This window comes from Streptomyces sp. GL_140 (assembly GCF_057834465.1).
Genome location: NZ_CM174404.1, coordinates 6,465,203 through 6,522,244, shown reverse-complemented (window position 1 = coordinate 6,522,244; position 57,042 = coordinate 6,465,203). Strand labels below are relative to the sequence as shown.

Annotated in this window: 52 protein-coding genes (2 of these 52 only partly in view); 16 read left to right on the top strand and 36 right to left on the bottom strand. The window is 71.4% G+C overall.

Annotated features, from left to right (window positions below):
* The 6 genes from AC3IYJ_RS30605 to AC3IYJ_RS30580 all read right to left on the bottom strand — a co-directional run.
* A protein-coding gene (locus AC3IYJ_RS30605; RefSeq protein ID WP_112451269.1) for an OB-fold nucleic acid binding domain-containing protein crosses the window boundary here: on the bottom strand, nt 1-26 show its 5' end (the start). 403 nt of this gene lie to the left of the window's left edge; the window shows 26 of its 429 coding nt (coding positions 1-26); it begins with the start codon at nt 24-26; its stop codon lies beyond the left edge, outside the window.
* Between the two features lie 24 nt (nt 27-50).
* Nucleotides 51-737, bottom strand: coding sequence for a response regulator (locus AC3IYJ_RS30600; protein WP_489397749.1), 687 nt, complete (start codon nt 735-737; stop codon nt 51-53).
* Nucleotides 734-3,376 carry an ATP-binding protein gene (locus tag AC3IYJ_RS30595; protein WP_489397748.1) on the bottom strand — a complete coding sequence of 881 codons (2,643 nt, stop codon included), beginning with the start codon at nt 3,374-3,376 and terminating at the stop codon, nt 734-736. The genes AC3IYJ_RS30600 and AC3IYJ_RS30595 overlap by 4 nt, the downstream gene beginning before the upstream one ends.
* Nucleotides 3,377-3,559: 183 nt before the next feature.
* On the bottom strand, nt 3,560-4,345 hold the full coding sequence (locus tag AC3IYJ_RS30590; protein ID WP_489397747.1) for a DUF3710 domain-containing protein: 786 nt from the start codon (nt 4,343-4,345) through the stop codon (nt 3,560-3,562).
* A gap of 1 nt (nt 4,346) precedes the next feature.
* Nucleotides 4,347-4,889 carry a dUTP diphosphatase gene (gene dut / locus AC3IYJ_RS30585; RefSeq protein ID WP_489397746.1) on the bottom strand — a complete coding sequence of 181 codons (543 nt, stop codon included), beginning with the start codon at nt 4,887-4,889 and terminating at the stop codon, nt 4,347-4,349.
* Complete coding sequence (locus tag AC3IYJ_RS30580; protein WP_489397745.1) at nt 4,889-5,473, bottom strand: PaaI family thioesterase; 585 nt, start codon at nt 5,471-5,473, stop codon at nt 4,889-4,891. Before AC3IYJ_RS30580 ends, dut begins: the two co-directional genes overlap by 1 nt.
* A gap of 58 nt (nt 5,474-5,531) precedes the next feature.
* On the opposite strand from AC3IYJ_RS30580, the gene AC3IYJ_RS30575 reads away from it, so the two are divergent.
* Nucleotides 5,532-6,014 carry a DUF3093 domain-containing protein gene (locus AC3IYJ_RS30575; protein ID WP_489397744.1) on the top strand — a complete coding sequence of 161 codons (483 nt, stop codon included), beginning with the start codon at nt 5,532-5,534 and terminating at the stop codon, nt 6,012-6,014.
* A gap of 45 nt (nt 6,015-6,059) precedes the next feature.
* Here the strand turns inward: AC3IYJ_RS30575 and AC3IYJ_RS30570 are convergent, their stop codons facing one another.
* From AC3IYJ_RS30570 to AC3IYJ_RS30555, 4 genes are all read right to left on the bottom strand, one after another.
* Nucleotides 6,060-6,977: a hypothetical protein gene (locus AC3IYJ_RS30570; protein WP_489397743.1), complete on the bottom strand. Its 918-nt coding sequence runs from the start codon at nt 6,975-6,977 to the stop codon at nt 6,060-6,062.
* Between the two features lie 12 nt (nt 6,978-6,989).
* Entirely contained in the window at nt 6,990-7,286 is a 297-nt protein-coding gene (locus AC3IYJ_RS30565; RefSeq protein ID WP_214953127.1) for a DUF4193 domain-containing protein, read from the bottom strand.
* Nucleotides 7,287-7,670: 384 nt separating this feature from the next.
* Entirely contained in the window at nt 7,671-8,915 is a 1,245-nt protein-coding gene (locus tag AC3IYJ_RS30560; protein WP_489397742.1) for a sensor histidine kinase, read from the bottom strand.
* Between the two features lie 5 nt (nt 8,916-8,920).
* Nucleotides 8,921-9,574 carry a response regulator transcription factor gene (locus AC3IYJ_RS30555; protein WP_030008767.1) on the bottom strand — a complete coding sequence of 218 codons (654 nt, stop codon included), beginning with the start codon at nt 9,572-9,574 and terminating at the stop codon, nt 8,921-8,923.
* Between the two features lie 291 nt (nt 9,575-9,865).
* Between AC3IYJ_RS30555 and AC3IYJ_RS30550 the strand changes: the two genes are divergently transcribed.
* Nucleotides 9,866-10,039, top strand: coding sequence for a hypothetical protein (locus AC3IYJ_RS30550; protein ID WP_489397741.1), 174 nt, complete (start codon nt 9,866-9,868; stop codon nt 10,037-10,039).
* A 106-nt stretch (nt 10,040-10,145) separates the two neighbouring features.
* On the opposite strand, the gene AC3IYJ_RS30545 is transcribed toward AC3IYJ_RS30550, so the two are convergent.
* Both AC3IYJ_RS30545 and AC3IYJ_RS30540 read right to left on the bottom strand, forming a co-directional pair.
* Nucleotides 10,146-10,949 carry an inositol monophosphatase family protein gene (locus AC3IYJ_RS30545; protein ID WP_489397740.1) on the bottom strand — a complete coding sequence of 268 codons (804 nt, stop codon included), beginning with the start codon at nt 10,947-10,949 and terminating at the stop codon, nt 10,146-10,148.
* Nucleotides 10,950-11,043: 94 nt separating this feature from the next.
* On the bottom strand, nt 11,044-12,249 hold the full coding sequence (locus tag AC3IYJ_RS30540; protein WP_489397739.1) for a ferrochelatase: 1,206 nt from the start codon (nt 12,247-12,249) through the stop codon (nt 11,044-11,046).
* Nucleotides 12,250-12,418: 169 nt separating this feature from the next.
* Here AC3IYJ_RS30540 and AC3IYJ_RS30535 point away from each other — a divergent pair, with 169 nt between their 5' ends.
* Both AC3IYJ_RS30535 and AC3IYJ_RS30530 read left to right on the top strand, forming a co-directional pair.
* Complete coding sequence (locus tag AC3IYJ_RS30535; protein WP_489397738.1) at nt 12,419-13,681, top strand: MFS transporter; 1,263 nt, start codon at nt 12,419-12,421, stop codon at nt 13,679-13,681.
* Complete coding sequence (locus AC3IYJ_RS30530; protein WP_489397737.1) at nt 13,626-14,960, top strand: D-arabinono-1,4-lactone oxidase; 1,335 nt, start codon at nt 13,626-13,628, stop codon at nt 14,958-14,960. Before AC3IYJ_RS30535 ends, AC3IYJ_RS30530 begins: the two co-directional genes overlap by 56 nt.
* 7 nt (nt 14,961-14,967) lie before the next feature.
* On the opposite strand, the gene AC3IYJ_RS30525 is transcribed toward AC3IYJ_RS30530, so the two are convergent.
* On the bottom strand, nt 14,968-15,804 hold the full coding sequence (locus AC3IYJ_RS30525) for a hypothetical protein (RefSeq protein WP_489397736.1): 837 nt from the start codon (nt 15,802-15,804) through the stop codon (nt 14,968-14,970).
* Between the two features lie 539 nt (nt 15,805-16,343).
* Between AC3IYJ_RS30525 and sepH the strand changes: the two genes are divergently transcribed.
* Nucleotides 16,344-17,360, top strand: coding sequence for a septation protein SepH (gene sepH, locus AC3IYJ_RS30520; RefSeq protein WP_489397735.1), 1,017 nt, complete (start codon nt 16,344-16,346; stop codon nt 17,358-17,360).
* A gap of 56 nt (nt 17,361-17,416) precedes the next feature.
* Here the strand turns inward: sepH and AC3IYJ_RS30515 are convergent, their stop codons facing one another.
* Nucleotides 17,417-18,286 (bottom strand): sulfurtransferase, encoded by an 870-nt coding sequence (locus AC3IYJ_RS30515; RefSeq protein WP_489397734.1) that lies wholly within the window; start codon nt 18,284-18,286, stop codon nt 17,417-17,419.
* Between the two features lie 185 nt (nt 18,287-18,471).
* Between AC3IYJ_RS30515 and AC3IYJ_RS30510 the strand changes: the two genes are divergently transcribed.
* The 7 genes from AC3IYJ_RS30510 (at nt 18,472) to AC3IYJ_RS30480 (ending at nt 30,088) form a co-directional block, all read left to right on the top strand.
* A complete protein-coding gene (locus AC3IYJ_RS30510; RefSeq protein ID WP_489402973.1) occupies nt 18,472-19,257 on the top strand; it encodes a VOC family protein in 786 nt (261 codons plus the stop codon).
* 791 nt (nt 19,258-20,048) lie between these two features.
* Nucleotides 20,049-21,683 (top strand): M4 family metallopeptidase, encoded by a 1,635-nt coding sequence (locus AC3IYJ_RS30505; protein ID WP_489397733.1) that lies wholly within the window; start codon nt 20,049-20,051, stop codon nt 21,681-21,683.
* A gap of 150 nt (nt 21,684-21,833) precedes the next feature.
* Entirely contained in the window at nt 21,834-23,102 is a 1,269-nt protein-coding gene (locus AC3IYJ_RS30500) for a DUF11 domain-containing protein (RefSeq protein ID WP_489397732.1), read from the top strand.
* Nucleotides 23,099-25,255 (top strand): hypothetical protein, encoded by a 2,157-nt coding sequence (locus tag AC3IYJ_RS30495; RefSeq protein ID WP_489397731.1) that lies wholly within the window; start codon nt 23,099-23,101, stop codon nt 25,253-25,255. The genes AC3IYJ_RS30500 and AC3IYJ_RS30495 overlap by 4 nt, the downstream gene beginning before the upstream one ends.
* Nucleotides 25,256-25,344: 89 nt before the next feature.
* Nucleotides 25,345-27,435 carry a DUF11 domain-containing protein gene (locus tag AC3IYJ_RS30490; RefSeq protein WP_489397730.1) on the top strand — a complete coding sequence of 697 codons (2,091 nt, stop codon included), beginning with the start codon at nt 25,345-25,347 and terminating at the stop codon, nt 27,433-27,435.
* Nucleotides 27,436-27,595: 160 nt separating this feature from the next.
* Complete coding sequence (locus tag AC3IYJ_RS30485) at nt 27,596-28,042, top strand: DUF7144 family membrane protein (protein ID WP_489397729.1); 447 nt, start codon at nt 27,596-27,598, stop codon at nt 28,040-28,042.
* 132 nt (nt 28,043-28,174) lie between these two features.
* On the top strand, nt 28,175-30,088 hold the full coding sequence (locus AC3IYJ_RS30480) for a CASTOR/POLLUX-related putative ion channel (RefSeq protein WP_489397728.1): 1,914 nt from the start codon (nt 28,175-28,177) through the stop codon (nt 30,086-30,088).
* A gap of 41 nt (nt 30,089-30,129) precedes the next feature.
* On the opposite strand, the gene AC3IYJ_RS30475 is transcribed toward AC3IYJ_RS30480, so the two are convergent.
* The 5 genes from AC3IYJ_RS30475 to AC3IYJ_RS30455 all read right to left on the bottom strand — a co-directional run bounded on the left by AC3IYJ_RS30475 (nt 30,130) and on the right by AC3IYJ_RS30455 (nt 35,293).
* On the bottom strand, nt 30,130-32,097 hold the full coding sequence (locus AC3IYJ_RS30475) for a flavin monoamine oxidase family protein (protein ID WP_489397727.1): 1,968 nt from the start codon (nt 32,095-32,097) through the stop codon (nt 30,130-30,132).
* A 143-nt stretch (nt 32,098-32,240) separates the two neighbouring features.
* On the bottom strand, nt 32,241-32,474 hold the full coding sequence (locus tag AC3IYJ_RS30470) for a hypothetical protein (RefSeq protein ID WP_489397726.1): 234 nt from the start codon (nt 32,472-32,474) through the stop codon (nt 32,241-32,243).
* A gap of 103 nt (nt 32,475-32,577) precedes the next feature.
* Entirely contained in the window at nt 32,578-32,826 is a 249-nt protein-coding gene (locus AC3IYJ_RS30465) for a hypothetical protein (RefSeq protein WP_489397725.1), read from the bottom strand.
* Entirely contained in the window at nt 32,823-34,112 is a 1,290-nt protein-coding gene (locus AC3IYJ_RS30460; protein ID WP_489397724.1) for a hypothetical protein, read from the bottom strand. Before AC3IYJ_RS30460 ends, AC3IYJ_RS30465 begins: the two co-directional genes overlap by 4 nt.
* A complete protein-coding gene (locus AC3IYJ_RS30455) occupies nt 34,109-35,293 on the bottom strand; it encodes an OmpA family protein (RefSeq protein ID WP_489397723.1) in 1,185 nt (394 codons plus the stop codon). The genes AC3IYJ_RS30460 and AC3IYJ_RS30455 overlap by 4 nt, the downstream gene beginning before the upstream one ends.
* 319 nt (nt 35,294-35,612) lie before the next feature.
* Here AC3IYJ_RS30455 and AC3IYJ_RS30450 point away from each other — a divergent pair, with 319 nt between their 5' ends.
* Genes AC3IYJ_RS30450 through AC3IYJ_RS30435 form a run of 4 tightly spaced genes read left to right on the top strand, consistent with a single transcriptional unit; the run spans nt 35,613 to nt 39,494 of the window.
* Nucleotides 35,613-37,013, top strand: coding sequence for a sensor histidine kinase (locus AC3IYJ_RS30450; RefSeq protein WP_489397722.1), 1,401 nt, complete (start codon nt 35,613-35,615; stop codon nt 37,011-37,013).
* Nucleotides 37,010-37,912 carry a hypothetical protein gene (locus AC3IYJ_RS30445; protein ID WP_489397721.1) on the top strand — a complete coding sequence of 301 codons (903 nt, stop codon included), beginning with the start codon at nt 37,010-37,012 and terminating at the stop codon, nt 37,910-37,912. The genes AC3IYJ_RS30450 and AC3IYJ_RS30445 overlap by 4 nt, the downstream gene beginning before the upstream one ends.
* A gap of 17 nt (nt 37,913-37,929) precedes the next feature.
* Nucleotides 37,930-38,853, top strand: coding sequence for a hypothetical protein (locus AC3IYJ_RS30440; RefSeq protein ID WP_489397720.1), 924 nt, complete (start codon nt 37,930-37,932; stop codon nt 38,851-38,853).
* Between the two features lie 11 nt (nt 38,854-38,864).
* Nucleotides 38,865-39,494 carry a Pr6Pr family membrane protein gene (locus AC3IYJ_RS30435; RefSeq protein ID WP_489397719.1) on the top strand — a complete coding sequence of 210 codons (630 nt, stop codon included), beginning with the start codon at nt 38,865-38,867 and terminating at the stop codon, nt 39,492-39,494.
* Between the two features lie 45 nt (nt 39,495-39,539).
* Here AC3IYJ_RS30435 and AC3IYJ_RS30430 read toward each other — a convergent pair whose 3' ends face one another.
* From AC3IYJ_RS30430 to AC3IYJ_RS30350, 17 genes are all read right to left on the bottom strand, one after another.
* Nucleotides 39,540-39,941 carry a DUF4357 domain-containing protein gene (locus AC3IYJ_RS30430; protein WP_489397718.1) on the bottom strand — a complete coding sequence of 134 codons (402 nt, stop codon included), beginning with the start codon at nt 39,939-39,941 and terminating at the stop codon, nt 39,540-39,542.
* A 102-nt stretch (nt 39,942-40,043) separates the two neighbouring features.
* Complete coding sequence (locus AC3IYJ_RS30425; RefSeq protein WP_489397717.1) at nt 40,044-41,522, bottom strand: aldehyde dehydrogenase family protein; 1,479 nt, start codon at nt 41,520-41,522, stop codon at nt 40,044-40,046.
* Between the two features lie 40 nt (nt 41,523-41,562).
* Entirely contained in the window at nt 41,563-42,456 is an 894-nt protein-coding gene (locus AC3IYJ_RS30420) for an isocitrate lyase/phosphoenolpyruvate mutase family protein (RefSeq protein ID WP_489397716.1), read from the bottom strand.
* A gap of 115 nt (nt 42,457-42,571) precedes the next feature.
* Nucleotides 42,572-43,162 (bottom strand): thiamine pyrophosphate-dependent enzyme, encoded by a 591-nt coding sequence (locus tag AC3IYJ_RS30415; protein ID WP_489397715.1) that lies wholly within the window; start codon nt 43,160-43,162, stop codon nt 42,572-42,574.
* On the bottom strand, nt 43,162-43,686 hold the full coding sequence (locus AC3IYJ_RS30410) for a thiamine pyrophosphate-binding protein (protein ID WP_489397714.1): 525 nt from the start codon (nt 43,684-43,686) through the stop codon (nt 43,162-43,164). The genes AC3IYJ_RS30415 and AC3IYJ_RS30410 overlap by 1 nt, the downstream gene beginning before the upstream one ends.
* A 21-nt stretch (nt 43,687-43,707) precedes the next feature.
* Nucleotides 43,708-45,030 carry an ATP-grasp domain-containing protein gene (locus tag AC3IYJ_RS30405; RefSeq protein WP_489397713.1) on the bottom strand — a complete coding sequence of 441 codons (1,323 nt, stop codon included), beginning with the start codon at nt 45,028-45,030 and terminating at the stop codon, nt 43,708-43,710.
* Entirely contained in the window at nt 45,027-46,076 is a 1,050-nt protein-coding gene (locus tag AC3IYJ_RS30400; RefSeq protein ID WP_489397712.1) for a hypothetical protein, read from the bottom strand. Before AC3IYJ_RS30400 ends, AC3IYJ_RS30405 begins: the two co-directional genes overlap by 4 nt.
* A 55-nt stretch (nt 46,077-46,131) precedes the next feature.
* Entirely contained in the window at nt 46,132-46,989 is an 858-nt protein-coding gene (locus AC3IYJ_RS30395; protein ID WP_489397711.1) for a TauD/TfdA family dioxygenase, read from the bottom strand.
* Between the two features lie 46 nt (nt 46,990-47,035).
* A complete protein-coding gene (locus AC3IYJ_RS30390) occupies nt 47,036-47,437 on the bottom strand; it encodes a P-loop NTPase family protein (RefSeq protein ID WP_489397710.1) in 402 nt (133 codons plus the stop codon).
* A complete protein-coding gene (locus AC3IYJ_RS30385; RefSeq protein WP_489397709.1) occupies nt 47,434-48,819 on the bottom strand; it encodes a cation:proton antiporter in 1,386 nt (461 codons plus the stop codon). The genes AC3IYJ_RS30390 and AC3IYJ_RS30385 overlap by 4 nt, the downstream gene beginning before the upstream one ends.
* Nucleotides 48,812-50,122 (bottom strand): sulfate adenylyltransferase subunit 1, encoded by a 1,311-nt coding sequence (locus AC3IYJ_RS30380; protein WP_489397708.1) that lies wholly within the window; start codon nt 50,120-50,122, stop codon nt 48,812-48,814. Before AC3IYJ_RS30380 ends, AC3IYJ_RS30385 begins: the two co-directional genes overlap by 8 nt.
* A 2-nt stretch (nt 50,123-50,124) precedes the next feature.
* Nucleotides 50,125-51,045, bottom strand: coding sequence for a sulfate adenylyltransferase subunit CysD (cysD, locus tag AC3IYJ_RS30375; RefSeq protein WP_489397707.1), 921 nt, complete (start codon nt 51,043-51,045; stop codon nt 50,125-50,127).
* Nucleotides 51,042-51,587, bottom strand: a complete 546-nt coding sequence (cysC, locus tag AC3IYJ_RS30370) for an adenylyl-sulfate kinase (RefSeq protein ID WP_489397706.1) — start codon at nt 51,585-51,587, stop codon at nt 51,042-51,044. The genes cysD and cysC overlap by 4 nt, the downstream gene beginning before the upstream one ends.
* The gene (locus AC3IYJ_RS30365) at nt 51,584-53,587 is read right to left on the bottom strand and encodes an inositol monophosphatase family protein (RefSeq protein ID WP_489397705.1); all 2,004 of its coding nucleotides are present in this window, start codon (nt 53,585-53,587) and stop codon (nt 51,584-51,586) included. Before AC3IYJ_RS30365 ends, cysC begins: the two co-directional genes overlap by 4 nt.
* A complete protein-coding gene (locus AC3IYJ_RS30360) occupies nt 53,553-54,818 on the bottom strand; it encodes an MFS transporter (protein ID WP_489397704.1) in 1,266 nt (421 codons plus the stop codon). The genes AC3IYJ_RS30365 and AC3IYJ_RS30360 overlap by 35 nt, the downstream gene beginning before the upstream one ends.
* A 139-nt stretch (nt 54,819-54,957) precedes the next feature.
* Nucleotides 54,958-56,004, bottom strand: a complete 1,047-nt coding sequence (pyrB, locus tag AC3IYJ_RS30355) for an aspartate carbamoyltransferase (RefSeq protein WP_489397703.1) — start codon at nt 56,002-56,004, stop codon at nt 54,958-54,960.
* Nucleotides 56,005-56,156: 152 nt separating this feature from the next.
* On the bottom strand, nt 56,157-57,042 hold the 3' portion of the coding sequence (locus AC3IYJ_RS30350; RefSeq protein ID WP_489397702.1) for a TauD/TfdA family dioxygenase. 224 nt of this gene lie beyond the right edge of the window; only the last 886 of its 1,110 coding nucleotides appear in the window; its start codon lies beyond the right edge, outside the window; the stop codon is at nt 56,157-56,159.

The following is a 57,042-nucleotide window of genomic DNA, read 5'->3' as shown; positions in this document are numbered from 1 at the left end:
TTCTCGGGACGCGGTTCAGCACTCATACAGGAAGCGTACCGGCGCGGCCACTACCTCTCGAAGCGGTATCCCATGCCCGGTTCGGTGATGAAGTGCCTCGGGTGCGAGGGGTCCGCCTCCAGCTTGCGCCGCAGCTGCGCCATGTAGACCCGCAGGTAGTTGGTCTCGGTCCCGTACGAGGGCCCCCAGACCTCCTGGAGCAGCTGCTTCTGGCTGACCAGCTTGCCGCCGTTGCGGACCAGGACCTCCAGCAGGTGCCACTCGGTGGGCGTCAGGCGCACGTCGCGCCCCTCGCGCACCGCCTTCTTCGCCGCGAGGTCCACCGTGAAGTCCTCGGTCTCGACGATCACCTCGTCCTCGCCGGACCCGGCGGAGGGCTCGGCCCTGCGGACGGCGGCGCGCAGCCTGGCGAGCAGCTCGTCCATGCCGAAGGGCTTGGTGACGTAGTCGTCGGCGCCCGCGTCCAGGGCTTCGACCTTCTCGTCGGAGGTGTGCCGGGCGGAGAGGACCAGGATCGGGACGCGGGTCCAGCCGCGCAGCCCCTTGATCACCTCGACCCCGTCCATGTCGGGCAGGCCCAGGTCGAGGACGACCACGTCGGGGTGGCGGGCGGCCGCCAGTTCCAGGGCGGTGGCCCCGTCGGCGGCCGCGTCGACCTCGTACTTGCGGGCCTTCAAGTTGATCACGAGGGCTCGGACGATCTGGGGTTCGTCGTCCACCACGAGCACCCGGGTCATTGGGGTCCTGCCTTCTGTCGTATCGAATCAAGATCAAAATCTACGGGGCCGGGCGCGTGGTCCGCCTCCGGTCCCCCGGGCTCCTGCGGCGCGCTGCGCCCCTCGCCGTCCACGCTCACGTGGATCTGCGGCCGCCTGCCGGCCGCCGCCTTCAAGGTGAGCACCATGGTCAGTCCGCCGCCCGGGGTGTCCTCGGCGGTCAGGGTGCCGCCCATGGCCTCGGCGAAGCCGCGTGCGACCGCCAGCCCGAGCCCGACCCCGGCTCCGCGCGGGGCGTCCCCGTACCGCTGGAAAGGGGCGAAGATCCGGTCCTTGGCCTCCTCGGGCACGCCCGGCCCGCGGTCGACGACCCGTACCTCGACCCGGTCGCCCAGGAAACTGGCCGCCACCAGCACCTGCTCCCCCGCCGGGCTGTACTTGACCGCGTTCTCGACCACGTTGGCCACGGTCCGCTCCAGCAGCCCGGGGTCGACCGCCACCATCGGCAGGGTCTCGGGGATGTCCAGCAGGACGCTGTCCTCGGGTACGCCGCCCAGCGCCATCGGGACCACCTCGTCGAGGTCGATCTCGCGGATCAGCGGGGTGACGGTGCCGGTCTGGAGCCTCGACATGTCCAGCAGGTTCCCGACCAGGTGGTCGAGGCGGTCGGCGCCCTCCTCGATGCCCTGGAGGAGCTCGGCCCGGTCCTCCTCGGACCATTCCACGTCGTCGGAGCGCAGGGAGCTGACGGAGGCCTTGATGGAGGCCAGCGGGGTACGCAGGTCATGGCTGACGGCGGCGAGCAGGGCCGTCCGGATCCGGTTGCCCTCCGCCATCCGGCGGGCCTCCTCGGCCTCCCCGACCAGGCGCTGGCGGTCGAGTACGACGGCGGCCTGGGCCGCGAAGGCGCCGAGCACCCGGCGGTCCTCGGCGGGCAGCACCCGGCCGGACAGGGCCAGCGCCATGTGGTCGCCGATCGGCATGTCCACGTCGGCGTCCTCGGGCCGGCTGACCGGGCTCGGGCCGACGCTGCCGGCCGGCTGCCAGGGTTCGACGTCGCTCTCCCGCTCCAGCAGGGCCACCGACTCCATGGCGAAGGTCTCGCGCACCCGCTCCAGCAGGGCGTCCAGCGTGGTCTCGCCGCGCAGCACGCTGCCCGCCAGGAAGGAGAGGATCTCGGACTCGGCGCGCAGCCGGGCGGCCTGGTGGGTGCGGCGGGCCGCCGCGTCCACGACGGAGGCCACCGAGCCGGCGACGCCGAAGAAGACCGCGATGGCCACGATGTTCTTGGGGTCGGAGATGGTGAAGCGGTGGATGGGCGGGGCGAAGTAGTAGTTCAGCAGGAGGGAGCCCAGGGCGGCGGAGGCCAGGGCCGGGTAGAGCCCGCCGAGCAGCGCCGCGGCCACGGTCAGGGCCAGGAACAGCAGCATCTCGTTGGCGAGACCGGGGTCGGAGTCGATGTGCGTGAGCAGCGCCGCGAGCATCAGCGGCAGGACCACCCCGGCCACCCAGCCGGCCACGATCCGGGGCCGTCCGAGCCGGGCTGCCGAGCGGACCACGGGCAGGCCCCGGCCCTTGGCGACCTCTTCGTGGGTGACGATGTGCACGTCGAGGTCGGGCCCGCAGTCGCGGGCCACGGTGGCGCCGACACCGGCGCCGAAGACGTACTGCCAGGGGCGGCGGCGGCTGGAGCCGAGCACGATCTGGGTGGCGTTGACCCCGCGGGCGAATTCGAGGAGCGCCTCGGGGACGTTGTCGCCGATCACATGGTGAAACGTTCCGCCGAGGTCCTCGACCAGCGTCCGCTGGACCGCGAGCTCCTTGGGCGAGGCCGCGGTCAGCCCGTCGCTGCGGGCGATGTAGACGGCCAGGATCTCGCTGCCGGAGCCCTTGGCCGCCACCCGGGACGCACGCCGGATCAGGGTCCGCCCCTCGGGGCCGCCGGTCAGACCGACCACGATCCGCTCGCGCGCCTGCCAGGTCGAGCGGATGTTGTGCTCGCCCCGGTACTGCTGGAGGTACTCGTCGGCCCGGTCGGCGACCCAGAGCAGCGCGAGCTCGCGCAGGGCGGTCAGGTTGCCGGGCCGGAAGTAGTTGGACAGGGCCGCGTCGACCTTGTCCGACTTGTAGATGTTGCCGTGGGCCATCCGGCGGCGCAGGGCCTGCGGGGACATGTCGACCAGCTCGATCTGGTCGGCCCGGCGCACCACCTCGTCCGGGACCGTCTCGCGCTGCCGCACCCCCGTGATCGACTCGACCACGTCGCCGAGTGACTCCAGGTGCTGGATGTTCACGGTCGTGACCACGTCGATCCCGGCCCGCAGCAGCTCCTCCACGTCCTGCCAGCGCTTGGCATTGCGCGAACCGGGCACATTGGTGTGCGCCAGCTCGTCCACCAGGGCCAGGGCGGGCCTGCGCGCGAGGATCGCGTCCACGTCCATCTCGGTGAAGGCGGCGCCCCGGTACGAGAGCTCCTTGCGCTCCACCTGTTCCAGGCCGTGCAGCATCACCTCCGTGCGCGGCCGCCCGTGGTGCTCGACGAAGCCGACGACGCAGTCGGAGCCGCGCTCCACCCGGCGGTGGCCCTCGGAGAGCATGGCGTACGTCTTGCCCACACCGGGTGCCGAGCCGAGATAGATCCTTAGCTTGCCGCGTCCCATGCGCTCATTCTCCGGGACGTTCGCCCCGATCACGCGCCGATGACGGCCCGGCGCCCGATCCCTGACGGATCCCTGACACCGTTGTCGCCGGACCGCGGCGGCCGGACGCGGCTGTGGGCCGTACCCCCCGGAGGAGTACGGCCCACGGCCGGAAACAGTCGCCCCGTGCCCGGGGCGGGGGGATCAGCGAACCTCGGTGATCTCCGGGCCGCGCTCCAGCTGGCCCATGCCACCGCCGAAGCGGGAGCCTTCCTGCTCCTCGGTGGTCTGCACACCGTCCGGCACCATCTGCGCGTCGTTCGGCAGCTTCAGGACGATCGGGTCGCGCGGGGCCATCGGGCCCTCGCCACGGACCACGACGGTGTCCAGGAAGATCCGCTCCAGCACGCCCGCCGACTCGGGACGCACCGCGCCCTGGCCGGAGATGACGCCGCGCAGGAACCAGCGCGGGCCGTCCACACCGACGAAGCGGACCAGCTGGGCGCCGGTCTGCCCGTCCGGCAGCGGTACGGGCACCTGCGCGCGCAGCTCCCAGCCCAGCGGCCCCTCGACCTCGTCGATGATGCCGCCCTGCTTGGTGATGCCCTCGGCGATCTCCTCGCGGACCTCGCCCCAGATGCCTTCCTTGCGCGGCGCGGCGAAGGCCTGCAGTTGTACGGCACTGTCGCCGAGCACCACGGTCGCGGCGACGATCGCGTCACCGGCGACCTCGACGCGCAGCTCCATGCCCTCGACACCCGGTACGAGGATGCCGCCGAGGTCGACCCGGCCCTCCTCGGGGTTGCCGGGCACTTCCGATACGTCCCACGGTCCGTCGGGGCGCGGAGCCGGAGGCAGGTTCAGCCGGCGCGGCGCTGCCACGTCGGTCTCCTCCGCACCGTCCTGCTCATCGGCGCCGACGCCGTCGACGACCTGCTCGGCCGCGCCGCCGTCCTTGACGGAGTCGTTCTTCTTGCGACGTCCGAACACGTCACTGTCCTTCCCGGTCGGATACGACCGAAGCGTAGCCATTCCCACCCTGCTGACCAGCGCCGGATCCGGCCACGGCCGCATGACCTCCGGTGGAGCCGAAACCCCCCTCGGCCCGCGCCGAGTCGGGAAGATCCGCCACCTCGTGGAAGCGCACCTTCTCGACCCGCTGGACAACCAGCTGGGCAATGCGGTCGAAACGCTCGAACCTGACGCTCTCGCGCGGGTCGAGATTGACCACGATCACCTTGATCTCCCCACGGTACCCGGCATCCACCGTCCCCGGGGCATTCACGAGCGCGAGCCCGCAGCGGGCGGCCAGGCCCGAGCGCGGGTGCACGAACGCCGCGTAGCCGTCGGGCAGCGCGATGGAGACCCCGGTGGGCAGTACGGCCCGCTCGCCCGGCTCCAGTTCGGCGGCCCGGGTGGTCACCAGATCGCAGCCGGCGTCGCCGGGGTGCCCGTAGGCGGGGATCGGTACCTCCGGGTCCACGCGCCGGATCAGCACGTCGACGCTTCCACGGGGAGTGTTGTTCTCAGACATCAGGGGTTCACCTCGAAGGCGCGTGCGCGCCTGACCTGGTCCGGGTCGGCCATCGCCGCCCGGATCTCCTCGGGCCGTCCGTTGTCGGTGAAGTGGTCGACCTTCACCTCGATGAAGAGGGCTTCGGCGCGCAGCGCGACGGGTCCCTGCGGACCGCCTATTCGACCGACGGCCCGGGAGTAGATCTTCCGGCCGGCGACGGCGGTGACCTCGGCCTCCAGGTACAGCACGGTGCCCACCGGCACGGGCCGGACGAAGTCCGTCTCCAGCCGGCCGGTGACGGCGATGACGCGCAGCAGCCAGTTCAGGGAGCCCAGGGTCTCGTCGAGCGCGGTGGCGAGGACCCCGCCGTGCGCGAGACCGGGCGCGCCCTGGTGGGCGGGCTTGACGGTGAACTCGGCGCTGACGCGCACGCCCTCACCCGCGCGGGCCTCCAGGTGGAGTCCGTGGGGCTGTCCGTCGCCGCAGCCGAAGCAGTGCGCGTAGTGGGCACCGAGGAGCTCGCCGGGTGCCGGGGCATCGGGGTGCCGCACCGGCGGGGTGGCCTCGGCCGGGGGCGTCAACGCTGTGTTTCGTCCACTCACAGCCGCAGACCTTACCCGCGCGGCTACCCGCCGGTCGCCTCGTGGGAGGCTTGGCCCCATGCAGCCTTCCCCCGCGCACCACGACGAACGCCTGACCGCCCCCCGCGCCTGGTGGGCCATCGCCGTACTGACCGGTATCGCGTGCGGGCTGATCCTGATGCCGCTGGGCACCATGCCGCTGCTGGCCGGACTGGTCGGGGGCACCGCGCTGACGGGGCTGCTGGTGAGCTCGTACGGATCCCAGCGGGTGCGCGTGGTGGGCGGAGCGCTGGCGGCCGGGGAGGCCCGGATCCCGGTGACGGCCCTGGGCGACCCGGAGGCCCTGGAGCCGGAGGAGGCCCGCGCCTGGCGGACGTACAAGGCCGACATGCGGGCCTTCATGCTGATGCGCAGCTACGTGCCCACGGCGGTCCGCGTCGAGGTGACCGACCCCGCGGACCCGACCCCGTACGTCTACGTCTCCACGCGCGAGCCCCAGGCCCTGGTGGCGGCCATCCGCGCGGCGCAGGACAAGGCCGCCCAGGATGCGACGAAGGCCTGAGTCCGATCGCTTCGCGGGGCCCCGGCGGGTCCCCGGCGGCGGAGCTCAGCCGCGCGGGTCGAAGGGGCGGCCCTCGATGGCGGCCCTGGCTGCCTCGGGAAGGGCCTCGGTGGGCCGCTCAAGGCGCGGGAGCTGCGACAAGGCGTTCCACGGCACGGCGCGGGCCCGCAGGTCCGTACGGACCTTCTCGGCGAGTTTGCGGGTGTCCCGGCGGTTCATGACCGCTCCGACGGCCGCACCGACCATGAAGGGCATCAGGTTCGGCAGGTTGCGGAACATCCGCTTGGTGATCTGCTGGCGCAGTTCGCGCTTCATCTGACCGCCCAGCGCCGCGTTCAGCGTCGTCGGCTTGGTCAGGTCGATGCCGCGCTCCTCGGTCCACGACACGAGGTAGGCGAAGCTGCGCTCCTTGAGGCTGCCGGGCGGCCGCAGGCCGTAGACCTCGTGGAGTTCGGCGATGAGCTTGAGCTCGATCGCGGCGACCCCGGTGATCTCGGCGGCCAGCTCGGCCGGCATGGCGGGCGGCACCGGCAGCATGGCTGCCGCGCCGATTCCGGCGCCGACGGTGGACGTCGCGTTGGCGGCGCCCGTGATCAGTTTGTCGGCGAGCTGATCGGGCCCGAGGCCCGGGAACTGCGCGCGCAGGGTCGCGAGGTCCCGAACCGGAACGCGCGGTGCGTTCTCGATGACTCGGTCGGTGAGGTAAAGGGCGGCGGCCCTGGCACTTTCGCCGCCCTTGCGCACACCGTTCTTGACGGCTTGCAGCCGACGGACCCCGGTGCGGGACCGGGACCCCTCGTCGGCCTCGGAGGCCGACGGCACCGCCTCGGCGGTGTCGGGGAGCACGGCGGGTACGCCGGGGGCTCCAGGGCCCGTTTCCAGGCCCTTGGTTCCCTCCTGCGTCTCCGCCGGATCACCAGGTTTCCGGAAGCGTCGCTTCCGAAATGGTGTCGAGCCAGTCACGGCCGACGCCTCTCAGTCGCAGTCGCGACAGATCGGCTGACCGTTCTTCTCGCGTGCCAGCTGGCTGCGGTGGTGCACCAGGAAGCAGCTCATGCAGGTGAACTCGTCGGCCTGCTTGGGCAGGACCCGGACGGCGAGTTCCTCGTTGGAGAGGTCCGCACCGGGAAGCTCAAGGCCTTCCGCCGAGTCGAATTCGTCCAGGTCGACGTTCGAGGACGACTTCTCGTTCCGACGAGCCTTGAGCTCTTCGATGCTGTCGTTGTCGACGTCGTCGTCGGTCTTGCGCGGGGTGTCGTAGTCCGTTGCCATAGTTCGCTCTCCCCCTCTGGGATTTAGCGGGTGTCTCAGCGCACGTAACGCGCGAGAGGCCGGACTTGTGCCCGACCTGAGGCGGAGATTTTGCCTCACATCAAGGTCTGTTACTCAATCGACACCCAGCCGCACATCAGACGGAGCGATTGGCTGGGATGACGACCGGGACCGTACACGGTCCGGGGGCCGTCTTGCACAAACGCCACCCCATGTATTTCCCGCCGTTAGGGGGGCCGGAAACCCGGACTTCCCGGGCTTTTAGGCCCCCCCAAGGTCACTGAACGCTTATGGTCCGACACTCGAAACTGTGATCGATCGCACAGAAGTCATTGCCTTCACATTCCAAGCATTCAGCCAACAGCGAACACGGGGTGACCGAGGTCACAAGGGTAGAGTGACACGCATCACGAGTCCACCGCCTTCGCGCGGGATCGCCTGGATCCTCCCGCCGTGTGCGCGCGCCACGGAGCGCGCGATGGAGAGGCCGAGCCCGACACCCTTGTCGCTGCCCGTGCGCTCCGTACGCAGCCGTCTGAAGGGCTCGAAGAGGTTGTCCACCTCGTACGCGGGAACCACGGGACCCGTGTTCGATACCAACAGGACCGCCTGCCCGTGCACGGCCTCGGTGGTGACCTCCACCCAGCCGCCCTCCGGGATGTTGTACCGGACGGCGTTCTGCACCAGGTTGAGCGCGATCCGCTCCAGCAGCACGCCATTGCCCTGCACGACGGCCAGCGCCCGCTCGCCGCGGATCTCCACGCCCTTGGCGTGGGCCTCCCCGCGCGCCTGGTCGATGGCGCGCGAGGCCACCTCGGCCAGGTCCACGGGCTTGCGCTCGATGATCTGGTTGTCGCTGCGGGCCAGCAGCAGCAGGCCCTCGACCAGCTGCTCGCTGCGCTCGTTGGTGGCGAGCAGGGTCTTGCCGAGCTGCTGGAGTTCCACCGGGGCCCCGGGGTCGGAGAGGTGCACCTCCAGCAGCGTCCGGTTGATGGCCAGCGGGGTCCGCAGCTCGTGCGAGGCGTTGGCCACGAATCTCTGCTGGGCCGTGAAGGCCCGCTCCAGCCGGTCGAGCATCTCGTCGAAGGTGTCGGCGAGCTCCTTGAGCTCGTCGTCCGGCCCGTCCAGCTCGATCCGCCGGGTCAGGTCGGAGCCGACCACGCGGCGGGCGGTCCGGGTGATCTTGCCCAGCGGCGAGAGCACCCGTCCGGCCATCGCGTAGCCGAAGGCGAAGGCGATGATGCTCAGGCCCATGAGGGCCATCAGCGACCGGCTCAGCAGATCGTCCAGGGCGTGCTTGCGCTGGTCCAGGACGCACTGGGCGATCGCGGCGTTGAACTGGTCGTGCGTCTGGCCCGAAGCGCCCACACCCGGGCAGTTGCTGGTGACCTGGATGTCGGAGCCGCCCACGATCTTGAACGGGAGCGCGTTGCCCTCGCGCAGCGCCTGCGCCGCCAGGAGGTAGATGATCGACAGCAGCAGGATGCCGGCGATCAGGAACATCCCGCCGTACAGCAGCGTCAGACGTATCCGGATCGTCGGCCGCAGCCAAGGGAAAGGACCCTCGGGCTGGCCGGGGTCCCAGTTCGGTTTCGGTGGCGCCGCCGGTGGCGCCGGGGTCGCTGCCACCCGCGTCAGATCCGGTAGCCGGAACCGGGGACGGTCACGATGACCGGGGGCTCCCCGAGCTTGCGCCGCAGGGTCATCACCGTCACGCGCACCACGTTGGTGAACGGGTCGGTGTTCTCGTCCCACGCCTTCTCCAGGAGCTGCTCGGCGGACACGACGGTGCCCTCGCTGCGCATGAGGACCTCCAGCACCGCGAACTCCTTCGGCGCCAGCTGCACCTCCTTGCCCTCGCGGAAGACCTCGCGCCGGTTCGGGTCCAGCTTGATCCCGGCGCGCTCCAGTACGGGAGGCAGGGCCACCGTGGTGCGGCGCCCGAGGGCCCGTACCCGCGCGGTCAGCTCCGTGAACGCGAAGGGCTTGGGCAGATAGTCGTCCGCCCCGAGCTCCAGGCCCTCGACCCGGTCGCTCACGTCGCCGGACGCCGTCAGCATCAGCACGCGGGTGGGCATGCCGAGCTCGACGATCTTCCGGCAGACGTCGTCACCGTGCACGAGCGGGAGGTCCCGGTCGAGCACGACCACGTCGTAGTCGTTCACTCCGACGCGCTCCAGGGCCGCGGCGCCGTCGTACACGACGTCCACGGCCATGGCCTCCCGGCGAAGTCCGGTGGCAACCGCATCGGCGAGCAGCTGCTCGTCCTCGACGACGAGTACGCGCACGTCGTTTCCTTCCTCAATGCCCTTCAGGGCAGGCGTGTGGTGCGTCGTCCATCCTGCCCGTTTCGGCGGTAAACCGGCTGTAAGACGCCGGTGGGGCTCACCCGGAGCGCGCCGGGAGCGCGGCCGGGAATCGGCCCGGGACCCCGCACAAGGGACGGAAGTGAGGATTCCCTCGCCTTACGAGGTTTCTGGGGCCAGGGCGGTGGGGAGGACGACTTCACACCCCGAAAACTCCCTGATGGCGGACTGCCACGTGCCGCCGCCGACCCATGAAGAGGGGGCGCACCCACCATGGACGCATTCACCGCAGGTCTCCTGCAGCGCATCAGGAGCACGCAGACGGACCTCAGGCAGGCCCGCGAGGCGGGCGACGACTTCCTCGCGGATGTGGAACAGGCGGAGCTGGAAGATCTCCAGCGCCTCGCCGCCGAGCACGGCGTTCCGGTCTCCGTCCCCGCCTGCTGACAGCTCCGGCCGGGGCACCGGACCGGTCGTCACAGGCACATCCCGAACCCCGGCAGCCGCCACCCGGCCGCCGGGGTTCCCTCTTGTCGGGCGTCCCGCCGCCCGCTCAGTCGTGCCAGGCCCCGGCCTCGTCCAGCAGCGGCTGCAGCGAGGCGAACACCGCCGGCGTGGCCGCCAGCGCGAGCTCGCCCGAGGCCGGCTCCCCGGGCCGTCCCCCGGTCAGCGCGCCTGCCTCCCGCGCGATCAGCTCGCCCGCCGCCAGGTCCCAGGGGTTGAGCCCGCGCTCCCAGTACCCGTCCAGCCGCCCGGCGGCCACGTCGCACAGGTCCACCGCCGCCGACCCGCCGCGCCGGATGTCGCGGACCGCCGGAATGATCCGCTGCGCGACGTCGGCCTGGTGCGCCTTGCGGGTCTGGACGTACGCGAACCCGGTGCTGATCAGCGCCTGGTCCAGCGGAGCGGCCGCGCGGCAGGTCAGCCGGGTCTCGCCCAGCCACGCCCCGCGCCCCAGCACCGCGTGGTACGTCTCCCCGCGCATCGGCGCCGCCACGACCCCGGCCACGGTCTGCCCGAGGTACTCGGCCGCGATGGACACGCCCCAGGTCGGCAGCCCGTAGAGGTAGTTCACGGTGCCGTCCAGCGGGTCGATGACCCACCGCACCCCGCTGGTGCCCGCCGTGTCGGAGCCCTCCTCGCCCAGCAGCCCGTCCTCGGGCCGCCGCTCCGCGAGGATCCCGGTGATCAGCTTCTCCGCCGCGATGTCCATCTCGGTCACCACGTCGATGGGGCTGGACTTGGTTGCAGCGACCCCCAGGTCGGCGGGTCGGCCGTCCCGCAGCAGCGCGCCCGCCTGCCGGGCGGCCTCCAGTCCCACGGCCAGCAGCTCGGTCTTCAGCTCTTCGGAAATCACAGCCGGATCCACTCCCTGTGCGTACCTGTGCTTGCCAACGCGTGTCTGTGCATGCCTGTGCGGCGATGTGCGCCCTGTGGTGCCGCCCGTGCGCCTACGCGTACGGGCTGTCCACCCCCGCGGCGGCCGGCCGCGGTCCCCGGGCCGGGCAGCAGCCCACGGCGCACAGGTCCTGGCCGGCTCCGAGCAGCCCGAGCGCGCAACGCTCCACCGTCTCGCCGCGTTCCGTGGCGGCCCGCTCCAGTACGAGGTCCCGTACCGCCGCCGCGAACCGGGGGTCGGAGCCGACCGTCGCCGAGCGGGCGATCGGCAGCCCGAGCTCGGCGGCCTTGGCCGTGGCCTCCGTGTCGAGGTCGTACAGGACCTCCATGTGGTCCGAGACGAAGCCGATCGGCACCATGACGACCGCCGGGGCGCCCGCCTCGTGCAGGGCCTCCAGGTGGTCGCAGATGTCCGGCTCCAGCCACGGGATGTGCGGGGCGCCGCTGCGCGACTGGTAGACGAGCTCCCAGGGCAGTTCGGTGCCGGTCTCGGCCCGGACCGCGTCGGCGATCACCTTCGCGACGTCCAGGTGCTGCTTGACGTAGGCCCCGCCCTCGCCGCCGGCGGTGTGGTCCTCGACCGGGCCGGAGGTGTCGGCGGCCGCGTTCGGGATCGAGTGGGTGGTGAAGGCGAGCCGGGCGCCGGAGCGCACCCCGGCGGGCAGCGACTCCAGCGCCGCGAGCACCCCGTCGATCATGGGCTGCACGAAGCCGGGGTGGTTGAAGTAGTGCCGCAGCTTGTCGACCCTGGGCAGGTCGGCCTCGGCCACGCCCTCCCGGACGAGCAGGGCGAGCGCGTCCGCGAGGTTCTCGCGGTACTGCCGGCAGCCCGAGTACGAGGCGTACGCGCTGGTCGCGAGGACCGCGATGCGGCGGCGGCCGTCGGCGGCCATCTCGCGCATCACGTCGTCGAGGTACGGGGCCCAGTTGCGGTTGCCCCAATAGACCGGCAGGTCCAGCCCGTGCTCGGCGAAGTCCTTGCGCAGCGCTTCCAGCAGCTCGCGGTTCTGCCCGTTGATGGGGCTGACGCCGCCGAAGCCGAAGTAGTGCTGCCCGACCTCCTTGAGCCGCTCGCGCGGGATCCCGCGCCCGCGCGTGACGTTCTCCAGGAACGGCACGACGTCGTCGGGTCCCTCGGGGCCGCCGAAGGAGAGCAGCAGGAGGGCGTCGTAGGGGGCGGCGGGGCCTTCGGCCGTGCCTGCGCCGGCTGCGGAGGCGGGAGCGGAGGCGGAGGCGGAGGCGCGGAGCTGGTCAGACATGTCTCGAATCCTGCCACCCGCCCCCGCCGGCCGGGAAACAGGCCCGGCACCCGGACCCCTCGCTTCACGAGCGCGGCCTCCCGTACTTCCCGCCGCTTCCTCCCCATGCGGACGCCTTGTGCACGGTCGTAACCTGTATGGGCCAACGACGTCCCTTACGGAGGGCACCTTGCCCAGTCCCTACCGCGCGATATTCAAGGCCCCCGGAAGCCGTTCGTTCAGTGCCGCCGGCCTCATAGGCCGGATGCCGCTGTCGATGGTCGGCGTCGGCATCCTCACGATGATCTCCCAGCTCACCGGCCGGTACTCGCTGGCCGGGGCGCTCACCGCCACCCTCGCGCTCTCCGCGGCCGCCATCGGCCCCCAGCTCTCCCGCCTCGTCGACCAGTACGGCCAGCGCCGTGTCCTGCGCCCGGCGAGCCTGCTCGCGGCCGCGGCGGTCGCCGGCCTGCTGCTCTGCGCGGCCAACCACGCGCCCGACTGGACCCTGTTCGTCTTCACCGCCCTCGCGGGCTGCGTGCCCAGCGTGGGCTCGATGATCCGCGCCCGGTGGACGGCCATCTACCGGGACTCCCCCCGCGAACTGCACACGGCGTACTCCCTGGAGTCCGTCCTCGACGAGGTCTGCTTCATCTTCGGCCCGATCCTCGCCATCGGGCTGTCCACCACCTGGTTCCCCGAGGCCGGCCCGCTGGTCGCGGGGGTCTTCCTGCTGGTGGGCGTGTGGTGGCTGACCGCGCAGCGCGCCACCGAGCCCGTCCCGCACCCGCGCGGCGCGGACACCGACCGGACCTCCGCCCTGCGCTCCCCCGGGCTCCAGGTGCTGGTGGCCACCTTCGTGGCCACGGGAGCCATCTTCGGCTCCATCGACGTGGTCACCCTGGCCTTCGCCGAGGAGCAGGGCCACAAGGCCGCCGCCAGCTTCATCCTCGCCGTCTGGGCGGGCGGCTCCTGCCTCGCGGGCATCGTCTTCGGCCTGCTCCACCTCAAGGGCAAGGCGGAACGCAGGTGGGTGCTGGGCATCTGTGCGATGGCCGTGAGTATGATCCCCCTCCTACTGGCCGGGAACCTTCCGTTTCTGGCCGTGGCGCTCTTCGTCTCGGGCCTCGCCATCGCTCCCACGATGATCACCACGATGGCCCTGATCGAGGCGCACGTACCACGCGCGAAGCTGACCGAGGGCATGACCTGGATCAGCACCGGCCTCGCGGTCGGAGTCGCGCTCGGCTCCTCCGTGGCCGGCTGGGTCATCGACGCGGCCGGCGCGAGGACCGGGTACGTCGTCTCGATCTCGGCGGGGGCCGCCGCGGCGGCGGTGGCGTTCGCGGGTTATCGCCGGCTGACGAGGTCGGCGCAAGGGGAGGAGCCTTCCAACGATGGCTACGACGGGGACAGCAGGGACGAGCGGGACACGGATCGCCGCGTGGCATAACTGGGCGGGCAACGTCACCGCCACGCCCACGCGCGTGGTGACCCCCACTTCGGTGGGCGAGCTCCAGGAGGCGGTCCGCCGGGCCGCCGAGGAGGGGCTGAAGGTCAAGGCGGTCGGCACCGGCCACTCCTTCACCGCGGCCGCCGCGACCGACGGCGTACTTGTGCGCCCGCAGGCGCTGGCCGGGATCCAGGTCATCGACCGGATCGCCGGGACCGTCACCGTGGCGGCGGGCACGGTCCTCAAGGACCTCAACCTGGCCCTCGCCGAGGAAGGCCTGTCGCTCAAGAACATGGGCGACATCATGGAGCAGACGGTCTCCGGGGCCACCAGCACCGGCACCCACGGCACCGGCCGCGACTCGGCCTCCATCGCCGCCCAGATCCGCGGCCTGGAACTGGTCACCGCCGACGGCCGGGTGCTGACCTGTTCGGAGAAGGAGAACCCCGAGGTCTTCGCCGCGGCCCGGCTCGGCATCGGGGCGCTCGGCGTCGTCACCGCGATCACCTTCGCGGTGGAGCCGCTCTTCTTCCTGACCGCCCGTGAGGAGCCGATGGCCTTCGACCGGGTGACCGCCGAGTTCGACCAGCACCACGCGGAGAACGAGCACTTCGAGTTCTACTGGTTCCCGCACACCGGCAACTGCAACACCAAGCGGAACAACCGCAGCCAGGGCCCGGCCGCCCCGCCCGGAGCGGTCTCCGCCTGGGTCGAGGACGAGCTGCTGTCCAACGGCCTCTTCCAGGCCGTGAACTCCTTCGGCCGCGCGGTCCCGGCGGCCATCCCCTCCATCGCCCGGATCGCGAGCCGCGCCCTGTCGGCGCGGACCTACACGGACATCCCGTACAAGGTGTTCACCAGTCCGCGCCGGGTCCGGTTCGTGGAGATGGAGTACGCCCTTCCGCGCGAGCGGGTCGTCGAGGCGCTACGGGAGCTCAAGGCCATGGTCGACCGCTCCGACCTGCGGATCAGTTTCCCGGTGGAGGTGCGGACGGCTCCGGCGGACGACATCACCCTGTCGACGGCCTCGGGCCGCGAGAGCGCGTACATCGCGGTGCACATGTACAAGGGGACCCCGTACCAGGCCTACTTCACCGCCGCCGAGCGGATCTTCACGGAGCACGGCGGGCGGCCTCACTGGGGCAAGGTGCACACCCGGGACTCCGAGTACTTCGCCCGGGTCTACCCGCGCTTCGGGGAGTTCACCGCGCTCCGCGACCGCCTGGACCCGGACCGGATGTTCGCCAACGACTACCTGCGGCGCGTCCTGGGCGACTGAGTCGGCCTCAGGGGGCGGCCGGATCCTGACCGGAGCCCGTCCCCGAGCCGCCGGTCGAATCCTTTCCGGGGCTCGGGGTCGGGCCGGGCGTCGGCTTCGACGGACTCGGACTCGGGGTGGCGTCCGGGGACGGTGACGGTGACGGCGAGTGGGACGGGGTCGGGCTCCCGCCGGGGTCGGGGCTCGGGCTCCCCGGCCCGGTGGAGGGGCTCGGGGAGCCGCCCGGCCCGCGGCTCGGTCCGTCCTTCTGGCCGCCCTTGTCCTTGAGGTCGGTGCCGTCCCGGGGCGCGGAGTTCTTCTCTTCCTTCCACCCCGCGCCGTAGACGGGCGTGCCGCCCCGGCTGACGGGCTTTCCGGAGACCGCCTCCCAGGTGGCGATCCCGCCGATCGCGATGGCGAACGCCACGGCCGACGCGACCGCCGTGCGCTTCCAGCCCCGGACCCGGCTGCCGTGCACGGTGCCCTCGCCGAACTCCTCCGAGCGACCGGGCGGGACCGGGGCCGGGACGGCCCGCAGCATCATGGTGCCGTCCGGTGCCCGCTCCTCGCGGGGCTCCACCACGGGGACCTGGCGGGCCTTCGGGCGGGCGGACTCGCGCAGCTGGTCGCCGGTGCGCCGGAAGAAGTGCTGGATGACGGGCCCGCCGGCGGTGGCGACCACGCTCACCACACCCGCGCCGAGGATGGTTCCGTAGACACCCATCTGCGAGGCGAGCAGGGCGGCCGCGACGGTGGCGAGGGAGGAACCCGCGATCTGAGCGGCGCTCAGATCGAGCTTCTTCTTCTCCGGTCCCTGCTCGTGTTCCCGTACCGCTTCGATGTCCAGCGACGTCTTTTGACCCATCCCGACCCTCTGCGTGTTCTGCCTCTCGCGCTTCACCGCGTTTCTCCAGTTACTGACCCCCGGGCGAAACGGATAGTTCCATTTCTGGGGATTCTGTGAAGCACGACACCCGAAAACGAACGCGCCCGCAGGTCCGCACGGATGCGGGCCCGTCGGAGGGCAGCCCAACTCCCGCCGTCCGGGACAAGTTCGGCGGCGCGGCGGTCCACCCAGGTGGCCCGAATGGAGTACTGTGGCGAGCCCTGGGGCCGTCCTTCCTTACGGATGTCCGGACCCGGGAGAGGGGGCCGGCTGATGGAAAAACGGCACTCGAGACCGGCGATGCCGCGGTATTGCACGGGATCCTGCTGCGCACAGTAATCGTTCGGTCACTGTGCGTACCCAACAGGTAACCGTGCCATAACAGCGATCAAGGGCGCATGCCCGACACGCCGGTTTAACTCGGCAAGGTAGTGGCAGGCTGCACCCGGGCAGGCCACACTCGACTAGCGGAAGCAGCGACGCACGTGACGTCGGCAGGCACCACCCGGGAGGTCCCCATGCCCGAACTGCGTGTCGTGGCCGTCTCAAATGACGGCACACGACTGGTGCTCAAGGCTGCGGACAGCACGGAGTACACGCTTGCGATCGACGAGCGTCTCCGGGCTGCCGTGCGTAACGACCGTGCGCGCCTGAACCAAATCGAGATCGAGGTGGAGAGCCACCTCCGCCCCCGCGACATCCAGGCCCGGATACGGGCCGGTGCCTCCGCGGAGGAGGTCGCTCAGCTCGCCGGCATCCCCGTCGACCGGGTGCGCCGCTTCGAGGGCCCCGTGCTCGCGGAGCGCGCCTTCATGGCCGAGCGGGCCCGCAAGACCCCCGTGCGCCGCCCCGGCGAGAACACCGGACCCCAGCTCGGCGAAGCCGTGCAGGAACGGCTGACGCTGCGCGGCGCCGAGAAGGAATCCGTCCAGTGGGACTCCTGGCGCCGCGACGACGGCACCTGGGAGGTCCTCCTGGTGTACCGGGTCGCGAGCGAACCGCACTCGGCCAGCTGGACCTACGACCCGCCGCGCCGGCTGGTCGTGGCCGTGGACGACGAGGCCCGCTCCCTGATCGGCGAGTCGGACGACCTGCCCGCGACGCCGGAGCCGAGCTTCCCGTTCGTGCCGCGGATCGCACGGCTGCCCCGGGACCGGCCGCTGGACCGCGCGCTCGACCGCCAGCTGGAGCGTCCCGTCGCTCCGGCCCCGCCGCCGCCCCCGGAGCCGGAGGAGGAGCGGGACACGCTGACGGCCCTGCTGGAGTCGGTACCGAGCTTCCGCGGCGACCTGGTGGTCCCCGAGCCGGTGGAGGAACCGGAGTCCGAGGAACCGCCGGCGGCTTCGGCCTCGGCCGGCGCGGGCACCGCGTACGCGGACGTCCTGATGCCGCGCACCGTGGCGGGCCACCGTGACCGCCTCACCGGAACGACCGACCGCCAGGCCGAGGCCGACGGCGTCCGGCCGGGCCGCCGCGCGGCGGTCCCGAGCTGGGACGAGATCGTCTTCGGTACCCGGCGCAAGAAGCAGGAGTAGCCGCGGCCCGCGGTCCGCCCACGCGGCGGACCGCGGGCCCACGGGCCCCGGACGGACTAACCCGGCAGGTGACCCACCGCCACCGGGCGGGCCGGATCGGCGGACCAGTGGGACCAACTGCCCGCGTACAGCGCGGCGGGGATCCCCGCCACCGCCAGGGCGAGTACCTCGTGGGCTCCGGAGACTCCTGAGCCGCAGTAGACGCCGACCTCCGTCGCGGCCCCGTCGGCACCCGCCTCGACCCCGAGCCCCGCGAAGCGTGCCCGTAGCGCGTCGGCCGTCAGGAACAGCCCGTCAGGATCCACGTTCTCCGTGGTCGGCGCCGACACGGCTCCCGGGATGTGGCCGCCGACCGGGTCGATCGGTTCGACCTCGCCCCGGTAGCGCTCTCCCGCGCGCGCGTCCAGGAGGAGCCCGGTGCGGGCGAGCGCGGCGGCCCCGTCCGCGTCCAGCAGTCCGATCTCACTCGAATTTGGCTTGAAATCACCCTCTGTGACCGGGGTGACTTCGGTCGACAGCGCGCCACCCTCCGCGGACCACGCGGCCAGTCCCCCGTCCAGGACCCGCACCCCGCCGTGACCCGTCCAGCGCAACAGCCACCATGCGCGCGCGGCCGCCCAGCCCTGACCGCCGTCGTACACGACCACCGGCGTGTCCGCCGAGACCCCGGCCCGTCGCATCACCGCGGCGAAGGCCTCCGGATCGGGCAGCGGGTGACGTCCGCCCCGACCCGCCGGACCTGCGAGTTCCGCGTCGAGGTCGACGTAGACGGCGCCCGGGAGGTGCCCGGACTCGTAGGCGGGCCGCTGGTTCGGGCCGCCGAGCTGCCAGCGGACGTCCAGGAGGACCGGCGGCCGGGGGCCGGACAGTTCGGCCTTCAGGGCGGCGGCCGAGAGCACGGGAGAAGGGGAAGCGTTCGCAGTCATGCGGGCCATTTTGCTCCCCGCCGCGCACGCCGCGTAACAAGCCGGACATCGACGGGCCGCATCGATCCGGTCATCTGTCCAGGCTCGCTCGAGACCCGGCCGAGTCGGGGCGCGCCGGGGCGCCCGGAGTGGAAGCATCTGCTGCGGGAAGCCTCACGAGCATGACGACGGAGGAGACGGCCGAGATGACCGAGGCACAGGAAACAACGCGGCGCACACCGGGCACACCGTGCTGGGCGAGCCTGATGGTCCGCAGCCTCGACGCCACCGAGGAGTTCTACGCCGACCTGTTCGGCTGGGAGTACACACCCGGCCCCGAACAGCTGGGCCCGGGCGTCCACGCCATGCTCGACGGGCGCGAGGTGGCCGGCATCGGCAAGCTGCCGCCGGACCGTCATCTCCCGGTGGCGTGGACCACGTACCTGGCCACGGACGACGCCGACGCGACGGCCGAGTCGATCCGCTCCTGCGGCGGCACCGTCGGCGTGGGCCCGCTGGACGGCGGGTTCGTGGGCCGGGTGGCGATCTGTTCCGACCCGCTGGGCGCGATCTTCGGAATCTGGCAGGCCGCGCCCCACCTCGGCGCCCAGCCCAGGGGCATCCCGGGCACCCCGGCGTGGAGCGAGCTGATCACCCAGGACACCTCCACGGTCGGCAAGTTCTACGAGCACGTCTTCGGCCACGAGGCCCGCGCGCACGCCGACTCCTCCGAGGACTTCGACTACCTCACCCTCCTGCTCCAGGGCCGGCCGGTGGCCTCCGTTCACGGGGTCGGCCGGTCCCTGCCCCACGACCGGGGCCCGCACTGGATGACGTACTTCGAGGTGGAGGACCCCGACGCGGCCGCGGCCCGGGTCCAGCGGCTCGGCGGCCGTGTCGTCCAGCCGCCCCGCGAGGGCCTGCGCGGCAGGCTGGCCACGGTCGCGGACCCGGAGGGAGCGGTCTTCACGCTCGTCCGCAGCAGGAGCTGATCCGGTCGGACCGGAATCAGAAAGCGCCCCTCCGCGAAAGCGCCCCTCCACCGGACATACCTACAATCCCGCTGGAGTTGAGCGCCGCGCAGCTCACCGAGCCCTGCGCGGCGAATACCGTGCGACTTTCTCCGCGCACCGCAATTCGGATCGGGACTCTCCGCTGAAGGGCTCGAATTCCGGGCCCGGATAACGCCTTCGCCCTGCGGGTGCAGGCCGCAGTTCCCGCCGCCCCCGCCGCTCCACGAGCCTCCATGGCGCACCGCGCCGTGGAGGCTCTGGCGTGAACGGCCCCTGACCACAAGGGCCTTCACCTGCGCACTACAGACTCCCCGGCCTTCGGGCAACCATCCGGAGTGGCGCATTCCCGCCATCGCCGAACCGGGTCCATGGGAGCTGCACACATCCGCAACACGCGCGCAACATTGTGCGGCCGCGCGGAGTTGGTACCGAATTCCCCGAATCGCGCCCGCCCGTACACCCGGTAACGCCGTTCCCGCCGACCGATTCACCCGGATTGCCCGTACCTCCTGACGTCGTCCCGGACGAATCCGCGCTGTCCGGCTTGGCGAGAGCGCGCCAATTCGATGCCAGACCTGTTCATCCGAACCCGCGGATTGTCATGCTTCCGTCAGCTTCGTGGCGCCGCCGGTCCATCCCCTCCGGCAGGCGTCTCCCGACCCCACGGAGCAGCACGCCAGCACCCGTTCCGCCCCCTGCAGGCACCTACCCCGGTGCCCCGGAACGAGGTGCGACCGCGCACACGCGGTTGGATCCGGAAGGAATTCCACGTGAAGCGAAAGCTCGCAATCGGAGCCGCTCTCTCCGCCTCGGCCCTGCTCGCCGGCGCCATCCAGGCCGGCGCCGGCCTGGCCCAGGCCGCCCCCGTCCCCGTACCGGCCCAGGAGCACGCCGCCCTGATCGCCCAGGCCGGCAGCGACGCCCCCGCCACGGCACGCGCCCTGGGACTGGGCGGCACGGAGAAGCTGGTCGCCAAGGACGTCGTGACCGACGCGAACGGCAACCGCCACGTGCGCTACGAGCGCACCTACAACGGCCTCCCCGTACTCGGCGGAGATCTGATAGTCCACCAGGACTCCCGGGGCACCGTGAAGTCGGTGGACAAGGCGGCACGGGCGGACATCGCTCCCACCTCGCTCTCCCCGAAGCTCTCGGCGGCCCAGGCCGCCGCCAAGGCGTCCGGCGCCGTGAAGGCCACCATCGGCATCGCCAAGGACTCCGACGAGCCGGCCCTCACCTCGGTGGACCGGACGGGGGCCGCCCGCCTCGTCGTCTGGGCCGCGTCCGGCAGTCCGCGCCTCGCGTACGAGACCCTCGTCGAGGGCCTGCGGGCCGACGGCACCCCCAGCAGCCAGCGCGTGGTCACCGACGCCGCGAGCGGCGAGGTCCTCTCCACCCACGAGGGGGTCCAGACCGCCAACGCCGCCGGCACCGGCAAGGGCGTGTTCGTCGGCTCCGTGCCGCTGACCACCAACTTCACCGGCTCCACCTACCAGTTGAAGGACGCCACCCGCGGCGGCCAGTCCACCTCGAACCTCGCGAACAAGACCAGCGGGAGCGGCACCCTCTACACCGACGCCGACAACGCGTGGGGCACCGGCACCGTCTCCAACGGCCAGTCCGCCGCGGTCGACGCCCAGTACGGCGCGGCGGTCACCTGGGACTTCTACAAGAACACCTTCAGCCGCAACGGCATCCGCAACGACGGCGTCGGCGCCTCCAGCCGGGTCCACTACGGCCGCAACTACGTGAACGCGTTCTGGAGCGACTCCTGCTTCTGCATGACGTACGGCGACGGCGCGAGCAACACCCACCCGCTGACCGAACTGGACGTCTCCGGGCACGAGATGAGCCACGGCGTCACGGCCAACACCGCCGGACTGAACTACTCGGGCGAGTCCGGCGGCCTGAACGAGGCCACCTCGGACATCTTCGGAACCGCCGTGGAGTTCTACGCCAACCTGTCCTCGGACAAGGGCGACTACCTCATCGGTGAACTGATCGACCTCAATGGCAACGGCACGCCGCTGCGCTACATGGACAAGCCCTCCAAGGACGGCAACTCGGCCGACTACTGGTCCTCCGGCGTCGGCAGCCTCAACGTCCACTACTCCTCGGGCGTCGCCAACCACTTCTTCTACCTGCTGTCCGAGGGCAGCGGCGCCAAGACCATCAACGGCGTCGCCTACGACAGCCCCACCTACACCGGCGCCGCCGTCACCGGAATCGGCCGCGACAAGGCCCTCCAGGTCTGGTACCGGGCCCTGACCGTCTACATGACCTCCACCACCGACTACAAGGGCGCCCGCGTGGCCACCCTCAAGGCTGCGGGCGACCTGTACGGATCGACCTCGGCCGAGTACCAGGCCGTCGCCTCGGCCTGGTCCGGGGTCAACGTGAACTGACCGTACGGCCGACGGACTGAATTCGATCACCCGTTAGCCATAAATGATCAAATCAGACACCCCCCTTCTCTCTACTCGTGTGAATAGATGACCGCACTGGTCCTCTTTGGGCGAGTCGACTTCCCCGAAGGGCGCCCGATGCGACGTGTCTTGAGAAGCCGCGCCGGTGGCCCGCACCGGCGCCGGCGCGCGGTGACCACCTTCTACGCGGTCGCGGCAGGCTGCTTCCTCTCCACGGCACCCGCCGCGGCATCGACCCCGGCGGACTCCGGAACCACTGGTTCCGAGTCCCCGGGGTCCGCCGCGTCCTCCGTACCGACGGCTCCCGCCGCTCGTACGGAGGACACCGCGGTTCCCGCCGCTCCGGAGGTTCCGGAGAGCGCGGACCTCTCGGTGTCGGGCGTACTGAGCCCGGTGGGGGCCGGCGCCCGGGACAGCCGGGAGGTCCCCGCCGCGGCGGGGCGGGAGACCTTCGACTACGTCGTGAAGGTCACCAACCGGGGGCCGTCCGCCGCTCGGCGGGTGCGCGTCACCGACCGGCTGCCGGCCTCGCTGGAATTCGTCTCCTCGCGCGACGGCTGCACCGCGAACGGCCGGGCAGTGGTGTGCGGGCCGCTGGCCACGCTGGCGGTGGGCGCCTCGCACGCCTGGGTGATCACCGTACGGCTCGCGGCCGACTACCGCGGAGACGGTGCGGACGTCGTCAACGAAGCGGTGGTCGACGCGGCGACCACGGACCCGGACGCCCGGAACAACACCTCCTCCCTGACCGGCCTGAAGATTCCGCCCAGTGCGCGGACGGCCGATCTCTCGCTGCGCAAGACGGCGCTGCTCGCGAAGGGACGGGAGCACGTCAGGCCGGGCGAGAAGTTCACCTACCTGATCACGGTGCGCAACGACGGCCCGGCGACGGCGCGGCAGCTCCAGGTCACCGACCGGCTGCCCCCCGAGCTGGTCCTGCTCTCCTCACCCGACGACTGCGCGGTCCCCAGGGGCGGGGACCGGCTGGTGGTGTGCCCGCCGCTGGACCGGCTGGCGGCCGGTGAGAAGGCGGAGTACCGGATCACGGTACGGGCCGTCACCGAGGACCGGGCGGCCCAGCCGCCGGCCGACAGGTGCACGCCCATCGAGAACGTCGCCCGCGTCACCTCGGCGAGTTTCGACCCCGACCTCTCGGACAATGCCAACGACCCCGGCACGACGGGGCCCAACGGCGGCCGCCTGTGCCTGGTGTCCGAAGCGGACGGGGACCAGCACGGCGGGCACGACCACCAGCACGAGGGCCGGGAGCAGCACGAGGGCCGCGGCGACCTGGCCGACTCCGGCACCAAGGTCCCGGCCTGGCTGCTGTGGACCTCGACCGCACTGGTGGCCGGCGGAGCAGCGCTGCGTACGGCCTTCCGGGTGCGCCGCCCGTGACCGACGAGGGACGTCCCGGTACGACGAAACCCCGTGGTGTCCGGTGGCGCAGGGCTGCCGCCTCCTTGCTGTGCACGACCGCGCTGGTCCTGCCGGCGGCGCTCTCCACACCGGCGACGGCGACCCCGACCGCCGGGGACTCCGCGGCCGCCCCGGCCGACGGCCCCCGGCCCCGCGCGCTCGCCTTCCCCGTCAACGAGACGTTCGCCTCCTCCACCAATCTGGGGGCCACCAGCGGCAACGCGAGCTATCCGGAAGGCGGCGGCTGGCTGCGCCTGACCGCCGCGAGCTCCACCCAGGCCGGCACCTGGAAGCTGAAGGACTCCTTCCCCTCCAGCCTCGGCATCATCGCCGAATTCAGCTACGCCACCTACGGGGGAACCGCCTTCGAGAACAAGCGGGGTGACGGGCTGTCGTTCTACCTGGCCGACGGCGCCGCCGCCGACGGGGTCGGCCCCGCCGGTGGAGCCCTCGGCTACGCCTGCACGGGCGCGGCGGACCTCTGCGCCGTCTCGGGCGTACCGGGCGCCTACCTCGGCATCGGGCTGGACGAGTTCGGCAACTTCTCCTCCAGCGTGGTCGGCAACGGCGGACCGGGCGCCCAGCCCAACAAGATCGTGGTGCGCGGCGGAGGCAGCGGCAGGACGGGGTACCGCTACGCCACGGCCGTCGACGGACCGGGCAAGACCGTGGAGACCGGCAGCCGCGCCAAGGAGCGCACGGTACGCGTGTCCCTGCTGCCCAGCGGTACGAAGATGCTGCTGTCGCTGTGGTCCGACAGCGGCCCCGACACGGCCATGACCCAGCTGATCACCGACTTCGACGTCACGGGCATCACCGGCCAGCCGAAGCTCCCGGCCACCCTGAAGGTGGGGTTCTCCGGGAGCACCGGCGGCGCGACGAACGTGCACGAGATCGACGCCCTGCGGATCAACGTGCCGGCCGACCTGACCATCGCGAAGACGGGCGCCCCCGCGAGCGTGCCCGCCGGCGGCGGACCGGTGACCTACACCCTGACCGTCTCCAACAGCCAGGCCAACGAGGTCACCGGCGCCGCCGTGCGCGACACCGTGCCCGGCCTGACCAACGTGACCTGGACCTGCCGCGCCGGCACCGGCGGGACCTGCGGCCGGGCCTCGGGCAGCGGGAACGTCCTGGACACGACGGCCGACTTCCAGCGGGGCGGCTCCGTCACCTACACGGTCACCGGTACGGCCCCGGCGCAGCCCGTCACCCTGACCAACACGGCGACCGTGACCGCTCCGGCGGACCGTACGGACACCAATCCGGCGGACAACACCTCCACCGCCGCCGCCACGGTGGTGACGGCGCGCGCCGACGTGGCCGCGGAGAAGGAGGGGCTCGGTTCCGGCCCGGTGGCCCCGGGCCAGGAGTTCGAGTACCGGATCACCGCACGCAACCTGGGGCCCTCCCACACGACCGCCGTCAAGCTCTCCGACACCCTTCCCGCGCCGCTGCGGTTCGTCTCCTCCACCGACGGGTGCACGGCCTCGGGACAGGTGCTGTCCTGCCCGGTCCGCGATCAGCTGAACGCGGGGACGAGCACCTCGTGGACGGTGCGCGTGCGGCTGGACCCCGCCTATCAGGGGGACGGCTCGGACCTCGGGAACGTCGCGGGCCTCCAGCACGCCGTCACCGATCCGCAGCCCGCGAACAACACCAGCGCGGCCGCGGCCCCGCCGGGCGGAGTGGCGGCCGCGCGGGCCGACCTCTCGCTGACGAAGGACGTGGAGACCCGCTCCCCCGTGGCGCCCGGGGAGACCTTCACGTACACGGTGACCGTACGCAACGGCGGCCCGTCCGTGGCCCGGAAGGTCACGGTCACCGACCCGCTGCCCGCCACGCTCTCGTTCGTGTCTTCGGCCGCGGGCTGCACCGCCGTCGGCCGGGACGTCACCTGCGGCGAGGCCGCGACGCTGGACCCGGGCGGGGTCCGCTCGTGGACCTTCACCGTGCGCCTCGACCCGGCGTACACCGGGGACGGGACGGCCCTGCGCAACACCGCGACCGCCCGGGCCGACACGGCCGATCCGAACCCGCTCGACAACAGCGGCTCCGCCGGTGTGCCCGGCAGCCGCGTCAGTCCGCCGAGGGCCGACATCGAACTCGACAAGCACGCCGCCGCGGGCTGACGGGGCGCTCGCCCGCCGCCCGCCCTTCCCGAAACTCCCGTACAGCTCTCTGTACGGTCCTCTCCCGCACGAAACGGAAACGATGCGCGATGACGACGACACCAGGCGGGCGGCCGGCGGTGTGGGCCCTGGCTCCGCTGCTCTGCGCCGCGGCCCTGTGGGCCGGACCGGTCCACGTGGCCGCCGCCCTGCCCGGCGGAGGGCATACGGTCGAGGTGACGGCACAGCATGCCAAGGCCCCCGGTGACCTGATCACCTACACGCTGACCGCGAAGAACAAGGGCCCGTCCGTGGCGCGCAAGGTCACCGCGACGGACAAGCTCCCCACCGGGATCTCCTTCGTGGGCTCCTCCGACGGCTGCACCGCCGTCGGCCAGACCGTCACCTGCGGGCCCGAACCGCAGCTGGCCGCCGGGGAGACCAAGAGCTGGAGCTTCCAGGCCCGGCTGAGCCCCTCGTACCAAGGCGACGGTTCCGACCTCGGCAACAGCGCCACGGGCAGCTCCGAGGCCACCGATCCCGACCCGGCCAACAACAAGCCGAATCCGGTGCTGCCTCCGGGGCCGTTCGATCCCGTCTCGGACCTGGCCACCGTCAAGACCCCGCTGGGCGCGGGGCCGACGATCCCGGGCCAGGAGTACGAGTACGAGGTCCGCACCACCAACAAGGGCCCGTCCGACGCGCGCAACGTCGTGGTGACGGACACCCTGCCCGACGGGCTGACCTACGTTTCCTCGGCCGGCCCGTGCAGCGCTTCCGGACGGACCGTCACCTGCGGTCCGCTGGCCCGCCTCGTGCCCGGCGCGGAGGTGAAGTGGACCTTCAAGGTGAAGCTGGACCCCGCCTACGCCGGTGACGGCAGCGACCTGCGCAACACCGCGACCTCCTCCTCCGCGTCCAAGGATCCGGAGCCCGCCGACAACACCTCGCACGCCGTGCTGCCCCCGGGCGGGGTCACCGCCCCGCAGGCCGACGTGTGGACGACCAAGCGGCCGGCCACCGACACCCCGATCGCCCCCGGGCAGACCTTCGAGTACGTGGTGACCGCGACCAACGACGGCCCGTCCCGCGCCCTGACCACCGCGATCACCGACAAGCTGCCCGCGCAGCTCGCCTTCGTCTCCTCCACCGACGGCTGCTCGGTCACCGACGGCACGGTCAACTGCGGCCCGGTGGCCGTACTGGAGCCCTCGGCATCCCGGACCTGGCGGTTCACCGTCCGCCTCGACAGCAACTACACCGGCAACGGATCCGACATCCGCAACACGGCGACCGCCGCCTCGCGGACCAAGGACCCCAAGCCGGAGAACAACACGAGCAGCCCGGCGGGCCTGCCCGGCAGCACCGTCAACAAGCCGACCGCGGACCTGGCGGTGATCAAGGAGGCCGTCGGCACCAAGCCGCCGGCGCCGGGCGAGACCTTCGACTACCGGATCCGGGTCACCAACAACGGCCCGTCGGCCGACGCCTTCAACGTCAAGCTCACCGACGCCCTTCCCGAGGGCCTCTCCTACGTGACATCCTCCCCCGCCGGATGCACCGTCGCCGGGCACCTGGTGTCCTGCAAGCGCACCGCCGCGCTCAAGGTCGGCGAGACGGTCGAGTACCTGCTCACCGTGAAGGTGGATCCCGCGTACAGCGGAGACGGCAGCGACCTGAAGAACACCGCCCAGGTGACGGCCGACAACATCGACCCGGCGAGCGGGAACGACAAGAGCACCGCGACCGTGCCCGGCGGGCACGTCACGGACCCCGCAGCGGACCTCGCCATCACCAAGAAGCCCGTCCAGACCGCCCCCGTGGCCCCGGGCGAGACCTTCGACTACGCCCTGACCGTCACCAACAACGGCCCCTCCCAGGCCGAGCAGATCACGGTCTCCGACACGCTGCCGACCGCGCTGAGCTTCGTATCCGGCGATGCCACCTGCACCTCCGGCCGGACCGTCACCTGTGGCCCGCTGCCGCAGCTGGCGCCCGGGGCCTCGATGACCTGGGTGATCAAGGTGAAGCTGGACCCGGAGTACACCGGGAACGGCTCCGACATCCGCAACACCGCCACCGTCGACTCCCTGACCAACGACCCCAGGCCCGCGAACAACACGAGCGCGGCCGCCGGCCCGCCCGGCGGCACGGTCAAGGACCCGACGGCCGACCTGGAGGTCGGCAAGACGACCCCCTGACCCCGCGGGACCGGAAGGCCGGCAGGGCACCCCGCCCTGCCGGCCTTCCGGCGTCCGCGTTCACCCGAATGGCGGCGCTCGAATGTCCCGGCGCGGCCCCGCCACGGACTCTGGGCGGGACGCCGGACCCCCGGCGACCCGCCCGACGAAGGAGCTTCTCGTGGCACAGACAACGCCCCCCAGCGGGGCCCCCGCCGGCCCGCGCGCCGCCGCCGGGCCGAATCCGTGGGCGGCCAGCGGCACCTTGTTCGCCGGAGTCCTGATGCTGGTGGAAGGCGTCCTCGGCATCCTGAAGGGGATCGTCGGCATCGCGAAGGACGACGTCTACGCGCAGGTGGGCGACTACACCTTCAAGTTCGACGTCACCGCGTGGGGCTGGATCCACCTCATCGTGGGCATCGTGCTCGCGATCGTCGGCGTGGGCATCCTCCAGGGCGCGGCCTGGGCCCGGGGCGCGGGCGTGGCCATCGTCGGACTCGACATCGTCCTCAACTTCCTGTGGCTGCCCTACACCCCGCTCTGGGGCCTCATCTCGATCGCCATCGGCGTCTTCATCATCTGGGCCCTGTGCACGGACGCCGGCAACGCCCGCTCGGCCAAGTCCTGACCGGCAACGGCGCCGGTGCCGGTGTCCGGCGCGTTCATACCTCTGAGTGAGCAGGCATATGCCTAGGGTGACTCCCGGGAGTGGTATTCAGCCACTCCGACCGGTGCGTCGACCTCAGGTACGGGAGTTCATGTGGCGCAGCAGGACACGACGTCGCTCAGGCTCCGTCTCCGCTACCGCTTCGACCATCTGGTCTCGGGGGGAACGACCGCGCTCATCCGCTGGCTGGCCCTGGCCTGCCTCTCCGTCGTCGTTCCGGCGAGCATCGTCCTCGTCTGGTCCGACCGCGCCGCCCCGGCCACCCTCACGGGCCGGCTCACCGCCGTGTGGATCAGCGTCGGCCAGACGCTGAAGATCGGGGGCGCGGTCGGCCCCCCGCTCTACGTGCTGGCTTCCGTAGCCCTGGCACTCGTGGCACTGCTCTTCGTGTCGACCCTGGTCAGTCTGATCACCACGGGCATCAATCGGCGCATCATGTCGCTGCGCCGCGGCCACTCCACCGTGATGGAGACCGGACACACCGTCGTACTGGGATGGTCGGACCAGGTCTTTCCCGTGATCGGGGAGCTGGTGGCCGCCAACGCGAACCAGCGCCGCTCCGCCGTCGCCGTGCTCGCCCCGCAGGACAAGGTGTGGATGGAGGAGGAGATCTCCACCCGCACCGGCGGCAGTGGCCGGACACGGATCATCTGCCGCAGCGGGAGCACCACCGACCCCACCGGGTTATGCCGGGTGAGTCCGCACACCTCGAAGGCTGTGCTGGTGCTGCCTCCGACCGGGGACACCGGGGACGCGCACGTGGTGAAGACGCTGCTCGCCCTCGACGCCGCCCTCCCCGAGTCCGCGGGAGAAAAGGGGGCGTCAGCGGTGGTGGTCGCCGCCGTCCGTGACTGCCGCAACCACATGACCGCCCGGCTGGCCGCCGGGCCCGCGGGACACGTCCTGTGCGTCGACGACATCGTCGCCCGGCTCCTCGTCTCGACGACCCTGCAGCCCGGACTCTCGCTCGTCTACTCGGAGTTACTGGACTTCGAGGGCGATGAGTTCTACCCGATCGCCGCCGGGGACCTCGCGGGCCGTCCGTTCGGCGAGGCCCTGTTGTCGTTCGCTACGTCCTCGGCGGTCGGCCTGCTGCACCCCGACGGGAGCGCCACCCTCAACCCGGATCCGCGGACGCCGATCGGCCCGGCCGACCGAATCGTCGCCATCTCCCGGGATGACGACACGGCCGTACGGGAGGACGTGTCCGGCCATGTCCAGGAGGACGCGATCGTGACGGCCGGGCCCCGGATCGCGCGGGCCGAGCGCCTCCTCCTGCTCGGCTGGAACCGCCGCGCGCCCCTCGTCATCGAACAGCTCGACCAGTACGTGAGCGCGGGAACCACCCTGGATGTCGTGGCACACGGCGAGTACGCGGCCACGCGCGGCGCCCAGTCCGCCACGGCCCAGCTGTCCCGCCTCGAAGTCACCTTCCACGAAGGCGACATCACCGACCCGCTCACCCTGGCCGAGCTGGACGTGCCCTCGTACGACGGCGTGATCGTGATCGGCGAGACGGAGGCCGGGGCCTCGGAGGCGCCCGTGGCGGACGACAGGACGCTGGTCACCCTGCTGCACCTGCGGGCCATCGGGCAGACCGCGGGGCGGGAGCTCGCGCTCACCACCGAAATGTCCGACGACCGCAACCGGGTCCTCGCGCCCACCCGGGACGGCGCCGACTTCATCGTGAGCGGCAGGCTGATCAGCCTTCTGATGACCCAGATCTCGGAGAGCCCGTATCTCGCCGGGGTCTTCAAGGAGCTGTTCGAGGCGGAGGGCCACGAGTTCCACCTCAAGCCGGCCGCGGACTACGTCCGGGCCGGCTCCGAGGTCCCGTTCGCCACCGCCGTCGAATCGGCGCGGCGGCGCGGGGAGTGCGCGGTCGGCTACCGGCTGCGCGCGCTGAGCGCCACGGGTCCCGACTACGGGATGCGCGTCAATCCCGACAAGCGGCAGCGGGTCCGGTTCTCCGAGGAGGACTGGCTAATCGTGCTCGCGGAGAGCTGACGGCGCCGCCGCGGTCACCGGGGCCGCTACGACGTGTTCCGCTACGCCGTGTGCACTTCCAGGGCGGTCCGCACCGCGGATTCCAGCGCGCCCTCGATCCAGGCGGGCTTGACGGAGGTGTGGCATCCGGCGAAGTGCAGGTTGCCCTCGGCCTTGCGGACGTGCGGGAAGAGCTCGGTGTGCTGGCCGGGCAGCAGTACGGCCGCCTCGCCGTAGGCGTACGGGTCGCGCATCCACGACTGGGTGCGGCCGACGCCGGTGTAGAACACCTCGACGCGCTGCCCGAACACCTCCTGGACCCCGGCGAGGGCGCGCGGGTAGCGCTCCTCGTCGTCCAGGGAGTCCCACTTCAGGGCGTCGTCCGACCAGCTGTAGGAGGCGAGGAGCACTCCTCCGGCGCTGCCTTCGACGGGATGGGAGGGCTGGAACATGAAGCGGTTGGGGTTGTCGGTGGCCGACCCTCCACCGATCACGCCGGCCGCCTCGGGCTGGTCGCGCGTGACCAGTCGGCTGGCAGCGTAGTGCCCGCGCTGGCCCGCGGAGATGTGGCCCCCGGGTACGGAGGAGTGGGCGCCCAGCAGGGTTCCGTCGGCGGGGGTGCTCCCGGTCTGGTACTTCCGGTACAGGCCGGGCTGCACGGCCTCCAGCTCGCGCTTCCAGGCCGGCTCGTCGAACTCCCACCAGCGACGGCTGAATTCGAGCAGCACCTTGGTGGCGGCGTCGTAGTGCAGCTCGGTGACCGCGCGGCGCTTGCCGTACGAGAGCGCGGGCGTGATGGGGATGTGGCGCAGTCCGGAGAAGGGGACCGTGATGACGGCGGTGTCCGCCGTGAAGGTCTCGCGGCGCACGGGAGTGCCGCCGCGGCCCTCGGAGACGGTCTCGACGGTGACCTTGCCGTCCCCGGGGGTGATGCGGGTCGCGCGGCGGTCGAGCCGTACGAGGTCCTTGACGCGGGCGTACATGGCGTCGGCCAGGGTCGCGGTGCCGCCGGGCAGTTCGTAGAAGGCGGTGTCGGGACTGATCAGCGAGGCGCCGATGAAGCTGTGCACGAAGGCGAGGTGCAGGCGGGAGGTGAGGTTCTCGACGGTGCCGATCAGGTCGATGGTCCGCTCGTCGAGCTTGGCCTCCTCCGTCAGGAAGCGGTACATCGACATGTGGCCGTAGCGCTGGATGACGCGTGCCCAGCCCTCGACGAGGTCCTTGTCCTCCTTGCCCTCGATCTCCCCCCGCACGGGCGCGAAGGCGTCCCGGACGATCTGCGAGGAGGGCACGGACTCGTACGCCTGCGGAACCCCGAAGGAACGATTGACCACCTGCGGGGCGCGCGCGTAGTCGGCGCGGCGGACACGGATGCCGTTGACGTGGATCCAGGTCCGGTGGGCGGGGCGGCCGGCCCCGTCCACGTCGACGAGGTAGAAGCGTCGGCGCTTGAGGCCGAGGCCGTCCATCAGTCCGGTGACCAGCGGGTGGCTGTCGGGGATGCGCATCGCGCCGGCCTCGGCGTACTGCTTCGGGTCGGCGAAGGGCTGGGCGGCGTTCTCGTGGCCGCCGGTGCGGAAGGTCTTGATCCGGCCGCCGACCCGGTTGGCGTTGGCCTCGATGACGGTGACCTGGTGGCCGGCCTGGTGCAGGAGGTGGGCCGCGGCGAGGCCGGCCGGTCCGGCGCCGACGATCAGCACCTTCTTGCCGGGGCGGCGGGAGCGCGGCAGGCCGTTCTTCAGCAGGATGTCGGCGTACCGCGGTACGAGGGGCTGGTCCTCGTCGTCCCGTACGAGGACGGCCCGGGCGATCGTCAGGCAGGCATCCCAGTCGGCGACCGCCGGGCCGGGAACGGCCTGCGAGGTGTCGGCGGAGGTGACGGCGAGCGCCAGCCCGCCGGCTCCCGCGACGGCGGCGGCGCCCGCGATGACGGTACGGCGGGAGGGCAGGCTTGAAGGCGCCGGTGCGGGATCGCCGGGGTCTGCGGAGGCTTCGGGAGTTCCCGGGTCGGCATCGGGGTTCATGATCATGACCCCAACTCTTGCCGCCCGCCCAGGCCCGGAAGGCCAGATTCCGCCCGCGCGGGCAAGTACCACCCGGACGTGCGTCGCGCGCCGCCCCGTGCTGACGAACTGGATTTCGTACGGGCCTCCTTGGAGCCGACCGGGCCGATTCATGGCGGTCCCTGCAAATAGACGCGGATGCGGGTGATCCGGGGGTCCTCGGCGGTGAACGAGATCGAGCGGGTCCCACTGGTCACCGAGACCTGCCGACGGCCTGCCGTCGTCCCGGTGATGTGGACCGTGCGGTCGTGCCGCTCCGGCGGTTCGGCGGCGATGCCCGTCATCCGCAGCTCGTCCACGCCGGTGAACACGACGAAGAGGCGCAGGGTGGCCCCGCCTCCCACCGGTCCGGGAAGACCGGCAGGTCGAGCCGGAACGTCACGGCCGAGGCCCAGCCGTCCAGGTGGACGGAGCGGAGCCGGACGGCCCTCAGCGGGGGCAGCTCGGCTATTTGGTGTCACCGCGCAGGTCCCGTGCGGCTCGCCGGTCGAGTCCGGTCGCGGGCTGACGGGACTTCGTGGTGAGCCGCTTGATGTCACGGCCGAGTTCTCCGTTGCGGGTCTTGCCGTACTCGCCGTACTGCTGTCGCAGGTAGTCGGGCATGTCAGCGGGTGGCGGGGCTTGGCCGGATCCGGCGATGGCCGTGATGATCCCGGCAATGCTCCGCGCCCTCTTGGTCCTGCTCCACAGGTTCACGCGACCACCGCCAGTCCCGCCTCGTCGTCGTTGTGTCCCGCATCCGGCTCCTGGTCGCCGCCGGGCCACTGGACGGCCTGGGCGGACGCCAGGTCGAGACCGTCCAGGGCCAGCCGCGGCTCGGGAAGTGCGCCACCGTATCCACAGTGCTGGTGGATCGAGCGGGCGTAGCGAATGGCCTTGTCCTGTGTGCTTTCCACGACCTTGCGGATCGCTTCGTCGCGCAGGCGCTCGCTGTCGCGGGTCAGCTGACCGACGAGCCGTGCGGCCTGCTGCATCACGATCTCCCGCCTGCCGCGCAACTCCGACCCGGTCCGGTTGGCGCCGTGCAGTTGCGGGGCCAGTACGTCGATCGCCTCGGTCACCGTCGAGCCGTCCGCGAACTCCGACTGGTAGGACAGGTAGGCCACCGCGCTGATCACCAGCGCGAACAGCGCGGCCATGACCGCGGTCAGGAACCTCTCGTCGGAGGGGCCGTCGAGGACCAGTCGCCAGGCCATGGCGGCGCCGAGGGTCAGTGCCAGGAGGCCGCACAGAAGGAGTTCGGCCACGAGGGTCTTCGTACCGCCCTTGGAGAAGTCCCATCCGCCGTGCGCGCCGCGGTGAGCACGGTGGCGCTTGCCGAACAGCTTCATGGCGAGCGCGACGCCGACCGTGCCCAGGATCGCGAACAGCAGCGCGGTGACGGCCCTGAGGACGCCGTCGGCGGACTGCAGGAACCTGCGCAGGTCCACATTGAGGAACTTCGACATGAGGAAGGTCAGGATGACGACGTCGAGGGCGAGCAGCACGAGCAGGGTCTTCTTCATGCGGGCGGACACCCGCCTGTGCACCCGGGAGCCCGCCTGTTCCTCTTCCTCGACGCGTGCCGACCATTCGGCGTGGCGTCGGTTCGCCTCGGCCGTGCTGTAGGTCTCGCCGTGCGGGCCGACGTAGCGGCGGTCCTGGAGGGAGGCGATCTGGTGCTCGATGAAGCGGGCTTCGGCGTGCAAGCCCTTGATCTTCGCGACCGTCGGCTCGATGGTCTTGGCGACCTCCGTCCTGGCCCACGCGTCGACCCGGTGTTCCGCCGTCCGGCGCAGACTGTCCTCGGAGTTGGTCCATTCCCCTGCCGGCCGGTCCCGCCGGATCCGCCGCGCCTCGACGACCAGCTCATGGCAGCGAATGATCTTGGTGAAGGGCATGGGGCCCAATCCCAGCAGGGACGTGAGTGTCTGACCGGTCGGGATCCGGACGTGCCCGCGAGACTCGGGGTCCGCTCCGATCGCGGTGCTGTCGTGAGTCATGACGGGCCGGGTCCTTCCTCCGTGGTGACGGTGATCTCGACCCGCCGGTTCTGACGGGCCAGCGGCTCGCTGAAGACGCCGCCGGGCATGTTGTCGACGACGGGCCGTGTGGAACCGGCCCCCTCGACGGGGCCCAGGAGGCCCGGGGCGACACCAAGGCGTACGAGCCGATCGCGCACGGCCAGCGCCCGGCGACGGGACAGATCGAGGCCGCTCACCCCGGAGCCCACCCGGGCGGTGTGGCCGGTGATCCGCACGGCGCGGTCGGCGGGGCAGCGGCTGAGGCTGTCCGCGATCGGCCGAAGGTACAGGTCGGCGCCGTCGCGGAGCGTGGCGTCGTCCGCGGCGAAGGTGACCGAGGCCGGTAGGACGAAGCTGCCCTTGCACGAGGTGGGGGTCGCGTTGACCGGAACCACGGGGACGGGCCGGTCCGACGCCGACGGAAGCCGCGGGATGTCGTCGTCACGTACCGTGCACGATGCCGCCCCGGAGGCCACGCACACCGCGCGCCACAGCGAGGTGATCCGTTCCGCCGCAGGCAGCGGCAGGGTCGGCTGGGTGCCGTATGCGATGCCCAGGCCGACGAACTCGACGTGCCGGCCGCGTGCGTCGGGAACCAGTCGGCGGCTCTTCAGCTCACGGACCACGGCGCCGGGGTCCACGTTCCAGCCGAGCGTGCGGACATCCAGCGGATCGACGGTCTGGACGCCGGAGGACACGAGTACGAGCGTGCCGCCGTCCGGGGTCACCTGGAGGGCACGGCGGTAGGTGCCGAGCAGGTCCAGCCCGTCGGCGGCAGGAGTGCTCACTGTCAGATCCGACCGCAGTTCCGTCATCCGGGCCAGGGCCTTCTCCCGCGCGGCAGGCCGGTCCTGTTCCACTTCCCGCTCGTCGCGCATGGGTGTCAGATCAACCTCGGTCACCCGCGGATTGGTGGAGACGACCACGGAGACCACGCCGTCGCCGGGATCCAGTGCGCGCAGCGCGTGGCGCACCGCGAGGTCCTCCAGCACCGCTGCCCACGGGGCCGGTTCTGCCGTGCTGCCGGTGACGGCGATGGTCAGCGGTGTCGGGGCCGGTACGGTCCCGCACGCGGTGAGCGTGGCGACCGCCGGGCCGGCAAGGGCCACCAGCAGCAGTACCCCTCGCGCCGCGCAGGTCGCTCCGCGGGAGGCCTTCACGCCGCACCTCGTTCGCCGAGCCGCCGCTTGCCGGTCAGGGCGCAGACCGGCCGGTTCCGCCCGGGCCTCCTGCAGCATCCTCGTGTGATGACCATGGATTCCTCCGTCGCCTCGTCCGGCATGGGGCCGACCGGATCGCGCCCCACCGATGGGCGACAGGTATAACGCGCGGCCGAATGCCCGCCTCGTGGAAATCACGAGGCGCCCAGCTCGGCCGCCCCGCGGGGGTGGGGGGTCGTGAAAACCGCGACCCCGGGGAGGCCCCTGTTCCACACTGAGTGCACCGAAGTCGTACAGACGCGTCACGGGGGTAAACGAGATGTCGCTGTCCCAGCAGGACCGGTTGTCGCTCGTCGACTTCCTGCCCGTCCCGGACCAGCCCGCCAATCGGTGGTCCCGGATCGTGCGGGATCTACGGGCCCCGGCCCCGATGAGCCACTGGGCGACCCGGGTGACCGCGGCACGGATCCACCGCTACGACCGCCTGCGGCCGTTCCTGACCCGCGGGCTGCTGCTGGTCTCGCTCGCCGTCCTCTTACAACTCGCCGATGAATCGCAGCCGTTCATGTGGGTTCTGCTGTCCGTGGGCGTGGTGCAGACACTGTTGGAGATTCACCTCGACGGCCAGTCCCACGGCGGCGGGAGGGCTCGGTTCGCCCTCACCCGTCTGCTGCTCGCCTGGCAGGACAACTGGCAGTGGGAACGGACCCTGTTCAATGCCACCGGGTTGCTCGGCGGGATCGCCGTGCCCGCCAACGTGATCGCCGTCCTGTTCTTCACCGGCCCGGGCGACCCCGGCTGGGTCAAGGTCGTCGCCCTGGCGATGACGGTCGCGTACGCCAACTCCGGGATCTTCCACGTGCTCACGGACGGCACCTACTACTCGGCCAACCAGAGCCTGCCCCGATTCCTGGTGACATTGAGGGCGTACGGCTGGCTGTTCGTCGTGGGAGCGCTGGCCGGTCTCGTGGGCCTGTCCATTCACTTGGACCGGTGGCACCCGGACATGGTGCCGTTGGCGTGGGCGGTGTGCGTGCTGCCGTACACGGTCGGCATGAAGACGCGGGACTACGACCGGTTCCTGCGCGCCAGCGGTGAGGAGGCCGCCATCGCGATGACCGATGCCCGCAGCCGGCTGGCGCACGACTTCCACGACACGCTCAACGACATCCGCTCGCTGAGCAGGGCGCTGGCCGGTGACGACTCCGTCAGGGCCGAGTACAAGATCGATGCCGCCGACCTCGCGCCCAAGCTCACTCTGGTCAAGGAGATGGTCGACGAGTACGCCTGGGACGCCCAGGACCGGGAGATCACCATGGAAGGGGTCGTCGAACAACTCGGGCGCGACCACTCACTGCGCATCACCGCCGACTTGCAGCTCGGCGACCTGCGCCCCGAGAACCGGGTCCTGGTACGACAGCTGATCACCACGATCGTCACCAACGCCGCCCAGGCCATGGCGCGCCGCGCGGTCCACGACCGGCCGGTCTCGGTGTCCAGCCATGTCTCGGACGGATTGATCCACCTCAGGATCCGGGACCCGCTCCCGCTGATCCCCGCCGATCTGTGGTGCCCCGACGGCAGCACCCTGGCGGTCATGCGGGAGCGATTGCGCCGGCTCGGTGGCGACATGACGCAGACCGCGGTGTCCGAGGGCAAAGAGATCCGCAGCGTATGGAGTGTCCGCCCGCCGAGGCTCAAGAGGGAGTCCGCACGATGACGTTGGAATATCTCCTGATCGACGATCAGGGCAAGCGCAGCCGGGTGTTCAACGAGCAGGTCTCCATTCCCGGCGAGCTCGCGTTCACGATGGTCGACGACCCCGAACTGCTGATGGACCTGAGCACGCAGGAGCTGGAGGAGTTCGACGGCGCGATCGTCGACTTCCACCTCAACACCTCGTCCGGCCCCGACTACCGACCGCTGACGGTCAACGACCCGGCCCTGTACGACGAGCCGGTCGAGGTGCGCACCGGCATGGGCGTGATGCTGTACCTGAAGCAGCACGCGCCACTGATGCCGGTGTACGGGATGACCGAGCTGACCCACGGCCATGCGCAGCTGTTCCTGGCCGCGGCCTCCGTCTGGCTGGGTGCGGAGCCGCTGAACGTGGGCGAGCCGCCGGAGATCCTGCGCCGGGTGCTCCTCGACGCCGAGGGGGAGCGGGCGCACCTCCAGGCGTCGCACCGGCAGATGCGCGACTCGGCGGAGCCCTTCCGCCGACTGATGGACAGTTGTCTGAGCCGTCGGCACCTGACCGAGACCTACGACTGGCTGCGCTGCTACCGCGTCTGCAACGGGCCCAGGGCGCACACTCAGGTGGAGCGTGCCATCACGCGCCTGCTGGGGTTGCGGGTACCGGTCGCCGTGGACAAGACCTTCTTCCCGATGATGACGCAGTGGCAGAGCGACCTGGAGGCGTTCGTACGAGCCTGGGGCGGGGACACGTCGGCCTGGCCGGATCTCTCGGCGGGCGTATCGGCAAAGACCTGGGCGGCCCGCAATCCGGTGCTGGACTATGTGAAACCCGGCGCCTACGACACCTTCTTCAACTCCAGGGACGTGCGGGCCGCGCTGACGTACTACCGCAGCCTCACATCGGACAGCGAGCTCCGGTGACGCTCACTCTGGCGGCGGTGCCTGCGTGGCGCGCCCTGCGCGTGGACACCACCGGCGGGCCGGGCGGCGAGATCCTCCTCGGTGTCGTGGACGGCCGACGTGACGGCGGCGACCCCACGTTCGTGGTCGCGCAGGGCTTCCTGGCGTTCGTGGAACCGTTCGAGATGCAGCGATTCCAGTTGATCGCCTCGGTGCTGCGCGCGCGGCTCGTGGTCGTGGAGACTCCGGGCGCCGGGTTCGCCGCCTCGCGGCTGCTGCCCGAGGAGCGACGCGCCCTGCTGCGGGGGGACTTCACGGTGCCTGCACGGCGGATGCTGCGGGCGGCCACCGAGGTCATCGGCGCGGGCGACTGCAACGGCTCGGCCCGCCGTGCCGGTCCGACCGGCGTGCTGGGCTACTCCCTCGGGTCCTCCTTCGCCGCGGCGATGGCCGCCGTGTCCGCTGCCGCCGGGACGGGCCCGCCGGTGGAATCGGTCGTACTGGTCGAACCGGTCGCGGTCCGGCGGTGGAGCGCCGCGGCCCTCGTGTCGGCCGTGCACCGGGAGAACCGTCTCGTCCGGCCCTACCTGGACGAGACGGCCACGGTGGCCGGCGCCTTCCCGCCCCTGGAGGCCCGCCCGGGTGAGCGACTGAACACCCGGCGCCGCGGCGACCTGCTGATCCTCGCGAACGCCCTGCGCGCCGCCCGCCTCACCGACGACCTCCTGGCCGCCGCGCGACGGCCGGGCCGGGGGGCGCGCCGCCTCGTCGTGGTACGCGGGGAGCAGAGCCTGCTGTCGCCACGGCAGGCGGTGCACGCCCTGGTGGCGACCGCCGAGCGGCACGGGATCGCGGCGAGCCTCCTGCGCGTCCCCGGCCCGCACGCCTTCTGGCACTCGCTCCCGGCCGTCGGCTCCGTAGCGGCCAGTCTGCGGGACATGTTCGCGGCGCCCCTCTCGTGACGACACGTTCCATGACCGGACCCGGCTGGACCGCGCGGCTCAGAAGCCTCGCCACGCTCGCTCTTGCGGTCGGCGTGACGTGCCAGTTCGTACAGCGGACGGACCCGACACCCACGCTTTCGTACTTCACCGTCGACTCGGCGGTGCTGGCCGCCGTCGTCCTGGCATGGCGACTGGTGCGGGGGCCCCGAAGCGGCATGCTCGGCGACCGGATCCGCTGCGCCGCCGTGGTCGGGGTGGTCCTCTCGTCGCTGGTGTACGTCGCGGTGATCGCACCGAGCAGTCCGTCAGGTACCTGGTTCGGTGCTCACGACGACGTGTGGACACGCGCCGCGACGATCCTCCTCCACGCAGTGGCGCCCGTCCTGGTGGTCGCGGACTTCCTGGTCAGCCCCTACGCACCTGCCGCCACCCTGCGCGAGGCCGCCCTGCTCGCCTTGTGGCCTCTCGCCTATCTGGCCGTCGTGGCCGTACTCGCATGGTCCGGTGCGGCGACGATGCCCTACCGCTTCCTCAGCCCCTCGCAGTTCGGCGCCGCCGCCGTTGCGGCGGCGATCGCCGTGCTCTGCGCGTTCACCGTCGTGCTCGGGGTGGCTCTTCCCGCGGCTCGCGGCTTGGTCCGGCGGCCACCAGCACTTTGAGCGGATCCGGTGAAAGGAGGGAGGTTCAGATGTGGTTGACCGTCGTCAGGCCCCGGCGGCTTCGCGCCGGAGGTCCTCCAGGACCCGCCCCTCCGGTGTGTGCCACAAGGTCCAGCCATTGATCATTTTTCCGGTGACAGCGGTCGCGGCCGTGGACGGCGAGGGGAAGGGCGTCTCATGGCCTTCGACGAGGAGCTTGCCGTGGGGGGTGACAACCGCGGACCCGGCCCAGTCCGTCCGGGGCCGGCGGAGCTCCAGGACCGTACCGGCGGGCAGGAGGCCGGCCTCCATGAGCGGGGCGAGGGGACCCTGCGGTACGACCGGTTCCGCTGCCCGGGGTTCAGCGGTCGCGCCGAGCGTGAGCGTGATGTGGAGCGTCTCGTCCTCACTCGCGTCTATGAGGTGTGCTATCAGCGACTTGTCGTAGTGGAAGCTGATCGTGGGCATGTGCCCTCCAGTCGGGTCAGGGAGCAGGCGCCTGCGCTCTCCCGGAGTTCGGGACGAGTAGACCTTAGGGCCACCGGCCGCGCCGGAGGCCGGTGGCAGCGGTCAGTACGCGATGCAGGCCGTGCGCAACTCCGTGTAGAAGTCCCAGACCTGGGGCGAACACTCGGCCGGGCCGTACTGGGACTCCTTCGCGCCGATGTGGGGCATGTGCGGATAGGCCCCGACCCCCGGCCGGTTGACGTGGAGCATGCCCGCGTCGATGCGCTCCAGGGCCTGAAGGGCGAGGGAGGTGTCAGCGGTGAAGACGGCCGCGGCCATTCCGTAGCGGACCGAGTTGACGATGCGCAGGCCGTCCTCGAACCCGTCGCAGGCAAGGACCGACAGCACCGGGCCGAAGATCTCCTCCTGCGCGATGTAGCTGTCCGGTCGTACTCCGACCAGGATCGTCGGCGCCATGAAGTAGCCGTCGGGAACATCCTCCGTGAGACGGTGTCCGCCGGTCACGGCCACCGCACCCTCGGCGAGCGCGTGCCGCGTCCCGTCCAGGCACGCCCGGAGCCGGTCGGCGCTGACCACCGGCCCGAGTTGGGAATCCGCGTCGAGGCCGCTCCCCACCCGCAGCACGGCCGCGCGCGCGGCCAGCTTCTCCACGAGCACGTCGTGGACGGCCCGGTCGACGACGACTCGGCTCGTGGCGGAGCAGCGCTGGCCCGCCTGCCCGAACGCCCCGGTGACGATGGCGTCGGCCGCGGCGTCGAGATCTGCGTCCGCGAGGACGAGCGCGGCGTTCTTGCCGCCCATCTCCAGCTGGGTGCGCAGGAACCGCGGCGCACCGGCGGTGTGGATGGCGCGGCCCACCTCCACCGAGCCCGTGAACGAGATCCCGGCGACGGCGGGGTCCTTGACGAGGGCCTCGCCGACCTCGTGGCCCCCGTGGAGCAGGTTGAGCACACCGCCCTGCGCCCCGGCCTCCAGGAAGCACTCCACGAGCAGCGCCGCGGTGAGCGGGGTGAGCGGTGACGGCTTGAGTACCGCGGTGCACCCCGAGAGGAGGGCGGGGGCGACCTTCCACGCGGGGATCGCCAGCGGGAAGTTCCACGGCGTGACCAGCCCGACCACTCCGATGGGCTCCCGCCGGGTCAGCGCGAGGGTCCGCGGGTCGTCCGCTGGGAGGGTGGCGCCGCCGAGCCGCCGCCCCTCCCCCGCCGTGTACTCGAGGAGGTCGACCGTCCGGTCCACCTCGCCCAAGGCCTCGCGGAGCAGTTTCCCCTGCTCCCGGGTTATCGCCCTGGCGAACTCCTCCCGGCGGCCGCCGATCAGGCGGGCCGCTTTCATCACGATGACGCCTCGCCGGATCGGTCCCAGGGCCCGCCAGACCGGGAGCGCGCGTTGCGCGGCCCCGACCGCCGCCTGTGCGTCGGCCGCCGAGGAATCGGGACTCCGGCTGACGAGATCCGCAAGGTTGCCCGGATTGCGGTTCTCCTGGATCCGGCCCGATTCAGAGGCGCACCGCTGGTCCGCGATGACGTTCCACACCTCGGCGGTCTGTCGGTCAGCGGCGGTTCGGCGAGGCTCCATCATGTTCCCTTTCTTTGGGTAGGCACTCAGTACTGAGGCAGCGTCAGCCGATGGCGGAGTAGGTGGCGGTCAGCTCGTCGTGGCGGGCCTGACGGGAGAGCAGCTCGTCCACGTTCTGCAGCGCGAAGACGTCCTTCAGGGTGGCGATCGAACCCTCCACCCCGAAGGTGGAACCGGCGCCGCCGATCTGGGCGAGGACGTCGCGCATCGCACGGATCGAGGCGCGCAGGCCCTGGTTGGCGTAGATCACGCCGCCGAAACCGTTCTCTCCCAGCTCGGTCGCCGTGACCTGCGGGTACGTGGTGGGCACGACGATGACCGGAAGTGCGCCCCGGTAGGCGTCGCGGAAGGCGTAGACCTCTTCGGCGGTGGCGAGCTTGGAGTGGATCAGGAGTGCGTCCGCACCGGCCGCCTCGTACACGGCCGCCCGGCGCAGCGCCTCGTCCAGACCGGCGCCCGCGATGAAGGCCTCGATACGGGCCACCACGACGAAGTCCTCGTCGGTACGGGCCTCCTTCGCCGCGGTGATCTTCGCGGCGAAGTCACCGATGGGGGCAAGGTCCTGGTTGCCCTCGACGAAGCTGTTCATCTTGGGGAACTGCTTGTCCTCTATGCACACGCCGGCCAGGCCGCGGGCCTCGTACGAGCGGACCATGTGGACGACGTTGCCGACACCGCCGAAGCCGGAGTCGCAGTCGGCCAGCACCGGGATGTCCACGGCGCCCGCGATCTCGGCCGCGGCCTCCAGGCATTCCGCCATGGACAGGATGTTCGCGTCCGGCAGCGCGCGGGCGGCGGAGATCTCCAGCCCGCTCGCCCAGATCGCCTCGAAGCCGGCCTCCTGGCCGAGCTTGGCGCTGAGGGCGCTGTGCGCGCCCATGAAACGGGTGATCGTGGAGGAGGTGAGGGCGGCGCGCAGGGTACCGGTCTTGGACATGGGTGTCTCCTTCATGAGGATCTGGATGAGGCGCAAGGCAATGAGGCGGAAGGCACTGAGGTGGAAAGCGATGCGGTCGGCGACCTCGAGAGGGACCGGCAAGCGCTCCGGAGTGCTAGGCCGCGCGGCGTCCGGCCGCCGCACGGACGCGCTCGACGATCTCCTGCGGGGTGTGCGTGACCCGGCGGCCGGGGCCGTCCACGCGCGGCCCCGTGAGCGCGTGCAGCAGCGTCGGCCCGGTGGGCAGCTCGGCGGCGCGGAGCTCCTCGGCGGTCTCGACACGGACGGCGCCCCGGTAGCCCGCGGCCAGCGCCAGGGCCCCGAAGTCGGAACGCTGCACGGTGGCCTGGCCGCCGGTGCTCTCGTGCATGCCGTTGTCGACGACCACGTGGAGCAGCTCCGTTCCGGAGGCTGCCACCAGCGGGAGCACGCTCAGGTTCATGAGCAGCGAGCCGTCGCCGTCGAGCGCGATGACGGTGCGTTCGGGGCGTGCCAGCGCGAGACCGAGCGCGACCGGGGCGGACATGCCCATCGAGCCGACCAGATAGAAGTTCCCGGGCCGGTCGGCCGCGTTGAACAGTTCCCGGGTGGTGAACCCGCAGGTGGACACGATGAGGGCATCCGGATGGCGGGCGATCATCTCCCGCATGACCTCCGAGAGGCTCAACTGCGAGGCAGGGGCGGTTGCGGCAAGCGGTGCGGGCATCAGATGCCTTCCCGGACGATGAGCACGCCGCAGCGCTGCTCCTTGTCCATCATGTCGATCGCGGTGGCGACGGAACCGGCTGGGTCGGTGGGGTCGAGGACCGTGTGCGGCAGGCGGAACAGGTCCAGCAGGCGCAGGAGTTCGGCGCCGATCACGTCGTGCTCGACGGCGTCGTTGCCGTCGTGGCCCCGCCAGCTGACGATCAGCAGCACGGGCACGTCGTAGATGAGGTTGAGCGAGGTGATGACGTTCAGGCAGTAGCCGAGACCGGAGTTCTGCATGAGGACCACGGCACGCTCCCCGGCCACGACCGCTCCGGAGGCGATGCCCATGGCACTGTCCTCGCGCGGCGCGGGCAAGTAGCGCAGGCCTGCGAGCCGGGTGTCGTCACCGGGTTCCTCCAGGATTCGGAACGCGCCGTTGAGCAGGCTGCAGGGGACACCCGTCGCGAGGGTGTAGCCGTGGTCCACCAGGCTGTGCAGCAGATCGCGGGCAGTGGTCGATCCCGCGGTGGTGGTGTGCATGTCGGCCTTCCGTCGGATGGGTCAGTGGGGCGAGGTCGAGAAGGGAACGGGGCTTGCGTCCGCGAGCGAGACGAAGTCGGCGCGGTACGCGGCGGTCACCCGCTCGGCGGTGGCCAGACAGGACGTCACGTCGTCCCCGGTCACGAGGAACGTCAGGACGTTGTACGGCTCTTCGGGGCGCAGTTCGGCGCCGGGGGCGAAGCGGGTCTTGCAGAACACCAGCTCCGGGAAGCGTTCGAGCAGTTCCTCCCGCGGTGTCTGGCCAACCAGGGTGACGGCCTGCGGGGGCGGTGGGACCGAGCGGTACAGCGCGTACCGCTGTCCCTGGTAGTTCCCCTCCGGGGAGCGTCCGAGCGCGAGCCGGACGATGTCCGCTTCGATGTCCGCTCCGCTGGCGGCGCGCAGCAGGTGGCCCACCGGTCCGCCCAGACGGGCGTTCAGCTCGATGCAGGCCGGGCCGTCCGGGGTGAGCTTGAGCTCCAGGTGGGTGGCTCCCCAGCGGATGCCCATGGCCTCCACGATCCGGCTCGCGTGGTCGAGCACCTCCAGCTGCCGGTCGGCGGGCAGTGAGGTGGGAACCACGTCGCCGGTCTCCACGAAGCCGTGCAGCGGGAGCTTGTCCGTGACCCCGACGTGGACGATGCGGCCGTCCTCCACCAGCGATTCCACGCTGACGTAGTCGCCGAACCCGGTCTCCTCGTACCACTGGGCGCCCACGAGGAGTTGCTCCAGGACGAACAGCGGTTCGGGGTCGAACAGCGGGGAGGACCGGTAGGCCTCCAGTGCCTCGCGCAGCCGGTGCCGCAGCTCCGTCTCGTCGTGCACCTTGCTCACCAGGAAGCTGGCGGCGCCGTGCACGGGCTTCAGGACGGCGGGGAAGCCGACCGCTGCCACGGCCGCGGGTACGTCCGCCTCGTCCGCGATCTCGTGGAACCTGACCTTCTCCACCCCGGCTTCCCGCAGGCGGCGCCGCTGTGCCAGCTTCGACTGGGCCGTGCGGACGGTCTCGGGCGGGTTTCCCGGCAGGTTCAGGCGCTGCTGTGCCTCGGCCTGGACGACGATCAGCGGCTCGCCGAAGGTGGCCACCCCGTGCACCGGACGCCGCGCGTGCAGGTCCACGAGCAGGTCGGGGATCGAAAGGTGGTCGGCGACGGTCAGCCACTCGCCGGTGAACGACTCGGCCCACTGTCCGCGGAGGCGCTCCACCGCCGCGCCCGAGGCGTTGCCCTCGTACCAGACGACGCTGGTCTCGGAGGTTACCTTCGCGGCGGCCCGTAGCGCGGCGTCCGGGGAGATCCCTCCGGCGCCCAGCAGGAGGACGAGGTGGGAGGGGTGCTCGCTCATCGGGCACCCGCCTCGGCTCCGACCGGTACGAGGGCCGGCAGCAGCACCTCGCGGACCAGGCGTTCCAGGTCCTCCTCGTTGTGCGGGTCGACGAGCTGGACGCCCATGCCGCGCCCGACCCGCTCCCGGGCGGCCATCACGTTGCGGTGCGGCACACCGTGGACCGCTGGGATGGTGATGCCGTTCTGGGACAGCCAGGTGTCGGCTCCGAGCGAGGCCATCGTGTCCGAGGGGACCAGGACCAGGGCGCGGGCCGCCGCGACCAGGTCCGCGTCGCGCAGCACGTCGGGGATGCCTGCGCCCCACAGGTCGCCACCGAGTTCGGCGACGACGATCTGCGCGCCCTCGTCGGTCAGCCGGTCCACCAGGTGGCGGGCCGCACCGACCACGGTGTCCGCGGCATGGCCGTAGGTGGTCGCGAGACCGGCGTCCACGAAGTCGGCCGCGCAGTGCGCGCCCGAGTCGGCCAGGGTCAGCAGGTCGCGCAGCCGGCCCGTACCGGCCAGCTTGGTGACGCCGACCCGGAGTCCGTGGCGGGTGGCCAGGTGGTTCACCAGGGCGGACGCGAACGTCGTCTTGCCGACCTCGGCGGCGGTGCCGCCGATGAACACGACCGGTGCTCCGGTCACGGAGCGCGCGGTCTTCGGTTCCAGGCACACGACGCGGCCTTCGGCGTCCGCGGCGAGACCCACCAGTTCCAGCGCGGTCGCGGTGCCGAGCGAGGCCGGGGAGGAGGCGGCGACGCCGATGACGCCGCCGACCGCCAGCAGGTCGGCCGCAGCGCCCGCCGTGACGGCGAGGCCGCCCTCGGGCAGGCCTCCGTAGATCGAGGTGGTGGAGTGGCGGTCGCCGAGCACGCCGACGATCTCGTCACCGGGCCTGATCCGGACGTCCCTGCCGTCGGTGTTCTCCACCGCCCGGTAGGCCCCGACCTTCACCACTCGGGCGATGACGAGGTCACCCGGCCGTCCCGTTCCCTCGACGGCGGTCAGGTGGTCCGGGAGCTCCTGCGCTCCACGCGTGCAACTCGCGATGACTGTGTTCATGTTCCGTTCCAGAAAGAAGGACGAGGAGAAGGTCGATGGAGGAAGCTCGGGGCGGCTACTGGATGTTGACGCTCCAGATCGTTCGCGGATTCACGGACTGGGCGCCGTCGGCATCGGTCCGCGTCGCCACCACTTCCTGGCGGCCGTGTCCGTAGCGGTCGTTGTCGATGACGACGACGTCACCGGCGGCCATCACGTACACCTGCTGTACGGCGGGGTCGTTCGCGATGTCCTTGAACCGGAGCACCGCCTCGAACCACCGGTCCCCGCCCTTGACCGACTCGGCCGCCGTCCGCAGCCGGTTGATGTCCTGCGGCAGCCGGGCCGCGCAGTCGTCCAGCACGGCGGAGCGCCGCGGGGTCCCGGGGACGTACAGGAAGGGCAGTTCGGAGGGGTCCTCGTCCAGGTGGGAGGCCGGGAAGCTCATCGCGTAGCCGGTGAGCAGCCGCAGGTCCTCGACCCAGTGCGCGGGGTGCCGGCGACGCATCTCGGCGAGCACGTCGCCCCATCGCACGATGAGCGACTCACCGTTGTGGCCGGGCTGGAAGTCCTGCCAACCCGGGTCGGCCATCAGCATGGCCAGGTGCAGCGGGCGGCGGCGGGCGAAGGAGCGGCCCGAGTGCATCGGCAGCGATCCTGCCTTCTCCTGGACCCGCTCCACACCCTCGGACTTCGGTGCCCGGCACCGGACGGTGTTGATGGCCGGGTGCAGTGCGTACGCCGCCTTCGTGGAACCGGCCGCGTAGTTGGGGCAGAGTTCGCCCAGGGTCTCCAGGAGGCCGATGTACTGGTCGACGTCGAGCGGGAAGTTCCGCAGGTACGCGAGCCGGTGGTTCGCCACGGAGGCGGTGGTGGCCGTTTCGATCTCCGTCGGCGAGAGGCCGGCGCAGTCGATGGCGATCGTGTCGAGCATGGCGTGTTTCTCCAAGCGGGAATGTCGGGTGCCCGGTCTGCGGAGGTCAGCCGACGGGGACGAGGTCGTGCTCGGCCAGCAAGGCCAGGAGCACGTCGACGGTCGGGGCGGCGGCCTCCGGGTCCGACGGGGGAACTTCGAGGAAGGCCGTGTCGGCGCGCCGGTGGCGGGAGCGCACCCGGTCCAGGTCCGCCGCTGCCCCGTCAGGGGCCGTGACCACGGCGAGGATGCCGTGCCGGGCGAGGATCTCGGCGACCAGTCCGATCCGTTCGGCGGCGGCACGCCGGCTCTCGCCGGGTACGGCGGAGGCCGCCGGGTCCAGTACTTCCACCCGGCGGCGGCCGCCGCGCACCCGGTCGGCGAGTTCTCCGGCGACGGTGTGCCACGGGGCGCCGTTCAGCCACAGGGTGGCTCCCGGCAGGCAGGTGCAGACGGTGGTCGAGGTCATGCCGACACCGCTCCGGCCTGCTCGGGCCGCCGGGTGGCGGCATTCGGTGACGGGGTCCTGTCCGCGTCGTCCGTCAAGGGCAGCAGCCCCTTCTTGACGACCCGCTCGAGCCAGCTGCCGGCCATCAGGGAGGTGACGACGGCGGTGAGGACCAGCGTGGTGAACAGGGTGGCGTTGATGATCTCCGCGTCGTACGCGAGCGTCGCCAGCACGATGCCCGGGCCGCCGCGCGCGTTCATGGCGATCGCCAGGTTCAGGGCGTTGTCGCGCGGACGGCCCGCCCAGCGGGCACCCACGTACACGCTGGTGGCCTTGACCGTGCAGGAGAAGGCGATGAACAGCAGGGTGTACAAGGGGGCGAACGCGTGGACGAGGTCGAGCTTCAGGCCGACGACGGCGAAGTACACCGGGATGAAGAACCCGGTGGCGAAGGACTGGATGGCCTTCGTCGGTTCGCTCGCGGCGTCGGTGCCGGGTCGAGAAGCGGTACCGCTCTGGGTCCGGCCCGCCGCCAGACCGACGATGAACGCCCCGTACATCGGCGTGATGCCCAGGAAGAGGCAGCACGCGGCGGCCGTGAGGACCAGGGCGAGCAGGAGCGGGACCCCGCCGGTGGGCCGGTCCTGGCCGGCGGACCCTCCGCGGGTCGCCAGGAACCGGCGCACGAGGGCGCTCACCGCGGCCACCAGTCCGAAGAAGCCCACCGACACCAGCGCGTGGTAGACGGCGGAACCGTGGCCGGAGCCGACCCCGAGCAGCGTCGCGGCTCCGAACGTGTCGTGCTTGCCGTGGTCCACCATGCCGAGGGCGACCGCGATCACCACGTTGAGGACGATGTCCTCGAGCACCGCGACCGACAGCACCACCCGGGCGAAGGCCGTGCCCGCGATGCCGACGTCCATCATGATCCGTGAGATCACCGGGATGCTCATGATGGCCACGGCGCAGGCGATGATCAAGGTCAGGGCCGTTTCGTTCGCGGCCTTCCCCATCGCTCCGGACAGGTCGACCATCCGCACCAGCAGCAGCCCGCAGGCGAACGGGACGGCCATGCCCACCACCGCGATGATCCCGACAGCGCGGCCGTCCTGCCGGGAGTACACCGTCCGCATCTGGACGCCCGCGAGGAACATCAGCAGCAGGGTTCCCAGCTGGTAGACCAACGCCAGCCCGGCCGCGGCCGGACCCGTCTTCGGGAAGAGCCAGGCCTGCGCGTCCGGGGCGACGAGCCCGAACAGCGAGGGGCCGAAGACCAGACCGCCGAGGATCTCTCCGATCACCGGCGGCTGCCGGAACCGCCCGAACAACCGGCCCATGAGCACGGCGGAGCCCATGAGCAGTGTGAGCCCCGCGAAGAGACGGAAGAGGTCGACTTCAGGCACCTGTACCTCCGGTGATCGTGGTGGAACCGGTCATCCCGGCCGCGAGGGTCGAGCCGTCCGCCGGGTCGATCAGCAGGAAGGCTCCGGTTCTCCGGTTGTCCCGGTAGTCGTCGAGCGCCAGCGGCTCCGCGGTCCGCAGCACCACGTGGCCGATGTCGTTCACCGACAGGCCCGCCTCGCCCGGGTACCGGTCCAGCGTGTCGATGTCGATCCGGCAGGCGACCTCCCGCACCACCGCGCGCACCGTGCGCGTGGTGTGCTTGACCAGCACCCTGTCGCCCGCCCGCAGGGGGCGCTCGTGGAGGTGGCACACGGTCGCCTCGACGTCCTGGGTGAGCCGGGGCGGTTCCCCGGCGACAATCAGTTCGCCGCGCGAGATGTCGAGGTCCTCGGCGAGCCGCAGGGTCACTGACTGGCCCGCCGACGCGGTGTCCACGACGGTGCCGAGGACGTCGATCCCGGCGATGGTCGCGCGGTGCCCGGAGGGCAGAACGGTGACGGCGTCACCGGTGCGCAGCGCGCCGGAGGCGATCTGGCCCGCGTAACCCCGGTAGTCCGGGTGTTCGGCGGTCTGCGGCCGGATCACGTACTGGACCGGGAAGCGGAAGGGCCGGGAGGCGGGGGTCCCGTCGACCGGGACGGTCTCCAGGTGCTCCAGCAGGGTCGGGCCCGCGTACCAGTCCATGTTCGCGGACGGGTCCACGACGTTGTCCCCGGCGAGCGCCGAGATCGGCACGGCGACGACGCCGCGGACGCCGAGCCGGGTGGCGTACGCGGTGAACTCCTCGGCGATGGCGGCGAAGACGGCTTCCTCGTAGCCGACCAGGTCCATCTTGTTGACGGCGAGGACCACGTGCGGGACGCGCAGCAGCGCGGCTACGGCGGCGTGGCGGCGGGTCTGTTCGATGACGCCGTTGCGGGCGTCGACGAGGACGACTGCGAGGTCGGCGGTGGAGGCGCCGGTGACCATGTTGCGGGTGTACTGCACGTGCCCGGGGGTGTCGGCCAGGATGAACCGGCGCCGGGTGGTGGCGAAGTAGCGGTAGGCCACGTCGATGGTGATGCCCTGCTCGCGCTCGGCGCGCAGGCCGTCGGTGAGCAGCGCCAGGTCGGGCGTGTCCTGACCGCGGTCGGCCGAGACCCGCTCGACTGCCTCCAGCTGGTCGGTGAGGATCGACTTGGAGTCGTGCAGGAGACGTCCGACCAGGGTGGACTTGCCGTCGTCGACGGAGCCCGCGGTCGCGAAGCGCAGCAGTGTGGTGGTCGCCTGGAGAACGGCGGACTGCTCGGTGGTGGCGGCCATGGTTAGAAGTACCCCTCGCGCTTTCGGTCTTCCATCGCGGCCTCGGACATCTTGTCGTCGGCGCGGGTCGCCCCTCGTTCGGTCACCCGGGAGGCGGCGATCTCTGCGATCACGGCGTCCAGCGTGGTGGCATCGGAGTCGACGGCGCCCGTGCAGGACATGTCGCCGACCGTGCGGTAGCGGATCAGGCGGGTCTCGGTGGTCTCGGCGTCCTTGGCGCCGCCCCACTCGCCGGCCGTCAGCCACATCCCGTTGCGCTTGAAGACCTCGCGGTCGTGCGCGAAGTAGATCCCCGGCAGCTCGATGGACTCGCGGGCGATGTACTGCCACACGTCCAGCTCGGTCCAGTTGGACAGCGGGAAGACACGCACATGCTCACCCGGCGCGTGGCGGCCGTTGTAGAGCTGCCACAGCTCGGGGCGCTGACGGCGCGGGTTCCAGCCACCGAACTCGTCGCGCAGGGAGAAGACGCGCTCCTTGGCGCGGGCCTTCTCCTCATCGCGGCGGCCGCCGCCGAAGACCGCGTCGAAGCGGTTGCGGTCGATGGCGTCGAGCAGCGGAACCGTCTGGAGCGGGTTGCGGGTCCCGTCGGGCCGTTCGCTCAGCCGTCCGTCGTCGATGAAGTCCTGCACGTGGGCCACGTACAGGGTCAGCTCGTGCTGCTTGACGACCCGGTCGCGGTACTCGATGACCTCGGGAAAGTTGTGACCGGTGTCGACGTGCAGGAGGCCGAAGGGCACCGGCGCGGGCCGGAAGGCCTTCAGCGCCAGGTGCAGCATCACGATGGAGTCCTTGCCCCCCGAGAAGAGGACGACCGGGCGCTCGAACTCGCCCGCGACTTCACGGAAGATGTGGACCGACTCCGCCTCCAGAGCGTCCAGGTGTGTGGGGTTCAGCACGGGGGCGTGCGTCACAGTGGTCACGCCATTCCCTTCTTGATGAGCAGGCTGTGCAGCAGATCGATGGATTCGGCGACGGGCCGGCCGGCGGTCTGCAACCTCAGGTCCGGTGCGGCGGGGATCTCGTACGGGTCGTCCACACCGGTCAGGTGTGCGATCTCGCCTGCCGCCTGCCGTGCGTAGAGGCCCTTCACGTCGCGGACGGCGCACACCTCGACGGGTGTCGCGACGTGCACTTCCAGGAACGGGGTCAGCGAGGCGGTGTGCTGCGCGCGGACGGCGGCGCGCGCGTCCGCGTACGGGGCGATGACCGGAACCAGCACCTTGACTCCGTGCCGGGCCAGCTTCTGGGCGACGAACCCGATCCGGGCGACGTTGGTGTACCGGTCCTGGCGGCTGAAGCCCAGGCCCTGGGAAAGGAACTCCCGGATCTCGTCACCGTCCAGGACTTCGGTGCGGTGGCCTTCCCGGCGCAGCCGCTCGGCCAGGGCGAGCGCGAGGGTCGTCTTGCCCGCGCTGGGCAGACCGGTCAGCCAGAGCGTGCAGCCGCTCTCGACAGGTGTCACAGCTGCGCCTGCGCTTCCGTAGCTCCACGCAGTGCGGCAAGCAGGGCGGGAGCGTCGGCAGCCTGACAGACCAGCAGGTCGGGCAGGTACGGATCGCTCTGGTTGTACCGGAGGGGGGTGCCGTCGAGCCTTGATGCGTGCAGTCCCGCGGCGAGCGCCACGGCGGCCGGAGCCGCCGAATCCCACTCGTACTGCCCTCCGGCATGGATGTACGCCCTTGCCCGGCCCTGGACCACGGCGGCCGTCTTGGCGCCGGCCGAGCCCATGCCCACGAGTTCCGCGCCGACCCGGTCGGCGACCTCCTTGAGGAAGGCCGGCGGCCGGGAGCGGCTGCCGAGGATCCCGAGGTTCCGGGCAGCGGAGGGAGGGGCGGCGGGAGCGGAGGCCGTGGAGAAAACGACGCCCTGGGCCGGGAGGGCCACGGCGCCCGCCACGAGTCGGCCGTCGGCCCACAGCGCGACGTGCACCGCCCAGTCGTCCCGGCCGGCCTCGGAAAACTCGCGGGTCCCGTCGAGCGGGTCGACGATCCACACCCGGTCCGCGGCGAGCCGCGCCGGATCGGCCACGCCTTCCTCGGAGAGCACCGCGTCCAGCGGTCGGTGTCGGGCCAGTTCAGCGGTCAAGAACTCGTGCGAGCGGGCGTCACCGAGGTCCTTGAGCGCCTTGGCGTCCGCGAAGGCCTGCTCGGTGCGCAGCCCCAGGAGCAGGGCGCCGGCCTCCTCGGCGAGCCGATGGGCCAGCTCGTGGTCGTCGGGGCCGCAACCGAGGCCGTCGTACGCCTCGGCGCAGGACGGGGAACGGGTGACGACGGTCGTGGTGTCGAGCAGACGACGGAGCCAGCGCTCCACTTCCGCGGAGTCGGCCCCCGCGACCACTCCGGACAGCGGCAGGTGCTCCGGGCGGTAGGAGTTCTTCCGGGCCGTCGGCGTCCCGGGAGCCACCATCCGGTAGCTCAGCACCAGCGGGTCGTCGAGCTGACCGTCGGGCACCTCCACCGTGACCTCGGCGCCGCCGTGTACGTGACCGGGGAAGAGGAAGAAGCCGTGGCTGAGGTCGGCCCGGGCGGGTCCGATGAACCGGCCGGCCAGCGCGGACTCGACGTCCGAGGCCATGTCCAGGGTGTGCAGGTAGGCGCCGGTGCGCAGTTCGGTGGCGCGCACGATGTATCCGCCGCCGCAGCGTGCCGCCGCCTCCATGAAGACCGGGCCGTCCTCGGTCATGATCGCTTCCAGGTGGAAGGTGAGCGTCTCTCCGCCGAGGGCGCGGACGCAGCGCACGGCCCAGTCGGCCAGCTCCGGGTCGTCGATCTGGACCGACCCGAGCGGCTCGCCGTTCTCGAAGCGCAGCGGCGTCCCGATGTACCGGGACGGCTGCGCCACGACGGCCTCGCCCTCGAAGAGGAAGCCGTCGACGTGCCAGATCGGCCCTTCGACGTACTCCTCCAGCTCGTGGGTGGCCGCGAAGGCGGCGCTCCGCCCGCTCTGCTCCCGGACGAACGCCGCGGCGGCATCGAAGGTGGCGAACAGCTCGATGCCCTGGCTGCCGCTCTCGTCGCGCGGCTTGACGATGGTGGCGCCCGCCCAGCGGGGCGCGGTCCCGTCGAGCTCGTCGAGCTCGTCGAGGGTCAAGTAGCGCGGCACGCGGAATCCGGCCTCGGCCAGGGTGTGCTTCATCGCGACCTTGTCGCGGAAGTTGCGGGCGACCTCGGTCCCCATGCCGGGGATGCCGAACTCGGCCCGCAGTTCGGCCGCCGGGGTGATCAGCAGCTCGTGCCGGGCGATGATCCGGTCGTACGGGGGCTGCTCGGCCAGGAGCGGGCGCAGCTGGTCGGTGACGGACAGCGCCGGGTCCCAGGCGTACTTGTCGCACCGGATGTGGTCCGGAATGTTGCCGAGGTACTCCGCGGCCCCGGCGTACGTGACCTCGTGCGCGACATGGTCGATGGCCTGTTCGTAGCCGAGCCGCTCAAACAGGTTCTGATGCAGGATCAGTATTCGCACCGGGGTTCTCCCTGAGGGTGAAGTGGACGACGGCCCAGGCGGCCAGACCGCACAAGCCCATGAATACGAAGAGCAGCCCGCGGTCGAAGCCCAGCACCAGGCCTCCCAGGGCCGGTCCGGCACCGAGGCCGAGGTTGCGCAGCGTGGCCGCGCCGAAGTAGGTGCCGCGCATGCTGGGCGGGGCGAGTTCGTCGACCACCACGCTGACCGTGGGGACCACCAGCACTTCGGCCATGCTGACCAGGACGACGAGGGCGATCAGCGCCGTCTTCCCGAAGGTCACGAGCGAGAACAGCAGGCAGACGACCGCGAAGAGGGCGTTGCCCAGCAGGATCGTCCGGCGCGGATCGAGCCTCTTCGAGATCATCGTGGCGATCGGCTGCAGGGCGATGACCGCGACCGCGTTGACGGTGAGCAGGATGGAGAAGAACCGCACGCCGTCGGCGAAGCCGCTGTTGACGACCGCCGAGAGGTTCGACTCGATCTGGCAGTACGCCAGCGTGAACAGGATCATCGAGACGGTCAGGCCGCGGAACACCCGGTCGCCGGCGAGCACCTTGAGGGCTGCGGTGAAGCTCCGCCGCTCTGCGGGCGCGGCGGAGAATCCGAAGCGCGTCCCGCGCGTGAGCCACCAGAAGGCGATGGCGAACACGAGGTAGGAGAGGCCCGATATGACGAACGCCGCCCGGGCCGAGGCGATGCCGAGCAGTGCTCCGACCGGTGGGCCGATGCCCACGGCGAAGTTGGTCAGGACGTAGCGGTGCCGGAAGACGGCGGGCCGCCGCTCCTTGGGGAGGCTGTCCGCCATGAGCACCTGGGTGACCGGCCAGAAGAAGGCCGACATGACCCCGTAGCAGGCATTGAGCAGGCCGAACACCACGGGGAACAGGACGTTCCCGTGCAGGAACGTCGCCGTCAGGAAGAACAGCAGGAAGACGGACGCACTGCCGAAGAGGCCCACCAGCAGGACCAGCCGCTTGCCGACCCGGTCGGCGAGCATCCCGCTCAGGAAGCCCGCGCAGAGGGAGCCGATCTGGCTCAGTCCGACGATGACACCGATGACGTACAGGGGGGCATCGACGTTCTTGCTCAGGTAGATCGTCATGAACGGGATGCAGAGGAAGGAGACCATCTTCAGGAAGAAGGTGCTCGCCATCGTGACCGAGACCAGCGGGTTCCGGTAGGAGGCGAAGTCGCTCGTGGGTTTCGCCTCTTTGGTTTCCACACTCATGCAGTACCTCTCGTACGTCGTTCCGACTGCCGTGCTGTCCCGGCTGTGGGACCGGCAGAAGCCGGGAACGCCGAAGCGGGCCGGTGGTGACCGGCCCGCTTCGGCGTTCTCAGGTGGGGGGTGGTGGTGTGGCCCGCTATCAGAGGGCGACGTTCTTGTAGAACGGGGCGTCCTCGGGGCCGGTGTAGTCCGGGCGGTACCAGGCCGCCGGCCGGAGCGATCCGGGGACGGCCTCGGCCACGCCGAGCACCGAGGCGAACAGGGCCATCCGCATGGGGATGCCCGCGTCGGTCTGCCGGAAGATCGCCAGACGGGGGTCGTCGTTGAGGTCGGTCGCCAGGTCGTTGGAGCCCGGGCGTCCGTCCCGCGGCAGCGGGTGCATGATCACCGCGTCGGCCCTGCAGGCACGGCTCACCAGTGCCTTGTCCACGCGGAAGGCATCGCTGTAGGGGACGGGCCGGTCCTTGAACCGCTCGGTCTGCAGACGGGTGGTGTAGACGAGGTCCGCGTCCTTGAGGCCCGTCTCCGGGTCCTCGCTCAGCTCGATGCGGTGGCCCCGGCGCTCGGCGAGTTCGAGCAGGTCGTCGGGCATACCCAGGGAATCGGGGGCCACGCACACGATGGTCAGGTCCTCGTAGAGCGAGACCAGCTTCATCAGGGAGTGCACGGTGCGGCCGTGCCGCAGGTCGCCGACGAGGGCGAGGCGGCGGCCGTCCATGTCGCGGCCGGTCCGGGCGAATTCCCGGTGCAGCGCGAACATGTCGAGCAGGGCCTGCGTCGGGTGCTCCCCCGCGCCGTTGCCGCCGTTGATCACCGGAACATGAGTGGCCGCGGCGAACTCGTGCACCGCGCTCACTTCGGGGTGCCTCATGACGACGAGGTCGCAGTAGCCGCTGACCACGCGGCTGGTGTCGGCCAGCGATTCACCCTTGGCTATCGACATGATCTCCGCGCCCGTCGTGCTGGTCACCCCGCCGCCCAGGCGCAGGAACGCGGACTCGCAGCTCAGCCGGGTGCGGGTGCTCGCCTCGAAGAAGAGACTGGCCATCACGGCGCCTTCGAGTACCCGGGTGACCTGCCGGCCCCGGGCCACCGGCGTCAGCAGGTCCGCCAGTTCGAAGAGCTGCTCCAGCGATTCCCTGTCGAAGAGGTCGCTGGAGAGGACGTGCTTTCCGGTCAGTGACATGGGCGGATCCGACTTCCTCTGGGTACTCAACTGCGTTGGGGCGCCGACAGTGTACGGGCACCCGTTCTGGCCTGCGGGTATCGGCCGCCCCGCCCCCGCCCCCGCTTCGAGGCGGGGACGGGGGCCGGGGCGGCCGGGGAGCGGTACGGAGATCAGCTGTGGGACAGCGCCACGAGCTGCACCGACGAGACGTTGCGCTGCTCGACCTCCTTGAGGGACGCCACGGCGGTGTCGAGCGACTGGGCCGCCGCGCCGCCGCCGGGACCGCCGATCAGCGCGTCGAGCTCTCCCTGGAGCTCGGCGCAGACGGCCACGAGGTCTTCCTGCCCCTCGGCGGGCTCGGCCTGCGCGACGTCGTCGGCCGCCGACGGGTCCTGCGACCCGGCCCGGGGCGAGACCGTGACGCTCCACAGCTCACGGTTGTTCGTCCGGGCCTCGCCGTCGACGAGGTACTCACCGACGATCTTCAGACGCCCGTGGGCGAAGCGGTGGTTGTCCAGCAGCAGCAGGTCACCGCTCTCCAACGGGAAGCATGCGAAGAACGTCTCGTCAGCGCTCGCCTCGAGCAGGTAGTCCAGCGAACGCCGGTACTCCTCGAAGTCCGGGATCTGCTCCCGGATGCCCACGATCTTCTCGCTCAGGTCCTGCTTCAGCCGTACGCCCACGTCGTAAGGGCCGCGGGCGTCGGGCAGCGGGTACAGCAGCGGAAGGCTGCTGAGCTCTTCGCGGACGTTGTTCGCCTCGAAGGTGATCGGGGTGGTGGACAGCCGCGCGAAGTGCTCCTGGAACACCTCGCCGTCGCGCTCCGCGAGCCGCGTGAACAGGTCTTCCCAGCCGACCACCACGGACTCGCCCCGCTCGCCCGCCGGTACCTCGCGCCAGCCCGCCTCGACCATCAGCATGGCGAAGTGGGAGGGCCGGGGGGAGCGCCAGGACCGCGCGGAGTGGGGTCGCAGACCACCTGCGACGTAGTGCACCGACTGGGCGCCCTCCGCCTTCTTCTTGTACTTGACCCGGTTGATCTGCGGGTGCGGGTCG

Bases quoted from the DNA above. Each gene is read 5' to 3' on its own strand.
- AC3IYJ_RS30525 (WP_489397736.1), bottom strand. From the start codon at position 15,804: ATGGGTCAAAAGACGTCGCTGGACATCGAAGCGGTACGGGAACACGAG.
- AC3IYJ_RS30420 (WP_489397716.1), bottom strand. From the start codon at position 42,456: ATGTCCAAGACCGGTACCCTGCGCGCCGCCCTCACCTCCTCCACGATC.
- AC3IYJ_RS30425 (WP_489397717.1), bottom strand. From the start codon at position 41,522: ATGATGGAGCCTCGCCGAACCGCCGCTGACCGACAGACCGCCGAGGTG.
- AC3IYJ_RS30450 (WP_489397722.1), top strand. From the start codon at position 35,613: ATGTCGCTGTCCCAGCAGGACCGGTTGTCGCTCGTCGACTTCCTGCCC.
- AC3IYJ_RS30435 (WP_489397719.1), top strand. From the start codon at position 38,865: ATGACCGGACCCGGCTGGACCGCGCGGCTCAGAAGCCTCGCCACGCTC.
- AC3IYJ_RS30530 (WP_489397737.1), top strand. From the start codon at position 13,626: ATGGCTACGACGGGGACAGCAGGGACGAGCGGGACACGGATCGCCGCG.
- AC3IYJ_RS30540 (WP_489397739.1), bottom strand. From the start codon at position 12,249: ATGTCTGACCAGCTCCGCGCCTCCGCCTCCGCCTCCGCTCCCGCCTCC.
- AC3IYJ_RS30445 (WP_489397721.1), top strand. From the start codon at position 37,010: ATGACGTTGGAATATCTCCTGATCGACGATCAGGGCAAGCGCAGCCGG.
- pyrB (WP_489397703.1), bottom strand. From the start codon at position 56,004: ATGTCACTGACCGGAAAGCACGTCCTCTCCAGCGACCTCTTCGACAGG.
- AC3IYJ_RS30595 (WP_489397748.1), bottom strand. From the start codon at position 3,376: ATGGGACGCGGCAAGCTAAGGATCTATCTCGGCTCGGCACCCGGTGTG.
- AC3IYJ_RS30575 (WP_489397744.1), top strand. From the start codon at position 5,532: ATGCAGCCTTCCCCCGCGCACCACGACGAACGCCTGACCGCCCCCCGC.
- AC3IYJ_RS30380 (WP_489397708.1), bottom strand. From the start codon at position 50,122: ATGGCCGCCACCACCGAGCAGTCCGCCGTTCTCCAGGCGACCACCACA.
- sepH (WP_489397735.1), top strand. From the start codon at position 16,344: ATGCCCGAACTGCGTGTCGTGGCCGTCTCAAATGACGGCACACGACTG.
- AC3IYJ_RS30510 (WP_489402973.1), top strand. From the start codon at position 18,472: ATGACCGAGGCACAGGAAACAACGCGGCGCACACCGGGCACACCGTGC.
- AC3IYJ_RS30430 (WP_489397718.1), bottom strand. From the start codon at position 39,941: ATGCCCACGATCAGCTTCCACTACGACAAGTCGCTGATAGCACACCTC.
- AC3IYJ_RS30565 (WP_214953127.1), bottom strand. From the start codon at position 7,286: ATGGCAACGGACTACGACACCCCGCGCAAGACCGACGACGACGTCGAC.
- AC3IYJ_RS30405 (WP_489397713.1), bottom strand. From the start codon at position 45,030: ATGAGCGAGCACCCCTCCCACCTCGTCCTCCTGCTGGGCGCCGGAGGG.
- AC3IYJ_RS30410 (WP_489397714.1), bottom strand. From the start codon at position 43,686: ATGCACACCACCACCGCGGGATCGACCACTGCCCGCGATCTGCTGCAC.
- AC3IYJ_RS30395 (WP_489397711.1), bottom strand. From the start codon at position 46,989: ATGCTCGACACGATCGCCATCGACTGCGCCGGCCTCTCGCCGACGGAG.
- AC3IYJ_RS30600 (WP_489397749.1), bottom strand. From the start codon at position 737: ATGACCCGGGTGCTCGTGGTGGACGACGAACCCCAGATCGTCCGAGCC.
- dut (WP_489397746.1), bottom strand. From the start codon at position 4,889: ATGTCTGAGAACAACACTCCCCGTGGAAGCGTCGACGTGCTGATCCGG.
- AC3IYJ_RS30400 (WP_489397712.1), bottom strand. From the start codon at position 46,076: ATGAACACAGTCATCGCGAGTTGCACGCGTGGAGCGCAGGAGCTCCCG.
- AC3IYJ_RS30390 (WP_489397710.1), bottom strand. From the start codon at position 47,437: ATGACCTCGACCACCGTCTGCACCTGCCTGCCGGGAGCCACCCTGTGG.
- AC3IYJ_RS30515 (WP_489397734.1), bottom strand. From the start codon at position 18,286: ATGACTGCGAACGCTTCCCCTTCTCCCGTGCTCTCGGCCGCCGCCCTG.
- AC3IYJ_RS30550 (WP_489397741.1), top strand. From the start codon at position 9,866: ATGGACGCATTCACCGCAGGTCTCCTGCAGCGCATCAGGAGCACGCAG.
- AC3IYJ_RS30475 (WP_489397727.1), bottom strand. From the start codon at position 32,097: ATGATCATGAACCCCGATGCCGACCCGGGAACTCCCGAAGCCTCCGCA.
- AC3IYJ_RS30460 (WP_489397724.1), bottom strand. From the start codon at position 34,112: ATGACTCACGACAGCACCGCGATCGGAGCGGACCCCGAGTCTCGCGGG.
- AC3IYJ_RS30360 (WP_489397704.1), bottom strand. From the start codon at position 54,818: ATGAGTGTGGAAACCAAAGAGGCGAAACCCACGAGCGACTTCGCCTCC.
- AC3IYJ_RS30490 (WP_489397730.1), top strand. From the start codon at position 25,345: ATGACGACGACACCAGGCGGGCGGCCGGCGGTGTGGGCCCTGGCTCCG.
- AC3IYJ_RS30415 (WP_489397715.1), bottom strand. From the start codon at position 43,162: ATGCCCGCACCGCTTGCCGCAACCGCCCCTGCCTCGCAGTTGAGCCTC.